This is a genomic window from Nocardia sp. NPDC051911, from assembly GCF_040681035.1.
Taxonomy (GTDB): domain Bacteria; phylum Actinomycetota; class Actinomycetes; order Mycobacteriales; family Mycobacteriaceae; genus Nocardia; species Nocardia sichangensis.
The window spans coordinates 230687-287344 of the sequence record NZ_JBFAXY010000002.1 but is presented as its reverse complement, the minus strand read 5'-3'; the positions used below and the strand labels follow the sequence as shown (position 1 = coordinate 287344).

Annotated in this window: 53 protein-coding genes and 1 tRNA gene (2 of these 54 only partly in view); 33 read left to right on the top strand and 21 right to left on the bottom strand. The window is 68.7% G+C overall.

Annotated elements, in window-relative coordinates; translation table 11 throughout:
• From AB0L97_RS04280 to AB0L97_RS04265, 4 genes are all read left to right on the top strand, one after another.
• Positions 1–111, top strand: the end of a protein-coding gene (locus AB0L97_RS04280; protein ID WP_355077054.1) for an alpha/beta hydrolase. The gene continues 708 nt to the left of window position 1, outside the view; 111 of the gene's 819 nt are visible here — the last part of the coding sequence; the start codon falls outside the window, past its left edge; the stop codon is at positions 109–111.
• A 168-nt stretch (positions 112–279) separates the two neighbouring features.
• Complete coding sequence (locus tag AB0L97_RS04275; RefSeq protein WP_067795192.1) at positions 280–519, top strand: MbtH family protein; 240 nt, start codon at positions 280–282, stop codon at positions 517–519.
• Between the two features lie 244 nt (positions 520–763).
• A tRNA-Thr gene (locus AB0L97_RS04270) sits at positions 764–835 on the top strand.
• A gap of 948 nt (positions 836–1783) precedes the next feature.
• Positions 1784–3496 (top strand): glycoside hydrolase domain-containing protein, encoded by a 1713-nt coding sequence (locus AB0L97_RS04265; protein ID WP_364425092.1) that lies wholly within the window; start codon positions 1784–1786, stop codon positions 3494–3496.
• Positions 3497–3690: 194 nt separating this feature from the next.
• Here AB0L97_RS04265 and AB0L97_RS04260 read toward each other — a convergent pair whose 3' ends face one another.
• Both AB0L97_RS04260 and AB0L97_RS04255 read right to left on the bottom strand, forming a co-directional pair.
• On the bottom strand, positions 3691–4116 hold the full coding sequence (locus AB0L97_RS04260) for an HIT family protein (RefSeq protein WP_364425090.1): 426 nt from the start codon (positions 4114–4116) through the stop codon (positions 3691–3693).
• Positions 4117–4166: 50 nt separating this feature from the next.
• A complete protein-coding gene (locus tag AB0L97_RS04255; protein ID WP_356963646.1) occupies positions 4167–4544 on the bottom strand; it encodes a PH domain-containing protein in 378 nt (125 codons plus the stop codon).
• A gap of 181 nt (positions 4545–4725) precedes the next feature.
• Here AB0L97_RS04255 and purD point away from each other — a divergent pair, with 181 nt between their 5' ends.
• On the top strand, positions 4726–5997 hold the full coding sequence (gene purD, locus AB0L97_RS04250; RefSeq protein ID WP_356963647.1) for a phosphoribosylamine--glycine ligase: 1272 nt from the start codon (positions 4726–4728) through the stop codon (positions 5995–5997).
• A 486-nt stretch (positions 5998–6483) separates the two neighbouring features.
• Here the strand turns inward: purD and AB0L97_RS04245 are convergent, their stop codons facing one another.
• Entirely contained in the window at positions 6484–7461 is a 978-nt protein-coding gene (locus AB0L97_RS04245; RefSeq protein WP_364425087.1) for a M23 family metallopeptidase, read from the bottom strand.
• Positions 7462–7514: 53 nt separating this feature from the next.
• On the opposite strand from AB0L97_RS04245, the gene AB0L97_RS04240 reads away from it, so the two are divergent.
• The 4 genes from AB0L97_RS04240 to AB0L97_RS04225 all read left to right on the top strand — a co-directional run bounded on the left by AB0L97_RS04240 (position 7515) and on the right by AB0L97_RS04225 (position 11455).
• A complete protein-coding gene (locus AB0L97_RS04240; protein WP_364425085.1) occupies positions 7515–8681 on the top strand; it encodes a pyridoxal phosphate-dependent aminotransferase in 1167 nt (388 codons plus the stop codon).
• 128 nt (positions 8682–8809) lie between these two features.
• Entirely contained in the window at positions 8810–9508 is a 699-nt protein-coding gene (locus AB0L97_RS04235) for a TetR family transcriptional regulator (protein ID WP_364425083.1), read from the top strand.
• Between the two features lie 6 nt (positions 9509–9514).
• Positions 9515–10936: an adenylosuccinate lyase gene (purB, locus tag AB0L97_RS04230; RefSeq protein ID WP_364425081.1), complete on the top strand. Its 1422-nt coding sequence runs from the start codon at positions 9515–9517 to the stop codon at positions 10934–10936.
• 99 nt (positions 10937–11035) lie between these two features.
• The gene (locus AB0L97_RS04225; RefSeq protein ID WP_364425079.1) at positions 11036–11455 is read left to right on the top strand and encodes an HIT family protein; all 420 of its coding nucleotides are present in this window, start codon (positions 11036–11038) and stop codon (positions 11453–11455) included.
• Positions 11456–11587: 132 nt separating this feature from the next.
• Here the strand turns inward: AB0L97_RS04225 and AB0L97_RS04220 are convergent, their stop codons facing one another.
• Positions 11588–12676, bottom strand: a complete 1089-nt coding sequence (locus AB0L97_RS04220) for an alkene reductase (RefSeq protein ID WP_364425077.1) — start codon at positions 12674–12676, stop codon at positions 11588–11590.
• A gap of 46 nt (positions 12677–12722) precedes the next feature.
• Here AB0L97_RS04220 and AB0L97_RS04215 point away from each other — a divergent pair, with 46 nt between their 5' ends.
• The 3 genes from AB0L97_RS04215 to AB0L97_RS04205 all read left to right on the top strand — a co-directional run bounded on the left by AB0L97_RS04215 (position 12723) and on the right by AB0L97_RS04205 (position 16119).
• Entirely contained in the window at positions 12723–13094 is a 372-nt protein-coding gene (locus AB0L97_RS04215; protein WP_364425075.1) for a MerR family transcriptional regulator, read from the top strand.
• 10 nt (positions 13095–13104) lie between these two features.
• Positions 13105–15273 (top strand): S9 family peptidase, encoded by a 2169-nt coding sequence (locus AB0L97_RS04210; RefSeq protein ID WP_355076934.1) that lies wholly within the window; start codon positions 13105–13107, stop codon positions 15271–15273.
• A 144-nt stretch (positions 15274–15417) separates the two neighbouring features.
• Positions 15418–16119, top strand: a complete 702-nt coding sequence (locus AB0L97_RS04205) for a DUF2334 domain-containing protein (RefSeq protein ID WP_364425072.1) — start codon at positions 15418–15420, stop codon at positions 16117–16119.
• A gap of 114 nt (positions 16120–16233) precedes the next feature.
• On the opposite strand, the gene AB0L97_RS04200 is transcribed toward AB0L97_RS04205, so the two are convergent.
• Positions 16234–17625, bottom strand: coding sequence for a glutamate decarboxylase (locus AB0L97_RS04200; protein WP_364425070.1), 1392 nt, complete (start codon positions 17623–17625; stop codon positions 16234–16236).
• 193 nt (positions 17626–17818) lie between these two features.
• Between AB0L97_RS04200 and AB0L97_RS04195 the strand changes: the two genes are divergently transcribed.
• A complete protein-coding gene (locus tag AB0L97_RS04195) occupies positions 17819–19174 on the top strand; it encodes a dipeptidase (RefSeq protein ID WP_364425068.1) in 1356 nt (451 codons plus the stop codon).
• Between the two features lie 2 nt (positions 19175–19176).
• Here the strand turns inward: AB0L97_RS04195 and AB0L97_RS04190 are convergent, their stop codons facing one another.
• Positions 19177–19821: an MBL fold metallo-hydrolase gene (locus tag AB0L97_RS04190; protein ID WP_356963656.1), complete on the bottom strand. Its 645-nt coding sequence runs from the start codon at positions 19819–19821 to the stop codon at positions 19177–19179.
• 131 nt (positions 19822–19952) lie between these two features.
• Between AB0L97_RS04190 and purS the strand changes: the two genes are divergently transcribed.
• Together purS and purQ are read left to right on the top strand one after the other, a co-directional pair.
• Positions 19953–20189, top strand: coding sequence for a phosphoribosylformylglycinamidine synthase subunit PurS (gene purS / locus AB0L97_RS04185; RefSeq protein WP_195078153.1), 237 nt, complete (start codon positions 19953–19955; stop codon positions 20187–20189).
• Entirely contained in the window at positions 20186–20863 is a 678-nt protein-coding gene (gene purQ, locus AB0L97_RS04180; RefSeq protein ID WP_355076943.1) for a phosphoribosylformylglycinamidine synthase subunit PurQ, read from the top strand. Before purS ends, purQ begins: the two co-directional genes overlap by 4 nt.
• An 18-nt stretch (positions 20864–20881) precedes the next feature.
• On the opposite strand, the gene AB0L97_RS04175 is transcribed toward purQ, so the two are convergent.
• A complete protein-coding gene (locus AB0L97_RS04175) occupies positions 20882–21958 on the bottom strand; it encodes a substrate-binding domain-containing protein (RefSeq protein WP_355076945.1) in 1077 nt (358 codons plus the stop codon).
• A gap of 49 nt (positions 21959–22007) precedes the next feature.
• Here AB0L97_RS04175 and AB0L97_RS04170 point away from each other — a divergent pair, with 49 nt between their 5' ends.
• Positions 22008–22439: a MarR family transcriptional regulator gene (locus tag AB0L97_RS04170; RefSeq protein ID WP_355076947.1), complete on the top strand. Its 432-nt coding sequence runs from the start codon at positions 22008–22010 to the stop codon at positions 22437–22439.
• A gap of 228 nt (positions 22440–22667) precedes the next feature.
• Positions 22668–23966, top strand: a complete 1299-nt coding sequence (locus AB0L97_RS04165; protein WP_364425063.1) for a M18 family aminopeptidase — start codon at positions 22668–22670, stop codon at positions 23964–23966.
• Here the strand turns inward: AB0L97_RS04165 and AB0L97_RS04160 are convergent.
• Entirely contained in the window at positions 23915–25228 is a 1314-nt protein-coding gene (locus tag AB0L97_RS04160; RefSeq protein ID WP_364425061.1) for a glycosyltransferase 87 family protein, read from the bottom strand. The two genes, AB0L97_RS04165 and AB0L97_RS04160, sit on opposite strands and share 52 nt — an antisense overlap.
• Before the next feature lie 170 nt (positions 25229–25398).
• Here AB0L97_RS04160 and purL point away from each other — a divergent pair, with 170 nt between their 5' ends.
• Positions 25399–27693 (top strand): phosphoribosylformylglycinamidine synthase subunit PurL, encoded by a 2295-nt coding sequence (purL, locus tag AB0L97_RS04155; RefSeq protein WP_364425059.1) that lies wholly within the window; start codon positions 25399–25401, stop codon positions 27691–27693.
• A 61-nt stretch (positions 27694–27754) separates the two neighbouring features.
• Here purL and AB0L97_RS04150 read toward each other — a convergent pair whose 3' ends face one another.
• Positions 27755–28045 carry a YiaA/YiaB family inner membrane protein gene (locus AB0L97_RS04150; protein WP_355076953.1) on the bottom strand — a complete coding sequence of 97 codons (291 nt, stop codon included), beginning with the start codon at positions 28043–28045 and terminating at the stop codon, positions 27755–27757.
• A gap of 185 nt (positions 28046–28230) precedes the next feature.
• On the opposite strand from AB0L97_RS04150, the gene AB0L97_RS04145 reads away from it, so the two are divergent.
• From AB0L97_RS04145 to AB0L97_RS04135, 3 genes are all read left to right on the top strand, one after another.
• A complete protein-coding gene (locus AB0L97_RS04145; protein ID WP_355076955.1) occupies positions 28231–29964 on the top strand; it encodes an alpha/beta hydrolase in 1734 nt (577 codons plus the stop codon).
• A gap of 23 nt (positions 29965–29987) precedes the next feature.
• The gene (locus tag AB0L97_RS04140) at positions 29988–30683 is read left to right on the top strand and encodes a lysostaphin resistance A-like protein (protein ID WP_364425226.1); all 696 of its coding nucleotides are present in this window, start codon (positions 29988–29990) and stop codon (positions 30681–30683) included.
• 139 nt (positions 30684–30822) lie between these two features.
• A complete protein-coding gene (locus tag AB0L97_RS04135) occupies positions 30823–31212 on the top strand; it encodes a sterol carrier family protein (protein ID WP_355076959.1) in 390 nt (129 codons plus the stop codon).
• Positions 31213–31242: 30 nt separating this feature from the next.
• On the opposite strand, the gene AB0L97_RS04130 is transcribed toward AB0L97_RS04135, so the two are convergent.
• Positions 31243–32511 (bottom strand): ABC transporter permease, encoded by a 1269-nt coding sequence (locus tag AB0L97_RS04130; RefSeq protein ID WP_364425224.1) that lies wholly within the window; start codon positions 32509–32511, stop codon positions 31243–31245.
• Between the two features lie 205 nt (positions 32512–32716).
• Between AB0L97_RS04130 and purF the strand changes: the two genes are divergently transcribed.
• The 7 genes from purF (at position 32717) to purM (ending at position 41744) form a co-directional block, all read left to right on the top strand.
• Positions 32717–34306, top strand: a complete 1590-nt coding sequence (purF, locus tag AB0L97_RS04125; RefSeq protein WP_355076960.1) for an amidophosphoribosyltransferase — start codon at positions 32717–32719, stop codon at positions 34304–34306.
• A 63-nt stretch (positions 34307–34369) separates the two neighbouring features.
• Positions 34370–34756, top strand: a complete 387-nt coding sequence (locus tag AB0L97_RS04120) for a hypothetical protein (RefSeq protein WP_355076962.1) — start codon at positions 34370–34372, stop codon at positions 34754–34756.
• Between the two features lie 433 nt (positions 34757–35189).
• The gene (locus AB0L97_RS04115) at positions 35190–36722 is read left to right on the top strand and encodes an ABC transporter substrate-binding protein (protein WP_364425222.1); all 1533 of its coding nucleotides are present in this window, start codon (positions 35190–35192) and stop codon (positions 36720–36722) included.
• Positions 36723–36847: 125 nt separating this feature from the next.
• Positions 36848–37858, top strand: coding sequence for an ABC transporter permease (locus AB0L97_RS04110; protein ID WP_356963892.1), 1011 nt, complete (start codon positions 36848–36850; stop codon positions 37856–37858).
• A gap of 83 nt (positions 37859–37941) precedes the next feature.
• Positions 37942–38856, top strand: coding sequence for an ABC transporter permease (locus AB0L97_RS04105; protein ID WP_364425220.1), 915 nt, complete (start codon positions 37942–37944; stop codon positions 38854–38856).
• Positions 38849–40537 carry an ABC transporter ATP-binding protein gene (locus AB0L97_RS04100; protein ID WP_364425055.1) on the top strand — a complete coding sequence of 563 codons (1689 nt, stop codon included), beginning with the start codon at positions 38849–38851 and terminating at the stop codon, positions 40535–40537. The genes AB0L97_RS04105 and AB0L97_RS04100 overlap by 8 nt, the downstream gene beginning before the upstream one ends.
• A 130-nt stretch (positions 40538–40667) precedes the next feature.
• Positions 40668–41744: a phosphoribosylformylglycinamidine cyclo-ligase gene (gene purM, locus AB0L97_RS04095; RefSeq protein WP_355076965.1), complete on the top strand. Its 1077-nt coding sequence runs from the start codon at positions 40668–40670 to the stop codon at positions 41742–41744.
• A 149-nt stretch (positions 41745–41893) separates the two neighbouring features.
• Here the strand turns inward: purM and AB0L97_RS04090 are convergent, their stop codons facing one another.
• The 5 genes from AB0L97_RS04090 to AB0L97_RS04070 form a co-directional block, all read right to left on the bottom strand.
• Positions 41894–42106, bottom strand: a complete 213-nt coding sequence (locus AB0L97_RS04090) for a DUF3073 domain-containing protein (protein WP_039794982.1) — start codon at positions 42104–42106, stop codon at positions 41894–41896.
• A 175-nt stretch (positions 42107–42281) separates the two neighbouring features.
• Complete coding sequence (locus tag AB0L97_RS04085; RefSeq protein WP_355076967.1) at positions 42282–43235, bottom strand: asparaginase; 954 nt, start codon at positions 43233–43235, stop codon at positions 42282–42284.
• Positions 43232–43948, bottom strand: a complete 717-nt coding sequence (locus AB0L97_RS04080) for an MOSC domain-containing protein (protein WP_355076969.1) — start codon at positions 43946–43948, stop codon at positions 43232–43234. Before AB0L97_RS04080 ends, AB0L97_RS04085 begins: the two co-directional genes overlap by 4 nt.
• Positions 43949–44049: 101 nt before the next feature.
• Positions 44050–45162: a folate-binding protein gene (locus AB0L97_RS04075; RefSeq protein WP_364425052.1), complete on the bottom strand. Its 1113-nt coding sequence runs from the start codon at positions 45160–45162 to the stop codon at positions 44050–44052.
• 89 nt (positions 45163–45251) lie between these two features.
• A complete protein-coding gene (locus tag AB0L97_RS04070; protein ID WP_355077071.1) occupies positions 45252–45497 on the bottom strand; it encodes a hypothetical protein in 246 nt (81 codons plus the stop codon).
• Between AB0L97_RS04070 and AB0L97_RS04065 the strand changes: the two genes are divergently transcribed.
• From AB0L97_RS04065 to cydC, 5 genes are all read left to right on the top strand, one after another.
• Entirely contained in the window at positions 45402–46265 is an 864-nt protein-coding gene (locus tag AB0L97_RS04065) for an aminodeoxychorismate lyase (RefSeq protein WP_364425218.1), read from the top strand. The genes AB0L97_RS04070 and AB0L97_RS04065 overlap by 96 nt on opposite strands.
• Before the next feature lie 176 nt (positions 46266–46441).
• Positions 46442–47932 carry a cytochrome ubiquinol oxidase subunit I gene (locus AB0L97_RS04060; RefSeq protein WP_364425050.1) on the top strand — a complete coding sequence of 497 codons (1491 nt, stop codon included), beginning with the start codon at positions 46442–46444 and terminating at the stop codon, positions 47930–47932.
• A gap of 9 nt (positions 47933–47941) precedes the next feature.
• Positions 47942–48973 carry a cytochrome d ubiquinol oxidase subunit II gene (gene cydB / locus AB0L97_RS04055; RefSeq protein ID WP_364425048.1) on the top strand — a complete coding sequence of 344 codons (1032 nt, stop codon included), beginning with the start codon at positions 47942–47944 and terminating at the stop codon, positions 48971–48973.
• 4 nt (positions 48974–48977) lie between these two features.
• Positions 48978–51065, top strand: coding sequence for an ATP-binding cassette domain-containing protein (locus tag AB0L97_RS04050; protein WP_364425046.1), 2088 nt, complete (start codon positions 48978–48980; stop codon positions 51063–51065).
• Between the two features lie 71 nt (positions 51066–51136).
• Positions 51137–52846 carry a thiol reductant ABC exporter subunit CydC gene (cydC, locus tag AB0L97_RS04045; protein WP_364425215.1) on the top strand — a complete coding sequence of 570 codons (1710 nt, stop codon included), beginning with the start codon at positions 51137–51139 and terminating at the stop codon, positions 52844–52846.
• A gap of 476 nt (positions 52847–53322) precedes the next feature.
• Here the strand turns inward: cydC and AB0L97_RS04040 are convergent, their stop codons facing one another.
• From AB0L97_RS04040 to AB0L97_RS04015, 6 genes are all read right to left on the bottom strand, one after another.
• The gene (locus tag AB0L97_RS04040; protein WP_355076977.1) at positions 53323–54030 is read right to left on the bottom strand and encodes an FABP family protein; all 708 of its coding nucleotides are present in this window, start codon (positions 54028–54030) and stop codon (positions 53323–53325) included.
• Between the two features lie 189 nt (positions 54031–54219).
• On the bottom strand, positions 54220–54525 hold the full coding sequence (locus AB0L97_RS04035) for a DUF1416 domain-containing protein (protein ID WP_063023277.1): 306 nt from the start codon (positions 54523–54525) through the stop codon (positions 54220–54222).
• A 5-nt stretch (positions 54526–54530) separates the two neighbouring features.
• Entirely contained in the window at positions 54531–55364 is an 834-nt protein-coding gene (locus tag AB0L97_RS04030) for a sulfurtransferase (protein WP_355076979.1), read from the bottom strand.
• Positions 55365–55393: 29 nt separating this feature from the next.
• Positions 55394–55888, bottom strand: a complete 495-nt coding sequence (locus tag AB0L97_RS04025; RefSeq protein WP_364425042.1) for a DUF4395 domain-containing protein — start codon at positions 55886–55888, stop codon at positions 55394–55396.
• Between the two features lie 288 nt (positions 55889–56176).
• Complete coding sequence (locus tag AB0L97_RS04020; protein ID WP_355076982.1) at positions 56177–56620, bottom strand: thioredoxin family protein; 444 nt, start codon at positions 56618–56620, stop codon at positions 56177–56179.
• Positions 56617–56658: the 3' end of an LmeA family phospholipid-binding protein gene (locus AB0L97_RS04015; protein WP_355076984.1), read on the bottom strand. It continues 759 nt past the right edge of the window; only the last 42 of its 801 coding nucleotides appear in the window; its start codon lies off the right edge, out of view; the stop codon is at positions 56617–56619. Before AB0L97_RS04015 ends, AB0L97_RS04020 begins: the two co-directional genes overlap by 4 nt.

Genomic DNA, 56658 nt, shown 5'->3' with positions numbered 1-56658 from the left:
GAGGTCATTCCGGGTGCGCGGTACCAGGAGGTACCGGACGCCGGGCATTTCGGATATTTGGAGCGGCCGGAGGCGGTGAACAAGATTCTCCTGGACTTCTTTGCGTCCTGATTGCGAGTCGGCCGAGGTGCGGGCATAGGTAACCGCCCAGGCGTAACGTCTTGCTTGCTAGTGTCGAAACAACGCTCGGGTCTGTCGGCGCCAGAGGTTGGAAGCAACCCGGCACCGTGCGAACCAGGAGCGATCCCGTACATAGCGCCAGTATCCAGTGAGGTGAAATTGAGCACCAACCCCTTCGATGATGAAGACGGCCGCTTCTTCGTCCTGGTCAACGACGAGGAACAGCATTCCCTGTGGCCGGCCTTCGCAGAGGTTCCAGCCGGATGGCGAGTCGTGTTCGGTGAGGACAGCCGCGCCGCCTGCGTCGAGTACGTGGAGAAGAACTGGACCGACATGCGTCCGAAGAGCCTGCGCGACGCCATGGCCGCAGACGACGCGGCTCGTCAGGGCTCTGTCTGATCTGCCGCGCCTCCGGCGCGGCGTGTTCGTGACTCCTTGACGGCTCCCGTCCGAGTGACCGCCGCTCGCGACTTCGTCGCGGACGCGGCGGCCACTCGGCTATGAGCTGGGCCGCGAACGGCACATGCTCGATCTCGCTTCGCTCGAAAGCGGTTGTCGGGCCGGTACGGTCGCGTTCGGTGCCGAACGCGGATTCCGTTGTGATGCGGACGGCGTACCAGGCTATGATGACAACCGCTTTCCCGCCTCCTTAGCTCAGTGGTAGAGCACTCGCCTTGTAAGCGAGCGGTCGTCAGTTCAATCCTGACAGGGGGCTCCGTCCAGCCGCTGCGCGTCTGTAGCTCAGTGGTAGAGGCCGTGCTCGGTGTTGTAAGCGAGCGGTCGTCAGTTCAATCCTGACAGGGGGCTCCGTCCAGCCGCTGCGCGGCTGTAGCTCAGTGGTAGAGGCCGTGCTCGGTGTTGTAAGCGAGCGGTCGTCAGTTCAATCCTGACAGGGGGCTCCGTCCAGCCGCTGCGCGTCTGTAGCTCAGTGGTAGAGGCCGTGCTCGATGTTGTAAGCGAGCGGTCGTCAGTTCAATCCTGACAGGGACACCATTCGGCACCTCTGTGGTTGCAGCCCGTGAGGTCTCTGCCGGGCAGGATGCCGCTCGATTCGATCGGCGGCCCCGACACCGCTCGTCGCTGTCGCGGTCGTCTCCGGCTCGAGTTCGGCTGCGTGATTCGGTCGGGCCGGGCGCTTTCGGGAGTCTCCGAGAGGGCGTCACGGTCGCGGCAGGCGAGAGCCGAGGCGGACCGGGCGCACCGCTTGCGCTGCCAGTTGGACGATCTGCGGGCTGTGGCGCGGCCAGAGGGAACGATCGCGGTGGCCGCGGAAGACCTGCCGCCGAACGCGCCGATTCGAATTCGGTGGCTGCGGTGAAGAATTCGTCATCCTGGCCTGCTCCCGAGTGCTCAGCGCAAACGGCTGACCAGTTCGAGAGTGATAGCAAACAGTTGGCAAATCTGATTACCGACTGCCGAGCATGTTTCCCGCTACGAGTCTGTTTGTAGTCTGGTGTGCGCAAATATTTCTCGTGACGAGCATGTTCAGGTCACGCGCAAACACCGGATGGGCCACAAACGGGACATCTCGGCATACTTCGCGCACATTCGGGTGACTCTAGCTCTGTCGGGTTCTCCATCTGCCGAAAGTTGCTTCAGATGTACGAATACAACGCGTTGCCGCCGACCGTTGCGCGGGCTCGTACGACCAAGGGGGCGCGCGATGACTGAGCTGATCGACTTCTCCGCCGCGCTCATCGAGCCGCAAGCGATCAAAGACGCTGGATACACGGGCGTCATAGGCTACTTCAGCGATTCCCGTCCTGGCACGAATTTCGGTGCGAAGCCGCTGCGGCGGGAATACTGCGACCGATTACGCGCCATCGGGCTCGAGATAGTCACCAATTACCAGTACGGCAAGGGGGAGACGTCGGACTGGAAAGGCGGTTACGACGCGGGCGTGCGCCACGCGCGGATCGCGCTCGGTTACCACCGCGCGGCCGGCGGGCCGGATTCCCGCCCGCTGTATGCCCCCGTTGACGCGAATCCGTCGCTGGACGAGTGGAATTCGCTGATCGCGCCGTTTCTCCGGGGCTGGGCATCGGTCGTCGGTCTGGAATGGACCGGCATGTACGGCAACGCCCGGTGCATCGACTGGGCGCTCGAGGACGGCGTCGCCACGTGGTTCTGGCAACACAACTGGTCCGGTGATTCCTCGATCAACGGCGACCATCCCGCCGCGCACCTCCATCAGATCCGCATCGACGCCGACCGGGTCGGCGGCGTCGTCGTGGATGTCGACAAAGTCCTCGCCGCCGACTACGGCCAATGGTCGAAGGCGAATCCGAACTCAGGGGGAACAATGCAGAAGCCCGACTACGTCGAATTGGACCGGATGGGCGACTCCGCGTCCAGCCGCCACGGTGCGCGCGTCGAGAACTTCCTGCTGCATACCCAGGAAGGCAACGGAACCGCCGAAAGCCTGGCCAACTATCTGAACAATCCGGCGAACGGCGTGAGCTACCACTACACCGTCCGCGATGGCGTGGTGGTCGATGTGGTCGACACCGACCTGGCCAGTTGGTCGGTGCTGGACGCGAACTCGTTCACCATCAACCTCTGCTTCGCGGGCAGCCGCGTCGCATGGAGCAGGGACGACTGGCTGCGCATCCGCGACGATATCCGCATCGCGGCCTGGCTCGCGGTGCAGGACGCGCGCAAATACGGCTTCGACACGTATGTCATCACGCCGCCCTACCAGCGGCGCCAGGGCATTTCCGACCACAAGTACGTCACCGAGTGTCTCGGCATCGGCACGCACACCGATGTGGGACCGAATTTCCCCTGGGACGTGTTCGCCGACGACGTGCGCGGCTTCGCCACCGGCGAGCCGAGCGGATCGGAGCCGAACGCGATCAACGATTGCGCGGCGGCGAATCCGTGGCTCGGTACGCGGATCACGGCAGGGGAGATCGCGACACCCGACGGCGCGGGGCGCTTCGCCCAGTTCGAGCACGGGTACATCTATTGGCATCCGGACACCGGCGCGCACGCCATCCCAGAGACGCTGTGGGGAAAGTTCGAAGCATTGGGTTGGGAGGCAGGCCCGCTCGGCTATCCGATCACCGACCGCACCGTCGTGCACGGGGCGGACGGCCAGACGACGGGTGAGGTGCAAGGCTTCCAAGGCGGAGCGCTCTACCGGCGCCAATCGAGCGACAGCGTGTGCTGGGTGCACGGCGCGATCCGCGACCGCTGGAACCGCTCGGGCTACCAGACCGGCCCGCTGGGCTGGCCGACGACCGACGAGATCCCCTGGGACACGGGTACCTACCAGGACTTCGAGCACGGCCGGATCTACTGGACCCCGAGCCAAACCCTGGCCACGGTCGCGATCGGCGGAGTCGATACACCCTTGCACGACGTCGCGAGCTGACCGATAGATAGAGAAAGGTAAGGGTCGACCGCGACGAGCGGTCGGCCCTTACCAAAACCGAGGCGACGACTGATCTCGTACGAACATGGGTAACTCACCGGGTACTCCCAGAACCTACGTGGCACGCAACGCAGGACCTGAACGCAAATCACGCACCACCCGACCAGTACGGCCTGAATACCCGGAGAGGCGGATCAGCCTGGGACGTTGTCGCCGTGGCCGAGGTCGCGCAGCGCCTGCTTGATCTTGGCCTGGGCCTCGTCCAGGGACTCCGGACTCGGGTTCGGGTCGGCGCCGGAGATGTCGAAGTCACCCAGCGAGAAGGCCGGGAACACGTGGACGTGCAAATGCGGCACTTCCAGACCGGCGATCAGCAGACCGGCGCGCGGCGCGGCCCAGGCCGCGCGCACGGCCTGGCCGATCTTCTGTGCGACGGCGGTCAGCCGGGCGAGGGTGTCGGTGTCGATGTCCTGCCAGTGGTCGATCTCCTTGCGGGGCACCACGAGGGTGTGACCGGGAGTGACCGGGGCGATGGTGAGGAAACCGACGAACTCGTCGTCCTCCCAGACGAAACGGCCCGGGAGCTGACCGGCGATGATCGCGCTGAAGACAGAAGCCATGTCCCGCAGCGTAGACCGGCCCGTGTGCCCAGGCGCCGGACCGCCCCGCGCTACACCGCGACGAAATGCGACAGGATGCCCTGCACCTCGTAGATGTCCACCTGCCGGTTGAACCGCTTCAGCAGCGGCTCGTCGCCGCCCGAGATCCAGATGGCCAGCTCCGCGTCCAGATCGAAGGTGCCCGCGGTCTCCACCGAGAAATGGGTGATCGCGCGATAGGGAACGCTGTGGTAGCTCACCTTGCGGCCGGTGACGCCCTGCTTGTCGATGAGGATCAGGCGGCGGTTCGTGAACAGCATCGCGTCGCGGACCAGCAGGTACGCGGCATAGACCTGTTCGCCGTTGCCGAGGAGCTTGGCGTACTCCTGTTGCGCCTGCCCCGGATCGATCCGGCCGGCGTTGCCCATCAGTCCGTCGATCAGACCCATCTCAGCACTTCCTTCGGGTGCTCCGGCGGCACGAGTGGTCAGGCCCCCGCTCGTGCCGGAAAGGACGACAGTGGTCGGTGTGGGCCGTGTCACGCCCCACATCCGTTGTCCCCTTTCATCATCCCCTCCGCGCGCACCGGCAGCGGCGAAGACGCCGAACGGCTCGTTTAGGCTGTCTGCCGTGCGTGTACTCGTCATCGGTTCCGGAGCCCGTGAACATGCCCTCGTCCTGGCGCTGCGCCGGGACCCCGCGGTGACCGCGCTCTTCGCCGCCCCCGGCAACGCCGGGATCGCCCAGCACGCGCAGGTCCGCCCGGTCGACCCGTGCGCCGCCGAGGACGTGGTCGCGCTGGCCACCGAGGTGGACGCCGACCTGGTGGTGATCGGCCCCGAGGTCCCGCTGGTGCTCGGCGTCGCCGACGCGCTGCGGGTGGCGGGCTTCCCGTGCTTCGGTCCGTCGGCCGCGGCCGCCCGGATCGAGGGCTCCAAGGCGTTCGCCAAGGATGTGATGGCCGCCGCGGGCGTGCGCACCGCGCACAGCGAGGTGGTGGACAACCCGGCCGAGCTGGACGACGCGCTGGACCGTTTCGGTCCTACCTGGGTGGTGAAGGACGACGGACTCGCGGCGGGCAAGGGCGTGGTGGTGACCGCCGACCGCTCCGCCGCGCGCGAGCACGGGGCCGAACTGCTCGAACAAGGCCACCCCGTACTGCTGGAATCGTTCTTGGACGGACCGGAAGTCTCGCTGTTCTGCCTGGTCGACGGCGAGACGGTGGTTCCGCTACTGCCCGCGCAGGACCACAAGCGCGTCGGTGACGGCGACACCGGCCCCAATACCGGCGGCATGGGCGCGTACACGCCGCTGCCCTGGCTGCCCGCGCAGACCGTCACCGCGATCGTCGACGACGTGGTGAAACCCGTTGCCGCCGAGTTGGTGCGGCGCGGCAGCGGCTTCTCCGGCCTGCTCTACGCGGGGCTGGCGATCGGCGCGGCCGGGCCCGCCGTGGTCGAATTCAATTGCCGCTTCGGCGATCCCGAGACGCAGGCGGTGCTCGCGTTGCTGGAAAGCCCGCTCGGCGAACTGCTGCACGCCACCGCCACCGGCACGCTGGCGCAGGTCGCCCCGCCGCGCTGGCGCGACGGCTCCGCGATCACCGTGGTGCTCGCCGCGGAGAACTACCCGGGGCGCCCGCGTCTCGGCGACGCGATCTCCGGCGCGGGCGAGGGCGCGTCCGACGAGAACGCGACGGTGCTGCACGCGGGCACCACGCAGCGCGAAGACGGCGCCCTGCTCTCCGCGGGCGGGCGGGTGCTGAACGTGGTCGGCGTCGGCGCCGACCTTTCCGAGGCCCGCGCCCGCGCCTACGACCGCATCGCCGCGATCAAACTGCCGGGCAGCCACTACCGCACGGATATCGGCTTGGCCGCCGTCGAGAACCGCATCGAGGTCTGAGCGGGCGGCTCGGTCGGCGCAGGCCTTGGTGGCCGCGCAGCAGAGCCGACGGATCGGGGTAGAACCGGCTCGGTCGGTGCAGGCGCTGGTCGCCGTACAGCAGAGGCAGTGGATCGGGGTCGCACCGGTCCGGTCGGTGCAGCCGCCCTGGTCGCCGTACAGCAGAGCCGACGGATCGGGGTCGAACCGGCTCGGTCGGTGCAGCCGCCCTGGTCGCCGTACAGCAGAGCCGACGGATCGGGGTAGAACCGGCTCGGTCGGCGCAGGCCCTGATAGCCGCCCAGCAGACGGCAGTATGGGGCTCGAACTGCTGAGCCTGCTACTGGTCGGGGCCTGGTCCGCGGCGTCGATCTCCTATGCCGCTACGTGGCCGACCGTCGTCCACACCAGCGCAGGGCCGGTCCTCGCCGCAGGTGCGTGGAACCGCTCCTGTGCCGACGGTTGCGCGTGCCCCGATGCCGCTCGAGCCACCGGGTGCGTCGCGGTTCAGCCGAACGTGAGTCCGCGCACCGCCAGCCACTGCTGCGGGTCCACGTGCTGTCCGCCGACGATCACCTCGAAGTGCAGGTGCGGACCCGTCGAGTCGCCGCGGTTGCCCATGCGGGCGATCTGCATCCCCGCGGGCACCCGCTCGCCGACCGAGACGAAGAAGTCGTACATGTGCCCGTAGACGGTGATGCTGCCGTCATCGTGGCGGATTCGCACCCACAGGCCGAAGCCCTGCGCCGGTCCCGCGTCGATGACGGTGCCGTCGGCGACCGCGTAGATCGGGGTGCCGATCGGGCCCGCGATGTCGATGCCGTTGTGGAACGTGCCCCAGCGCGAGCCGAAGCCGGAGGTGAAGACGCCGTGGGCGGGTAGAACGAAGCCCCGGCCGCCCGGCAGCATCGCCCCGGGCTGCACCGGTGCGGTTCCGGTCATCCACGGCTGCTGCTCACCGGCGACGGCGGCGGCGGCCTCGGCCTTCGCGCGTTCGAGGGTCGCGCGTGCGGCGGCCGCGACCACCGCCTGTTCGCGCAGCCGCTCACCGTTGGCGATGGCGTTCAGCAACCTGGTCACCGAGGGCGGAGTGTTCTGCATCTGCGGTGGATATGCGACGGCGACGAGCTGGGCGGCGTCCGGCGCGGGCGTGCGATCGGTGACCGTCCCGGCGAACGACATGTCGCTCGCGGCGAACACCGCGGTCGCCGCGAGCCCGCCGAGCAGCACCTTGTGCTTGCGCGCCAGTCCGAGCAACGCCTCGCCGCTGGGTTTGCGGCGCCACAGGTCACGGGGATCCGGCCTGCGCCGCCACCAGGCCTGCAGGTGGCGGCGGCGCGCCCACAGCACGCGCGGATCGAGTCTCCCGAAAAGTCGAGGTCGGGAACGTCGCGGTAGGCGCGCACGCCAGTCGCGCGGAATGACGCCTATGCCGGCTACTCCGCGCACTCGGTCGAGTCCGTCTCGTCGAGACTTATCGAGCATCGGGTAGACCATAACCGCGACTGCGCGGTGAAGCGTGCTCTACCGTCTGTCGAGTGTCCAGAGAATCTCGCCGGTCGACCATTCCACCTTTCTACGTGATGGATGTGTGGAAAGCCGCCGCGGAACGCGCCCGGACGCACGGTGATGTGCTCGTACTCGCGGCGGGGCAGCCGTCGACGCCTGCGCCCGCGCCGGTGCTGCGCGCGACCCAACTGGCCATTCAGTCCGAATTGCTGGGCTATACCGAGACTTTCGGCATCCTGGCGATTCGGGAAGCGATCGCCGAACATCATCGGGAGACCTATGGTTATCAGGTCGATCCGGACGACGTCGTCGTGACGACCGGCTCGTCCGGCGCCTTCTCGCTGATCTTCCTCGCCGCGTTCGACCCCGGCGACACCGTCGTGGTCGCGCGTCCGGGCTATCCGGCCTACCGCAACACGCTCGCCGCGCTCGGCTGCCGCGTGCTGGAGCTGGACTGCGGCGCGCAGACCAGGTTCCAGCCCACCGTCGCCATGCTCGAAGCGCTTCCGGAGCCGCCCGCCGGTCTGGTGGTGGCCAGCCCTGCCAACCCCACCGGCACCATGATCGCCCCGGCGGAGCTCGCGGCGCTGGCCCGCTGGTGCGAGGAGCACGGCACGCTGCTGATTTCCGACGAGATCTACCACGGCATCACCTATGACACGGGGGCCGACAGCGCGACCTCGTCGGCGTGGGAAACATCGCGGGAAGCGGTGGTGATCGGCTCGGTCTCCAAGTACTTCTCCATGACGGGTTGGCGGCTGGGCTGGATGCTGGTGCCGAGCGGGTTGCGCCCCGCGTTGCAGCGCCTGGCCTCGAACCTGACGGTGTGCCCGCCCGCGATCTCGCAGTACGCGGCGCTGCACGCGTTCGGCGCGGAGGCCAAGGCGGAACTCGACGGGCACGTCCGCCGGTACGCGGTGAACCGCAGGTTGCTGCTGGACGGACTGCCGAAACTGGGCATCACCGACCTGGCCCCGGCCGACGGCGCCTTCTATGCCTACGCCGACATCGGCCACCTCACCGACGACTCCCGCGCCTGGTGCGCCGACGTGCTGAACCACACCGGCGTCGCGCTCGCACCGGGAGTGGATTTCGACACCGTCAACGGACACCGAACGGTACGTTTCTCGTTTGCCGGAGCCACCGCCGACATCGAGGCGGCGCTGCTGTGTCTAGGGCACTATCTACGCGTTTGAAAGCTTTGCCCGGCAAGAACTTTTCGCAGTTCGGCACCCCGGCCGCGCGGATGCGGTAAAACAACGATGGTTGCTTTTCCTCGCTGATTTCCCCTGGAAGAACTGATGACGACTGGCACGATGGCACGGTGATCACCGCGACGACCCCGAAAGGCGAACGGCGTCGCCAGGCTTTGATAGCCGCCGCTGCCGAGCTGTTGCTCGAAGGCGGATTCGAGGCGGTGCGGCATCGTTCGGTTGCGACGCGCGCTGATCTGCCTCTGGCGTCGACCACCTACTACTTCGAATCGCTGGACGACCTCATCGCGCGAGCGGTCGAGTTCAGCGGCAACGCCGAGTTGGACGCGATGCGCAGGCGCGTCGGCGAGGTGAGCCACCGCCGCCGCGGCGCGGAGGCCACCGTCGACCTGGTGCTCGACCTGCTGGTGGGCAGCGACGGGGCCGACGAGGGCGCGCGCGAGCAGCTCATCGCCCGCTACGAGCGATCGGTCGCGTCGGCGCGGCACCCCGAGCTACGCGAAGTCCAGCTACGGCTGCGGGCCCAGCTGGACGAGCTGCTGGCCGACGTGCTGCGCCGATCCGACCGGATGGTGCGGCCGGAACAGTTGCGCCGACTCGTCGCGGTGGTGGACGGAGCCGTGGTCGCCGCGCTCACCGAGATGGACCCGGAGCCCCGGCGGATGGCTCGCGGCGCGCTGCTGGAAGTGATCGACATCGTCGCGCCCCCGGCGCGGTCGGCGCCTCCGGAGGCGGCGGCCTACGCGGCCGCGGACAGCCCCGTGCGTGCCACGCCCCAGCAAGTGGATCGTTACCGAGCACTAGACTGACCGGACGTGAGCATCGTCCCCAATGTCCTCGCCACCCGCTACGCCAGTCCCGGGCTGGTGCATCTGTGGTCGCCGGAGCACAAAGTCGTACTCGAGCGGCGGTTGTGGCTGGAGGTGCTGCGGGCACAGGCGGAGCTGGGCGTCGACGTGCCCGACGGGGTGATCGCCGACTACGAGCGGGCGCTCGACGAGGTGAATCTGTCCTCCATCGCCGAACGTGAGCGGGTCACCCGACACGACGTGAAGGCGCGCATCGAGGAGTTCAACGCGCTGGCCGGGCACGAGCACGTGCACAAGGGCATGACCAGCCGCGACCTCACCGAGAACGTGGAGCAGCTGCAGATCCGGCTCTCGCTCGAGCACGTGCACGCGCACGGCGTCGCGATCGCCGCGCGACTGGCCGAGCGCGCCGCGGAATACCAGGCGTTGGTGATGGCGGGCCGCTCGCACAACGTCGCGGCGCAGGCCACCACCCTCGGCAAGCGGTTCGCCTCCGCGTCCGACGAATTGCTGATCGCGCTCACCAGGCTGCGCGAGCTGATCGACCGCTACCCGCTGCGCGGGATCAAGGGCCCGATGGGCACCGCGCAGGACATGCTCGACCTGCTCGGCGGCGACCCGGCCAAGCTCGCCCGGCTGGAGCAGCAGGTCGCCCGGCACCTGGGTTTCGCGACCGTGCTCACCAGCGTCGGCCAGGTCTACCCGCGCTCGCTGGATCACGATGTGCTGTCCACGCTGGTGCAAGTGGGCGCGGGCCCGTCCTCGTTCGCGCACACCATCCGGCTCATGGCCGGGCACGAGCTGGTCACCGAGGGTTTCCAGCCCGGGCAGGTGGGCAGCTCGGCGATGCCGCACAAGATGAACACCCGCTCCTGCGAACGGGTCAACGGTCTGCAAGTGGTGCTGCGCGGTTACGCCTCGATGGCGGCCGAGCTGGCCGGTGCGCAGTGGAACGAGGGCGACGTGTTCTGCTCGGTGGTCCGCCGCGTCGCGCTGCCGGACGCGTTCTTCGCCATCGACGGGATGATGGAGACCTTCCTCACCGTGCTGGCCGAGTTCGGCGCCTACCCGGCGGTGATCGCCCGCGAACTGGACCGGTACCTGCCGTTCCTCGCCACCACGCGCATCCTCATGGCAGCCGTCCGGACCGGTGTCGGCCGCGAGACCGCGCACGAGGTGATCAAGGAGCACGCCGTCGCGGTCGCCTTGGCCATGCGCGAGCAGGGTCGCGAACCCGACCTCCTGGACCGCCTCGCCGCCGACCCGCGCCTCCCGCTCGACCGCCCCGCCCTCGACGCGGCGCTGTCCGACAAGTCCGTCTTCGTCGGCGCCGCCGAAGCCCAGGTCGCCGAGGTGATCGGCCAGGTGCAGAAACTCGTCGACCGGTACCCGGACGCGGCCCGATACTCGCCGTCACCGATCCTCTAGCGGACTGCGCCTTTCGCGGCGAAATCCTTCGTCGCGCGGGCGGGAACCGGAAGGGATTGCGTAGCACGAAGACACAGACGACCGCATAGGCTGCGAGTCGTGAATCCCTACACGATTTTCGCCGATATCGTTGCCGGGCGGGCGCCGTCGAGCAAGGTCTACGAGGACGACGATGTCGTGGCGTTCATGGACATTCGGCCCATGACGCCGGGGCATCTGCTGGTGGTGCCGAAGGTGGCGGCGCGCAGTCTTGCGGAGCTCGATCCGGTCGTCGGGGGGAAGTTGTTCCAGGTGGGGCAGCGGCTCGCGGCGGCGTTGCGGGCCAGTGAGGTGGGGTGCGACGGGGTGAATTTCTTTCTGGCGGATGGAGTTACCGCCGGGCAAGAGGTATTCCACGTCCACTTGCACGTGATCCCGCGTACTCCGGGCGACGGGTTCGGCTTGCGCGGCCGCCCGACCAGTCCGCGGCGGGAGGATCTGGACTACCTGGCCTCCTCGATCCGCGGCGCGCTGGACTGAGCTCGCCGCCGCTCGGCTCATGGTCGGCGATCATCGCCGAGGCGTCATCGATCGGCGCGGTGATGTCCCGGCCTCTCGGGTTTTCGCGGGACGCGAGGAATCGGCCGCGCCCGCGTTTCCCGTAGCGACGAGTCAGTCGCGCACCAGTTCGGCCGCGGTCCAGTTCGGATAGTCGCTGTAGCCCTCGGCGGTGCGGCCGTACAGGTATTCCTCGCGGATGGGAGCCAGCGGCAGGTCATGCCGAATGCGGTGCACGAGATCGGGATTCGAGATGAACTGCCTGCCGAAGGAAACCAGGTCGGCGTGACCGGCGCGCAGCACCTGTTCCGCGCCCGCCGCCGTGGTCGGCTCGCGATTCTCGCCGATGTTCGCGATGAGCGTGCCGTGCCAGCGCGGCCGCAGGTCGGCCAGCGCCGGGTAGCGGTCGTTGTCGGTCAGGTGCAGGTAGGCCAACTCGCGCCGATCGAGCTCGCTGACGAGTGCGCGGTAGAGCGGGGCCGGGTCCGCCTCGTACATGTTGAACTGGGGATTGCCCGGCGAGAGCCGGATGGCGGTGCGGTGCGCGCCGATGGCCTCGCTCACCGCGTCCACTACCGCGAGGGGCAGCCGCATGCGGTTGGCGATCGAACCGCCGTATTCGTCGTCGCGCAGGTTGGTGTTGTCGGCGAGGAATTGGTGCAGCAGATAGCTGTTCGCGCCGTGGATCTCGACGCCGTCGAAGCCCGCTGCCACGGCATTGCGCGCGGCGGCGGCGTAGTGCTCGATCGTGGCCTCGATATCCGCGTGATCGAGTTCGGCGGGAGTGATCGGATCGGCCTTGCCGCCGTCGATCAGGTGCACTCTGTCGTCGTCCAGCACCGCCGACGGTCCGGCCGGCCAGGATCCATCGATCCGGGCGAGCGGATGACCCTTGCGCCCGCCGTGCATGAGCTGCGCGAAGATCCGTCCGCCGCGCGTGTGCACCGCCTCGGTGACCCGGCGCCACGCCGCGACGTGCGCGGGCGTCTGCAAGCCGGGCACCCACGCTTCGCTCTGGCCGGTCGAATGCGGCCAGATGCCCTCGGTGACGATGAGTCCCGCCGTGGCGCGCTGGGCGTAGTAGGCGGCGACGTCGCCGGTCGGCGAGCCGTCGGGCAGCGAACGCAGCCGGGTCATCGGCGCCATGACGATCCGGTTGGGGAGGTCGAGCGGGTGGTTGCGGTATTCGGTCAACAGCAGCATGGCTGTACCGTAAAACCTGACATTGATGTTAGGTCAAGGAGCGATGGTGCGGATCGGTGAACTCGCCGAGCGGACCGGCGTGAGCGTCCGGTCGCTGCGGTACTACGAGACCAAGGGACTGCTGGCCTCGGAGCGGACCTCCGGCGGGCAGCGAGAGTACGCGGAGACGGCGGTCGACCGCGTCCGGCGCATCCAGCAGATGTTCGCCGCCGGCCTGCACAGCGACACGATCGGCGAACTGCTGCCGTGCATCCACGACGTCGACGGCACGCCCAACGCCAGGGCGACGCCGTTCCTGGTGGAAAAGCTCACCGAGGAGCGCGCCAGGATCGATCAGGCGATGCGCGATCTGCGCCGGACCGGTGACGTGCTCGACGGCATCATCCAGGCGGCGGGCGGCGAGGCATCCGAACAGTAGGGTGGACGCCATGGCTCTCGACAGCGGAACGATCTCCGAACCCGGTAGCGGCGCGGTGGCGCCGCCGGTCGCCAAGACGGTGCCCACCGAGCGGGTGCACCACGGCGACGTGTTCGTCGACGAGTACGAGTGGCTGCGGGACAAGGACAACCCCGACGTCATCGCCTACCTGGAGGCGGAGAACGCTTACACCGAGGCGCAGACCGAGCACCTGAGCACGCTGCGCGAGACGATCTTCGACGAGATCAAAGCGCGCACGCAGGAGACCGATCTGTCGGTGCCAACCCGGCTGGGCGACTACTGGTACTACTCGCGCAGCTTCGAGGGCAAGCAGTACGGCGTGCACTGCCGGTGCCCGATCGCGGCGGGCGCCGAAGGCATCGACGCGTGGACTCCGCCGCAGCTGAACGCCGAGACCGAGGTGCAGGGCGAAGAGGTGCTGCTCGACAGCAACGAACTGGCCGAAGGACACGATTTCTTCTCGCTCGGCGCGTTCTCGATCAGCCATGACGGCACGCTGCTCGCCTACTCGGTGGACAACGTCGGTGACGAGCGGTACGTGCTGCGCTTCAAGGACCTGCGCACCGGCGAACTGCTCGGCGACGAGATCGCGGGCACCGCTCCGGGCGCGACCTGGTCGCTGGACGGTAGCCACGTCTTCTATCAGACCGTCGACGAGTCGTGGCGGCCCGATACGGTGTGGCGGCACCGGCTCGGCGCCACCGATCCCGACGTCAAAGTGTTCCACGAACCCGACGAGCGCTATTGGGTCAGCATCGGCGCGAGCCGCTCGGAGAAATACCTGATGATCTGGGTCGGCTCCAAGATCACCAGCGAGGGCTGGGTCCTCGAGTCCGACGATCCCGAGGGCGAGTTCCGTGTGCTGCTGCCGCGCCGCGAGGGCGTCGAGTACTCCGCCGAGCACGCGGTGATCGGCGGCGAGCACCGCTTCCTGATCCTGCACAACGACGTGGTCGACGGCGTCAAGGCGGAGAACTTCGTGCTCGCCGAGGCGCCGGTGGACGACCCGTCGAACCTCACCCAGCTGATCGGCCATCGCGAGGACGTGCGGCTGGAGGATATCGACGCGTTCCGCGACCACCTGGTGCTCAGCTACCGGCGCGAGGCGCTCACCCGGATCGCGGTGTGGCCGCTGACCGACTCCGGTTACGGCGAGCGCCGGGAACTCGACTTCGATCTGGAACTCTTCGCGGTCGGCGTCGGCTCCAACCCGGAGTGGGCGCAGCCGACTCTGCGCATCGGTGTGACCTCGTTCATCACGCCGATGCAGGTGTTCGACTACGTCCCGGTCACCGGTGAGCTGCTGTTGCGCAAGGAACAGCCCGTGCTCGGCGGCTACGACGCGAACGAGTACGAGCAGCACCGGGATTGGGCCGTGGCCGAGGACGGCACCCGGATTCCGATCTCGCTCGTGCGGAAGAAGACGACGGCCGAGGGGCCGAAGCCGCTGCTGCTGTACGGCTACGGCTCCTACGAGGCGAGCATCGACCCGTCCTTCTCGGTTGCCCGATTGTCGCTGCTGGATCGCGGCATGGTCTTCGCGGTCGCGCACGTGCGCGGCGGCGGCGAGATGGGCAGGCTCTGGTACGAGCACGGCAAGACGCTCACCAAGAAGAACACCTTCACCGACTTCGTCTCCGCCGCACGGCATCTCGTCGACACCGGGGTCACGGCCCCGGACCGGTTGATCGCCGACGGCGGCAGTGCGGGCGGCTTGCTGGTCGGCGCGGTGGCGAACCTGGCCCCCGAACTGTTCACGGGCATTCTGGCGAACGTCCCGTTCGTCGATCCGCTCACCTCCATCCTCGATCCGTCGCTCCCGCTCACCGTGATCGAGTGGGACGAATGGGGGAATCCGCTCGCCGACGAGGACGTCTACGCGTACATGAAGTCCTACTCGCCGTACGAGAACGTCGAAGCCAAGGACTATCCGGCGATCCTGGCCATCACCAGCCTGAACGACACCCGCGTGCTCTACGTCGAGCCCGCGAAGTGGATCGCCAAGCTGCGCGCCACCGCGACCGGTGATGCGCCGCTGTTGCTGAAGACGGAGATGAGCGCGGGCCACGGCGGGGTCAGCGGGCGCTACGAGAAATGGCGGGAAGTGGCCTTCGAGCACGCTTGGATTCTGGACACGCTCGGTCTCGCAGGCGCGTAGCGCACCGGCGCGCCGACGCCCGCCATCGGGTGGCATCGGCGCGCCGACCGCGGGACGACCACTCGGCACAGGCGTGGCGGAGTGTTCGCCACGTGGTCATACACTCTGCACATCACGGACACGTGCGGCTGGCACCGTGGGGTCATGAACGCTGAGTTGATCGTGTCGATTTCCGGGATCAGGGACACCACCCGGGACACGGCGATCGAATTCGCCGAAGAGATGGATCGGCGCGGCGTGCCGCTCTCGCTGCTGGTCGCGCCGCGGCTGAAGGGCAAATACCGGCTGCTGGAGGACCCCGCGACGCAGGCCTGGCTGCGCGGCAGGCGGGCTCGCGGCGACGCGATCGTGCTGCACGGCTACGACCAGGCGGCCACCAAGCGGCGGCGCGCCGAGTTCGCCACGCTGCCCGGACACGAGGCGCGGCTGCGGCTGACCGCCGCGGACCGGGTGCTGGAGCAGGCCGACCTGCGCACCCGGCTGTTCGCCGCTCCCCGCTGGGATGCCTCGACGGGGGCGCTCGAGGCGCTGCCAGGAGCCGGTTTCCGGCTGGCGCTCGGCCTCACGTCGATCGTCGACCTGGAGCGCAACACGGCGCAGAAGGCCAGGGTGTACGGCATCGGCGAGGGTTTCCGCGCGGAACCGTGGTGGTGCCGCGCCCTGGTCATGGGCGCCGCGCGCACCGCCCGTCGCGGCGGGTTGCTGCGGCTGGCCGTGTCCGCCGCACAGCTGGGGCGGTCCGGCCCGCGCCAAGCCGTGCTCGACGCCGTCGACCTCGCGCTGTTCCACGGTGCGGTGGGCGCCACCTACCGGTGGGAGCCCTTCGCGGCGGCTCGGGCCGCATGACTGACGCCGCGGGCGACGGTGGGTCGGCTCCATCGCCCGCGGCCGGTCGGGACCGCCTTCGCGCGACCGATCGGCGCCGCCGCCCGCGAATGGCGTAGCCGGGCGGCGGCGCTGTCAGGACGCGGCGATCGACGGCTTCGCTACGGCGGGCGCAGCGTCGTGTGTGAAGCCGCCCGCCTCGGCGCGCGTGAGCGAGGTCGAGAACGGCCGCTGCCGCAGCTGCCGCATGCAGCGGTCGAGGTCCGCGAGCAGCAGGTCGGCCATGTCGATGGTGAAGCCGTGGCGCAGCACCGCCCGCATCACCGTCTCGTCGTTCCGGTCGGCGGGCAGCGGATAGGCGGCGATCAGCCAGCCTCGGGAACGCAGCCGGTCGGACAGGTCGTAGAGGTTGAAGCCGGGATCGCCGGTCAGGCGCCAGCACACCGCCGTGATGCCGCGTTGCGGGTCGCCGTCGTGGATCAGTTCGAAGACCCCGAGCCCGCGCACTCCCGCGGCCAAGTGCTGCGCCGCGCGGTAGATCGCGGACTGCACCCGCGCGTAGCCGGTGCGCCCCAGCCGGATGAACTGGTAGTACTGCGTGATCGCCTGCCCGCCGGGCCGGGAGAAGTTCAGGTTGAAGGTGGCCATGCTGCCGCCGAGGTAGTCGACGTCGAAGATCAACTCCTCCGGCAGGTCGTCGGCTTCGCGCCAGATCGCCCAGCCCGCGCCGAGTGGGGCCAACCCGGTCTTGTGGCCGGAGGCGTTGATCGACTTGACCCTGGGCAGCCGGAAATCCCAGACCAGATCCGGTGCGGCGAACGGGGCCAGGAAGCCGCCGCTGGCCGCGTCGACGTGAATGGGGATGTCCAGGCCCTTCTCGCGCTGCATGGCATCGAGCGCCGCGCTGATCCCGGCCACATCCTCGAACAGGCCGGTGTAGGTCTGCCCGAAGGTGGGCACGACCATCATGGTGTTCGCGTCGCAGTACTGGGCGAGGTCGTCGGGGTGCATGGTGAGCCGCTCGCCACGTAGCGGGATCTGGCGGATCTCGACATCGAAATAGCGCGCGAATTTCTCCCAGCACACCTGCACCGGTCCACAGACGAAGTTGGGCGTCCCCGTGCCGCCGCGCTTGCGCCAGCGGAATTTCGCCGCCAAGCCGCCGAGCATGGCCGCCTCGCTGGATCCGGTGGTCGAGGTGCCGTGCGTGACGGCCGGATCCGGCGCGTGCCACAGATCGGCGACCATCCGGACGGCTCGGCGCTCCAGCTCGGCGGTCTGCGGATACTCGTCCTTGTCGACGATGTTCTTGTCCAGGCATTCGGACATCAGCCTGCGCGCCTGGTCGTCCACCCAGGTGGTGCAGAACGTGGCCAGGTTCATCCTGGAGACGCCGTCGAGCATCAGTTCGTCGTGCACGATCTCGTAGGCGACCTGAGGGAACATCTCGTGCGCGGGGAATCCGGACCGGGGCGCGGACCGGCTGAGCCCCGGCAGGGCGAACAGGTCATCGGCTGCTTCGGACATGAGAACGGCCTCCCGATTAGACGTTGTGCGGGTGTGCCTGCCGAGGATGCCGACAGTTAGCCAACGCCCTCGACGCTCAGCTTGGCACACCCTTTCCACCATCGGGCGCACTTCCCGCTTCCGCGCGCGGACCGTCCGAACACCCGGCAGGCGGCGCGAACTCCGCCCGAGGAACGGGGGATAGGGTGGGGGAATGGCGGAGGATGTGCGGGTGGCGGAATTGCGCGGTGCCGTGGCCGGATTGATGGACCAGGCGAAAACCGATTTGGCGCAGCTTGTTTCGTTCCAATCGGTGGCCGATCCACGGCAGTATCCGATCGAGGAGTGCGACATGGCGGCCCAGTGGGTGGCGGACGCGTTCGTCGCCGCCGGGCTGACCACGGTCGGCTTACACGAAACGCCGGACGGCACCAAGGCGGTCGTCGCGTCCCGGCCCGCTCCCGACGGCGCGCCCACGGTGTTGCTCTACTGTCACTACGACGTTCAGCCCCCGATGGACGAGGCGGCGTGGCGCACCCCGCCGTGGGAACTGACCGAGCGCGACGGGCGCTGGTACGGACGCGGCAGCGCCGACTGCAAGGGCAACATCGTCATGCACCTGACGGCGTTGCGTGCGCTCGGCCCGGATCTGCCGTTGGGGGTGACCGTCGTCGCCGAAGGTTCCGAGGAGCAGAGCACCCGAGGACTGGAGCGCTTCGTCGAGGCCAATCCGGAACTGCTGCGCGCGGACGCGATCGTGGTCGGCGACTGCGGCAACTTCGCCGCCGGTGTGCCGACCCTGACCCAGACGTTGCGCGGCGGCGTGAACGTGGTGGTCACCATCGAAACGCTGGCCAGCCCTTTGCATTCCGGCATGTTCGGCGGCCCCGCCCCGGACGCGCTGGCCGCGCTGATCCGCTTGCTGGCCTCGCTGCGCGACGAGCGGGGCAACACCACCATCGACGGGTTGTCGAACGATCAGGTCTGGCCGGGGGTCCAGTACCCGAGCGAGCAGTTCCACGCCGACGCGCGCGTCCTGCGCGACGTCGAACTCATCGGTGACGGCACTGTCGCCGACATGCTCTGGGCGCGACCGGCGCTGACCGTGCTCGGCATCGACGCGCCGCCGGTGGTCGGATCGGCCGCCGCGATCCCCGCGACCGCGCGGGCCCGCCTCAACCTGCGTATTCCGCCTGGCACCGACCCGGAAGACGCGTACCAGGCGCTGCTCGCGCATCTCGAGGCCAACACGCCGTGGCGCGCCAGGCTGACCGTCGAGCTGGAAGGCACCGCAGCGCCGTTCCGTTCCTCGACCGGCGGGCCCGCGCGCGCCGCGATGGAAGCGGCGCTGGCCGCGTCCTACGGCCGCCCGGCGACCACCCAGGGGCAGGGCGGCTCGATTCCGCTGTGCAACGTCTTCGCCACCACCTATCCGGACGCGGAGATCATGCTGATGGGTGTCGAGGAGCCGAAGTCCTTGATCCACGCGCCCAACGAGAGCGTGGATCCGAAGGAGATCGAACACATGGCGCTGGCCGAGGCGATATTCCTCGCCACCTACGCCGGGTAGCGCTACAGATCGGTGTCTTTCTCCGCCTCGAGCACCCGGAATTCGGTTCCGGCCGGGGCCATCTCCGACAGCCTGCCGAAATAGATGCCCTGCGCCTCCTCCCGGATGATGCCGTAGTGGATGGGCAGCGCGACACGCGGAGCGACCGCGCGGAGGTAATCGACGGCTTCGCTGATCCGCATCCAGGGCGCGGCGGCCGGTGCGGCGAGCACGCCGACCGGGACCGGGGGCACCCACAGCGAGTCGCCGGGGTGGACGAGCTGGGCCGGGTCGTCGGCGGTGCCCAGCTGGAAGACGGTGTTGTCGATCACGGGGATCTCCGGATGGATGACCGCGTGCCTGCCCCCGCCGCCGGTGATCCGGAGATCGCCGAGGGTCAGCACGTTGCCCGCATGCACCGCCTCCCACCGTTCGCCGCGCTGCTCGGCGGTCTGCGGGTCCGACAGCAACCGTGCGCCGGGGTTCGCGTCGATCAGCGCCTCGATCCGGTTCGGGTCGATGTGGTCGGGATGCTGATGGGTGACCGCGATCGCGTCCAGGCCGGTGAGGCCCTCGAAGCCGTGCGAGAAGGTGCCCGGATCGAACAGGATCTTCTTGCCGTGCAGCTCGACGAGGAGGCAGGAATGACCGAAGTGGGCTATGCGCATGCCGCCATGCTAACCACGCCGGGTGTGTTCTCCACGACAGCGCCACGGTCTCGGCCGACCCCGCGGATGACGCACGCGACCAGCACAACTACGCTGCTGAGGTAACCCCCCAACCACATGAGGAGCAACGCGTGGCACGAGTCGTGGTCGAGGTGATGCCGAAGGCCGAGATCCTGGATCCGCAGGGGCAGGCCATCGTCGGCGCACTCCCGCGTCTGGGATTCGAGGGCATCTCGGACGTGCGGCAGGGCAAGCGATTCGAACTCGACGTCGACGACAGCGTCGACGACGCGGCGCTCGAGCAGATCGCCGAATCGCTGTTGTGCAACACGGTGATCGAGGAGTGGAAGGTGGTTCGCGTCTCATGACCGCGCGCATCGGGGTCATCACGTTCCCCGGCACGCTCGACGACATCGACGCGGCCAGGGCGGTGCGTCTGGCCGGCGCCGAGGCGGTCGATCTGTGGCATGCCGACGCCGACCTGAAGGGCGTCGACGCGGTGATCGTCCCCGGCGGCTTCTCCTACGGCGACTACCTGCGGGCGGGCGCCATCGCCCGTTTCGCCCCGGTGATGGGCGAGGTCGTGCGAGCGGCGGGCTCCGGGCTGCCGGTGCTCGGCATCTGCAACGGCTTCCAGGTGTTGTGCGAGGCCGGCCTGCTGCCCGGCGCGCTGACCCGCAACGAGGGGCTGCACTTCATCTGCCGCGACGAGTGGCTCACCGTGGAGTCGGTGTCGACCGCGTGGACCTCCCGCTTCGAGACGGGCGCGCAGATCCTCGTCCCGCTCAAGTCCGGGGAGGGGCGCTACCAGGCGTCGGAGGCCGTGCTGGACCAGCTCGAAGGCGAGGGCCGCGTGGTCTTCCGCTACGCGAGCGACAACCCGAACGGCTCGCAGCGTGGTATCGCGGGTATCGCCTCGGCCAACGGTCGCGTCGTCGGCCTGATGCCGCATCCCGAACATGCCACCGAGCCGCTGACCGGCCCCAGCGACGACGGGCTCGGCCTGTTCCTCTCGGTGCTGGACACGCTGGTCGGGGTGTGATCGTCCCGCGGCGTCGGGTCAGCTGATCCGGTCGACGATCTCGAAGTCGACGCCGTTCGCGCGGGCGATGTAGCCGTGCTGAATCGCCTGATTGCCTCGGAAACCCCTGATTCCGGAAGGGGTTTCGAGGTGCAGGCCGTGGTCGAGGGCGTCGAGGATCTCCGGCACCTCCAGTGATCCGACCGTCCGCGCGAGCGCGCCCAGCGTGTGGACGGCTTCGTAGGTGGCGTTGCTGAAGCTGGTCAGCGCGGGAGCGAACGCGCCGTGTCGCGCGCGATAGCGGGTCATCCGGTCGCGTCCGTCGGACATACGGTCGTCGAGGAAGAAGCTGGACGCCACGAAGAAGTCGTGGTTCGCCTCCGCTCCCGCTGCCAACAGCACGTTTTCGTCGGCGGCCGGACTCACCCGCAACTGCGTCGCGGCACGGCCACTGGCCGCGTACTGCCGGTTGAAGCGGGCGACGTCGGCGCCGACCATCAGGATCACCACGGCGTCGGCCAAGTCCAGCGCCGGATGGGCGAGGAAGTCCGCGAAATCCGCGTATCCCAGTGGCACATACCTTTCCAGCACGATCGCGGCCGGGTCGGACAGGCTTTCCCGAATCGCCTTGGCGGACCGGCGCGGCCAGATGTAGTCGTTGCCGATGACGGCCCAGCGCCGCACGCCGTACTCGCGTTCGAGCCAGTGCACGGCGGCCACGGTCTGTCCGGCCGGGTGCTCGCCGAGCATCAGCACGCCGGGTAGCTCGTCGGTCAGTCCCTCGTGGCTGGTGGCGTACAGGTACGGCACCCGGCCCGCACCGGCTCGCGCCACGGCCCGCCGCACCGCGGAGGTGTGCCAGCCGGTGATGGCGTGCACCATGCCGGTGGCCAGCAGGGCGGAGACCTCGGCGGCCACCTCGTGCGGCGACCGTCCCCCGTCGATATTCGTAGTACGAATTTCCCGCCCTAGAATTCCCGCGCCTCGGTTGATTTCGTCGACCGCGAGCGATATCGCCGCATCGCAGGACGGCGCGACGATACCGCCAGGTCCCTGCCGTGGCACTATGTTCAGGACCTCGATCGTGCCGTCGGGGCTCTCGATCGGCGTCGACATTCGGTACTCTTCTTCTCGTTCGAACGGAATTCACGGCAGGCGGGAAATAATGACGTCCATTGTAAGCGGAAATTCGACGCTGCATGGCGCGCTGCGTGCCGCGGAGCGCGGTTGGGTACGGCATTTGGACGCGGCGCTGTGCGCCAGGCAGCTCTCGCCGGATCAGTGGTCGATGCTGTCGAATCTGTGCGGCGACGCGGGTATCACGATGACCGAGCTGGCGGCCAAATCGCAGCTCGCGCCGTCCTCTGCCACCAGGCATGCCGACTATCTGGCCGAGCGCGGCCTGATCTTCCGGCTCGCCGCGCAGGACGATCGGCGCCGCATCCTGATCGGCCTGAGCAGGCTCGGCGCCGACTTGGTCGGCGAGGTGCGCGCGGAGGAGGCGCGCGCCGAGCAGGAGTTGCGCGGGCGAATCGGCGCACGCCGATATACCGAACTCATGCGATTGCTCGACCTGGTTTCCATCGCCTCGGAGTAAATACTCCGGCGTACCGGACATTCGTCCGATGAATGCCGCGTACGTCCGATTCGTGATCGGTCGCCGGACCATTCTTGCCCTTATGTTGTGGGATGAATCGACGGGCGCCTCGAGCTGATCTCGGTGCGGCTATAACGGTATAGTCCGGACCGTTTCGGACGGTATTCGCCACGCGTGCCCAGCGACCGGGACACGCCGGTCGCGCCCCGCTTGCCTAGGATCGCAGGCATGCCCGTCTCCACCACCGCAGCCACGGCCGCCGGGCTGTGCGCGTTCATCGATGCGTCCCCGTCGCCGTTCCACGTCTGCCGCACGGTCGCCGCGGAATTGGACGCGCGCGGGTTCACCCGGCTCGCCGAGTCGCAGACCTGGCCTGCGGAGAGCCCGGGCAGGCATTACGTGATTCGCGGTGGGTCGCTGGTCGCCTGGGCGGCGGGGGACACCGCGGCCGCGACGGGGTTCCGCGTGGTCGGAGCGCACACCGACAGTCCCAACCTGCGCGTCAAGCAGCATCCCGACCTGACCTCGGCGGGCTGGCAGCTGGTCGGGCTGGAGCCCTACGGTGGTGCGTGGCTGAACTCGTGGCTCGACCGGGAGCTGGGTGTTTCCGGTCGGCTGAGCGTGCGGGACGGAAACACGATGCGCGAGCGCCTGGTTCGCATCGATGAGCCGATCCTGCGGGTGCCGCAGCTGGCCATCCATCTGTCCGAGGACCGTAGGGGTGTGACGCTGGATCCGCAGCGGCACGTCAACGCGGTGTGGGGCGCGGGGTACGAGGCGGCCGCCTTCATCGATTTCGTGGCCGACTGGGCCGAGGTCGATCCGGGCGACGTGCTCGGCTGGGAGCTGATGACCCACGACCTGACGCCGAGCAGGCTGATCGGGCGGGACCAGGACTTGGTCAGCGCGCCGCGACTGGACAACCAGGGCACCTGCTTCGCGGGCTTGCAGGCGTTCCTGGCCGCGATCGAGGAGCCGGGCGCGGCCGTCCCGGTGCTGGCCATGTTCGACCACGAGGAGGTCGGCAGTCAGTCCGACCGCGGCGCGCAGTCCGATCTGCTGCCCGCGGTGCTGGAGCGGATCGTGCTCGCGCGCGGCGGCGGCCGCGCCGAATATCTCGCCGCACTGGCCGGTTCGGTGTGCGCGTCCGGCGACATGGCGCACGCGACGCACCCGAACTATCCGGAGCGGCACGAGCCCGCGCACCGGATCGAGGTGAACGGCGGGCCGGTGCTGAAGGTCAACCAGAATCTGCGCTATGCCACGGACTCCACCGGCGCGGGCGCGTTCGCGCTGGCCTGCGCGCAGGCCGCGGTCCCGTTGCAGCGTTACGTCCATCGCGCCGACCTGCCCTGTGGCTCCACCATCGGGCCGATGACCGCGGCGCGTACCGGCATGTCGACCGTCGACGTCGGTGCGCCCCAGCTGGCGATGCATTCGGCGCGCGAGCTGATGGGCGCGTTCGACGTTCCGGCCTACGCCGCCGCGCTGGCCGCCTTCCTCACGCCCGAGACCACCGGGCGATAGGTGAACACCGCGACGACGAACACGGCGAAAGTGGCGAGCACGTAATTGCTTCCGATGATCTGCTGCCACCAGGCCCAGTCCAGCTCGCGGTCGCGCGAGTGCGGCAGCAGCCAGTGCGGGCCGACCAGGAACAGCGCGGCGGCGACCGTGACCACGCCGATCGCCCGCGGGCTGCGCGCACCGCGCACTATGAGGTCGGCGGCGACGACCAGTGCGGGCGCGATCCACACCCAGTGATGCGACCACGACACCGGCGAGACCAGCAGCACCGCCGCGGCGTTCACCAGCAGCGCCGCCACGGTGGCGCCCGCCTCGATCAGCCTGCGCATCCACACCGCGGCCAGCGCGACCGCCAGCACCGACAAGGTGATCCACACCAGTGTGGCCGCCGTGTCGCCGATGCCGAGGCGGAAGGCCATGCCTTTGATGGACTGGTTGCCCGCGAAGTAAGGAGGTCCGATCCGGCCGGTGTCGGCGAGGGTGTGGAACCAATAGTCCACGGAATCGCCGGGGAACAGCAGGAATCCGAGACCCACCGCCGCGATCGCGGAGACCACCAGTGTGCCCGCGGCTTTCCAGTCCTTGCGCAGCACGAAGTACAGCAGATAACCGGCGGGGATCAGCTTCACCGACACCGCGATGCCGATCAGCATGCCGCGCGGCCAGAAAGGCTTGCGCGCCAGGCAGTCCAGTGTGATCGCGGCCATCAGCACCAGGTTGATCTGGCCGAAGCCGAAGGTCTGGCGGATGGGTTCGAAGAACTGCGCCACCGCGACCGCGCCGATGACCAGCGTGAGCAGGATCGGGCGCGACAGCTCGGGCCGCAGGCGGGTCAGCACCAGCCACAGCGAGATGCCAAGGCTGACTACATTGGTGACGACCACCAGCACCTCGGCGGCGACCAGCGGCATCAGGGCCAGCGGCGCGAAGAACAACGCGGCCAAGGGTGGATAGGTGAACGGCAGTCCGATTCCCTCGACCGGCGGCATCGGGCCGTACAGGTCGCCGTCGTCCAGCCAGACCCGGGCGCCGTTGCGATACACCTGGAGGTCGATGTAGCCGTGCCACCAGTGCGCGAGCAGCGAGACGATCGCCGACACCGCGAACAACGCGATCGCAGCAATCAGCCAGCGTACTTGCGGGGTCAGTGGGTTCGGCGACGCGTGACCGGATGTGGTCCCCGATCCGCCGCTGCCGGTCGGCGCGGCATCCGAGGTGACCGATCTCTCACCCGGATTCGCGACCCCCGATCCTTCGTTCACGGGCCCAGAGTAGCCGGTGCGCATAGTCGGTACCCAGTGCCTCTAGACTTACACGTAGGCATCTCGCCGCCGCCCAGTGACAACGCTCGTCGCTTCGCTGAGCTCGCCCACCCCGCCGGCTCCGCCGGCTTGCCGACCCCCATGCCCGGCCGAAAGGACCCTGGTACTCCGTGACTCCGCAGGTCGACACCGTCAGCGCAGCCGCAGCAAACCCCGACGTGGCGCAACCCTACAAAGAACTCGGCCTCAAAGACGACGAGTACGCCCGCATCAAGGAGATCCTCGGTCGCAGGCCGACCGACGCCGAGCTGGCGATGTACTCGGTGATGTGGAGCGAACACTGCTCCTACAAGTCCTCCAAGGTGCACCTGCGCTACTTCGGCCAGACCACCACCGACGAGATGCGCGAATCCATGCTCGCGGGCATCGGCGAGAACGCGGGCGTCGTCGACGTGGGTGACGGCTGGGCGGTCACCTTCAAGGTGGAGAGCCACAATCACCCCTCCTACGTGGAGCCGTACCAGGGCGCGGCCACCGGCGTCGGCGGCATCGTGCGCGACATCATGGCGATGGGCGCGCGCCCGATCGCGGTGATGGACCAGCTGCGCTTCGGCGCGGCGGACGCGGCCGACACCCGTCGCGTGGTGGACGGCGTGGTGCGCGGTGTCGGCGGCTACGGCAACTCGCTCGGCCTGCCGAACGTCGGCGGCGAGACCGTGTTCGACGCCTCCTATCAGGGCAACCCGCTGGTGAACGCGCTGTGCGCCGGCGTGATGCGAGTCGAGGACCTGCACTTGGCCTTCGCCTCCGGCACCGGCAACAAGATCGTGCTGTTCGGCGCGCGCACCGGCCTGGACGGCATCGGCGGCGTCTCGGTGCTGGCCTCGGACACCTTCTCCGGCGACGAATCCGGCTCCGGCCGCAAGAAGCTGCCGTCGGTGCAGGTGGGCGACCCGTTCACCGAGAAGGTGCTCATCGAGTGCTGTCTAGAGCTGTACGCGGCGAAGCTGGTGGTGGGCATCCAGGACCTCGGCGGCGCCGGATTGTCCTGTGCCACATCCGAACTCGCGGCGGCCGGCGACGGCGGCATGCACATCGAGCTGGACAAGGTGCCGCTGCGCGCGACCGGCATGACGCCCGCCGAAGTGCTCTCCAGCGAATCGCAGGAGCGCATGTGCGCGGTCGTCACTCCCGAGAACGTGGACGCGTTCATGGCCGTGTGCCGCAAGTGGGACGTGCTGGCCACGGTGATCGGCGAGGTCACCGACGGTGACCGGCTGGTGGTCACCTGGCACGGCGAGACGGTGGTCGACGTGCCGCCGCGCACCGTCGCGCACGAGGGTCCGGTGTACGAGCGCCCGGTCGCGCGCCCCGACGAGCAGGACGCGCTGATCGCCGACACCCCGGACCGGCTCGCCCGTCCGAAAACCGCCGACGAACTGCGCGCGACGCTGCTGCGGATGATCTCCAGCCCGCAGCTGTGCAGCCGCAAGTGGATCACCGAGCAGTACGACCGCTACGTGCGCGGCAACACCGTGCTGGCCGATCAGGCCGACGCGGGCGTCATCCGGATCGATGAGGAGACCGGCCGAGGCATCGCGCTGGCCACCGACGCGTCCGGCCGCTACACCAAGCTGGACCCCTATGCCGGTGCGCAGCTCGCGCTGGCCGAGGCCTACCGCAACGTGGCCAGCACCGGTGCCACGCCGAAGGCGGTCACCAACTGCCTGAACTTCGGTTCGCCCGAGGATCCCGGGGTGATGTGGCAGTTCCAGCAGGCGGTGCGCGGCCTGGCCGACGGTTGCGTGGCGCTCGGCATCCCGGTCACCGGCGGCAACGTCAGCTTCTACAACCAGACCGGCCAGACGGCGATCCTGCCGACCCCGGTGGTCGGCGTGCTCGGCGTGATCGACGACGTGCACCGCCGCATCCCGACCGGGATCGGCCTGGAGCCGGGCGAGACGCTGATCCTGCTCGGCGAGACCCGCGACGAGTTCGGCGGGTCGATCTGGTCGCAGGTTGCGCACGACCATCTCGGCGGCGTCCCGCCGAAGGTCGACTTCGCCCGCGAACAGCTGCTCGCCGAGGTGCTGACCGCCGGTTCGCGCGACGGCATGATCAGCGCCGCGCACGACCTGTCCGAGGGCGGTCTCGCTCAAGCTGTCGTCGAAGCGGCGCTCGCCGGTGAGACCGGTTGCCGCATCCTGCTTCCCGAGGACGCGGATCCGTTCGTCACGCTGTTCTCCGAGTCGGCGGGCCGTGTGCTGGTCGCGGTTCCCCGCTCGGAGGAGACCAGGTTCACCCGCATGTGCACCGCGCGCGAACTGCCGTGGGTGCGCATCGGCGTGGTCGATCAGGGCTCGGATTCGGTCGAGGTGCAGGGCCAGTTCTCGATCACCATGGACGAGTTGCGGACCGCGCACGAGGGCACGCTGCCGAAGCTGTTCGGCGCCGGAACCGTCTGACGAGACGCCCACCTGGGCGGGCCTGAACCCCTCGTTACCGGGCCCGCCCAGGTGCGCGTACTCAGGCGACGGAATTGAACGGATCGTGCTCGGAGAGCAGCTTCTCCATCCGCGCCTGATCGATGCGACCGTGAACGGTCGCCGCCTCGTGCTGGTCGCGCACCACTTTCGCCAGCGTGAAGGTGCTGGTCACCAGGAAGAACACGGACATACCGAGGAATCCGCGCTGCCAGACGTCCAGCGGGAGCGCGTAGATCCCGATGCCGATGCCGACGAAACTGATGCCGAAGGCGATCGCGGCCTGTGCGACGTAAGCGGCGCTGGCTTTCTGCGCCGCGGTCGTTGTGCTCATGGACCAAAGTTTCCGGATGGCGCGACCCGCGCACCCGTGTACAACTACTCGAGCGAAATGGGTAGTTGCCATCCGCGCGAACGCGTCCGATCACGGGGTCGCGCAGGGTGTGATCCGCGTCGTGCGCGCCCGCGTCACGGTGGGCGACGCGCCGGGCCGTCGGTGGCGACCGCCATACTGATCGAATGCTGGAGACCGCGGGGACCATGCGGAAACTGCGCACGCGCGCGGTCGCGGTGATCCGGCGCGTCGAGGACGTCATCGACCTCAATTACGTCGGCTTGGTGGTGGCGACGGTGTTCTTCGCGCTGTCGGTGACGCCGTCGCTGCTGCCGCGCGACTGGCTGTTCCAGGGGCTGATCAGCGGGATCAATGCCGCCATCGGATACGGCGCCGGCTGTTTGCTGGAGTGGCTGTTCCGGCTGTGGGTGCGGCCGCGGCTGAAGATCGCGCCGCCGCCGACGTGGGCGCGTTACGCCGTCAAGTCCGCCGTGCTGCTCACCGCCGCGCTGAGCGCCGCGCTGATGCTGGTGCAGTCGGCGCGCTGGCAGCGGGAGATCACGGCGTTGATGGGCATGGCGGGCACCACCACGCCCGCCTATCTGCGCACCGGACTGCTGAGCATGGCGGTCGGCGCCGCGGCGGTCGCGGTCTACCGGACCGTGCGCGAGTTCATCCTGTTCCTGGCCCGCCTGCTCAACCGGTGGGTGAAGGTGCCCCGCGAACTCGCTCCGGCCGCCGGATTCCTGGTGCTGGTGGTGCTGGCGGTGACGATCTTCAACGGTGTCGCCACGCAAGCGTTCTTCGCGGTGGCCAACTCCGCGTTCAGCGTGCGCAACGACCACACCTCGGTGAACGCGGTGCAGCCACAGCAACCGGAGCGCTCCGGCAGCCCCGCCTCGCTGGCCAAATGGGAGACCCTCGGATTCGAGGGGCGCTGGTTCGTCTCGCACGGACCCACCGCGAGCCACATCACCTCGCTCACCGGCCGCCCGGCCAAGGAGCCCGTCCGGGCCTACGTCGGTCTGGAGTCGGTGGATGGGAACCAGGAACCGGCCGAGCTGGCGGTGTCCGAGCTCGAGCGAACCGGTGCGTTCGACCGGAAGGCGCTCGTGGTGGTCACCACCACGGGGACCGGATGGGTGAACTCGCTGGCCGCGTCCGCGCTCGAGTACATGTACGACGGCGACACCGCGATCGTCGCCACCCAGTACTCGTATCTGCCCAGCGTGCTGTCCTTCCTGGCCGACCGGAGCAAGGCCGCCGCGGCGGGCAGGGATCTGTTCGACGCGGTGTACCAGCATTGGACCGCGCGTCCGCCGCAGGCACGACCCAAATTGCTGGTGTACGGGGAGAGCCTCGGTTCGCAGGGTTCCGAGGCGGCGTTCGACGGTCTGGCCGATCTGCGCGCCAAGGTCGACGGCGCGCTGTGGGTCGGCCCGCCCAATTCCAACCGGCTGTGGCAGCAGTTCGTCGCCCGCCGCGATCCGGGCTCCCGTGAGGTGGAGCCGCTGTACGCCGACGGGCTGGTGGTCCGGTTCGCCTCCGACAGCGGTGACCTGGCGCGCCCGTCGTCGGAATGGCGGCCGCCGCGCATCGCGTATCTGCAGCACGCGTCCGATCCCATCGTCTGGTGGTCGCCGGATCTGATCTTCTCGCGGCCGGATTGGCTGTCGGAGCCGCGCGGTTCGGACGTCTCCTCCCAGATGCGCTGGTGGCCGTTCGTCACCTTCTGGCAGGTGGCCGCCGATCTGACCAATGCGCAGGGCGTCACCGACGGGCACGGACACCGCTACGGCAGCCTGGTCCTGGACGGCTGGGCCGCCATCGCCGCGCCACCGGACTGGACCGCCGAGCGTTCCGAGCGGATCCGGGTCGAAGTCGAGGCCGCGGAGGAATTCGAGCGGAAGATCAAGTGAGCCAGGAACGGGCCGTGCGAACCATGGCGGCCGTTGCCGTTCCGTTGTTCTGGAGCAACGCGGTCCTGCCCCGCCTCCGTCTCGGCATCCGCGGACGAACCGCCGCCAATGCCGGTTTCGCCACCGCCTACGCGGTCGCGCTGCGCGCGGAACCTGGCCGGTGGTCGAAGAGCGGCGTGCGCTGCGGGCTGCTCGCCGCGTCGGTCGTCGTGGCCGGTTACGCAGCGGCCCTTGCCGTTCCGTCGCTGCGATGGCAACTGGCCGAACTCGCTGAACGGGCGCCCGCTGTGTCGACGCAGGAGTGGGTGGCTGTGCACATTCCTCTCGGGACTGTCTACAGCGAGGAACTCGTCTTCCGCGGCACGCTGGATCCCATGCTGGACCGCCTTTTCGGTCCGCGAGCCGGTGCATTGGTCGGCGCGACGACCTTCGGACTCTGGCACATCACTCCCGCGCGGGCCGTGGGCGACAGTGTTCCCGCCACTGTGGCGGTGACTACGGCGGGCGGACTCGTGTTCGGTTTGCTGCGCCGCCGCACCGCGGGCACCGCCGCCCCCGCGCTGCTGCATCTCGCCATGAACGCGGGCGGAGCGATCGCTCCGCGCCTGGCCCGCCACTTCCCGGGTTCCGCGCGTGCGATGCGGGTGGCACGTTCGGACCTCGGGACAACTGTGGATGAATTCGCAACTCCGGCTTCGGATATACCGCGAGCCCGTTGACGGGGCGGCCGACGCCGGGCACCGCGCCGCCGCCGTCCCGAAGCCGCGCCGACACCGTCGTGTCGACCGCCCTCGCCGAAGCACGGCTGAGGTCGATCACGGGCGCGAGGCGTACGGAGCGCGAAGTAGGGTCGGGCAGGTGGCAGGACGAGGCACGGTAGACCCCGCGCAGACGCGGGCAGCGGTGGCGGTGGTGAGCGAATGGTTGCGTGACGAGTCGGTCGACGCGCCCGCGCGCGCCGAACTCGCGGCGGCTGTGCGTACCACGGCGCGCTCGCTGGCGGCCTCCGCGCCCGGGCACTCGGTCGAGGTCCGGGTGCCGCCGTTCGTCGCGGTGCAGTGCGTCGAGGGCCCGCGGCACACCCGGGGTACACCGCCGAACGTCGTGGAGACCGACCCGCGTACCTGGCTGCTACTGGCCACCGGACTGCTCGAGTTCGACGACGCGCTCGACTCCGGCGCGGTGAGCGCGTCCGGCACCCGCGCGGCCGAGATCACGCACTGGCTGCCGATCGTCCGAGTCGACTGAGACCGAGCCGATCGTTGCGGCGCGGACAGTTCACGCCCGGACGATGTTGCGGCGCTCCAGCCCCTTGCGGTCGTAGAAGCGGGTGACCGACGCGCCGAAGATCAGCCCGATCGCGAGCCCGAGGACCGCCATCCACACACCACGCGTGAGCCCCGCCTCGAAATCGGCGTCGAAGTACAGGATCGACCGCACACCCAGGAACACCTGGTGCATGGGTTCGAAGGAGGCGAGCCAGCCGAAATATCGCGGCGTCGCCTCGATCGGCACGGTGCCGCCCGAGGACGGCAGGCCGAGGATGACGAACAGGATGAGGTTCACCAGCAGGCCCGCCGAGCCGATCGCCGCCAGCATGGACAGCCCGGTCACGCCGACGGCGATCATGGCGAGCGCGCTGTAGAGGTACAGGGCCAGCGGATTGCCGATCGGCATGTCCAGCAGTTCGCCCACGACGAGGAACACTCCGGCGACGATGTTCGCCGCCAGCACGAACACGCCCCACTTGATCAGCAGCGTCTTGAACCGCGAGATCGGCGTGGGCGGGTAGTGCACGTACCACGGGCCGTACTCGGTGGGCACGAAACCGAGCTGCGCATCGATCATGGTGTGGATGACCATCGCGCCGACCACGCCGGCCAGCAGCAGCAACAGGGCGTAGAAGAACGCGGTCAGGCCCTGGCCGCTACCGTGCGGCAGCGGGTGGTACTGCTGCTGCACCACCTCGATCGGCGACGCAATCGCCACCCTGGTCGCGCCGGTCAGTTCGGGTGCGGGCGGACCGCCAGGACGCGGGGCCAGCTGCGCGTTCACCTGGTCGAGCAACTGCTTGCCGACCTGCTTGTTCACCTCGGTCAGCGCCTCGTTGCCGACCCGCAGCACGATCTGCGTGCCGAACGCGCCCGCGCGCGGGTTGGTCTGCACCGTGATGATCGGGCGCGGGATGTCACCGGGTATGACACTGCCCACACCCAGATTGCCGAGCTGCTTGCTGAAATCGCTCGGGATGACGATCGCGCCGTAGACCTGTCCGGACTGCATCTGCCGCTCGGACTCGTTGATGCTGAGCACGCGCAGGTCGACCTTGTCCGACGGCACTCCGGCGGCCAGCGCCTTGGTGATCTGATCGCCGAAATTGACCTTCTGCTCGGCGCTCCCGCTGCCGATGGTGTCGCCGACATCCTGGTTCACCAGGGCGATCGGGAAGTCGTGCAGGTTCTTCTCCGGATCGACGACATAGTCGAGGTACATGATGCCCAGCAGCGCGGTGAGCAGGCTCAACACCGCGATGGGAAACAGCACCATCCGAGGCCATGGCCTGCGCACCGGCCCCGTCGTGCCCGCGTCGTCCGTAGTCGTCACGGTCCGCACCGTAACAGCCGAAGGCGTCGCGGCGACCCCGCTTCGGTCACCTGGAATTGCTGCTCGGATGCGGCGGCGGTGCGCGGGCACCGCCGCGGCATCCGTAGAATGAAATCTGCCCCCAGCCCGCCCGAACAGGGAGCAAACGGTGACCAACGCCGAACTGCCGGTCCAGAGCATTTCCGCCGCCTCGTGTCCCACCCCGGACGTCGACGAGAACGAGCCGCGCGAGGAGTGCGGAGTCTTCGGAGTCTGGGCGCCGAGCGAAGAAGTGGCGAAACTCACGTATTACGGGCTTTATGCTCTGCAACACCGTGGCCAGGAGGCGGCGGGCATCGCGGTGTCGGACGGCTCGCAGATCCTCGTGTTCAAGGATCTCGGACTGGTCAGCCAGGTGTTCGACGAGCAGACGCTGGCGGCCATGCCGGGTCACATCGCCGTCGGTCACTGTCGCTACTCCACAACGGGCGGGGTGACCTGGGAGAACGCTCAGCCCATCTTCCGCACCACCGCGGTGGGCTCCGGACTTGCCCTGGGGCACAACGGCAATCTGGTCAACACCGCCGAATTGGCCGGCCGTGCACGGGAACTCGGCCTGCTCGCCTCCGTCCGGGGCGGGCGCCCGCAGCCCGCCGCGGCGACCTCCGACTCCGACGTGGTCACCGCGCTGCTCGCGCACGCCGCCGCCGACTCCAGCATCGAGCGGGCCGCGATGGAACTGCTGCCCACCCTGAAGGGCGCGTTCTGCCTGACCTTCATGGACGAGCACACCCTCTACGCCGCGCGCGACCCGCACGGCGTGCGCCCGCTGTGCCTGGGCAGGCTGGAGCGTGGCTGGGTCGTTGCCAGTGAGACCGCCGCGCTGGACATCGTCGGCGCCGCCTTCGTCCGCGAGATCGAACCCGGCGAATTGCTGGCGATCGATGCCGACGGCGTGCGCTCGATGCGCTTCGCCAACCCCGAGCCCAAGGGCTGCGTCTTCGAATACGTGTACCTGGCGCGGCCGGACAGCACCATCGCGGGCCGGTCGGTGCACGCCACCCGGGTGGAGATCGGCCGTCGCCTGGCGAAGGAGCACCCGGTCGACGCCGATCTGGTGATTCCGGTTCCCGAATCCGGCACACCGGCCGCCGTCGGTTACGCGCAGGGGTCGGGCGTGCCCTACGGCCAGGGCCTGATGAAGAACGCCTACGTCGGCCGCACGTTCATCCAGCCCAGCCAGACCATCCGTCAGCTCGGCATCCGGCTAAAGCTCAATCCGCTGCGCGAGGTCATCCGCGGCAAGCGCCTGATCGTCGTGGACGACTCGATCGTGCGTGGCAACACCCAGCGCGCGCTGATCCGGATGTTGCGCGAGGCGGGCGCGTTGGAGATCCACGTGCGGATCGCCTCGCCGCCGGTGAAGTGGCCCTGTTTCTACGGCATCGACTTCGCCTCGCGGGCGGAACTGATCGCCAACGGAGCGGGCACCGAGGGCGACGTCGCGGACATGGTCGAGGGCGTGCGCCGGTCGATCGGCGCCGATACCCTCGGCTACATCTCGCTCGACGGCATGATCGCCGCCACCGAACAGCCGCGCTCGCGGCTGTGCGCCGCGTGCTTCGACGGCAACTATCCGATCCCGCTGCCCACCGAGGCCGCGATCGGGAAAAACGTGCTCGAGGGCATGCTCACCGGTCAGACCGAGGCCGAGCTGCTGGGCGACAACGCGAATGCGAGCGCGCTGAGCCGTCCGTGACGCGGGACGTCGCTCGGGATCCGCGTAGCCGAACTCGCTCACCGCGTGCCGCACAATGAGCGCATGGATGCGAAGTACGCCGCCGCGCTGGAGCCCGTGCGTCGGGATCTGGCCGCTACCTGCGCTGTCCAGCCCATCGTGGTCGAGGAGACGCACCAGGGCATGGACTGGGTGATGTTCTACGAGCCCGACGGTAGCGGCGCCGGGATCGGACCGCTGGTCGGCGACGACTACGCGGAGCAGGTGGCGTATCTCGCCGACAAGGCGCACGAGTGGGCGGTAGAGGCGTTGTGGACGGCGGGCGAGTCACCGGTGTGGCCGGTGTGCCCGAGACATCCGAACACTCATCCGCTGGCGGCGGGCGTGAGCGGCGGGGTGGCGGTGTGGTCGTGTCCGAGGACACGTGCGATGGTGGCGCCAATAGGGCAGTTGGGAGTCAGTGTGCCGTGACCCCGCACGTCGTTGACGATCACGAACCACCGCTGAGGTTCGGGCCAGTCGCGCTGCTGGGCGCGAACGCGATGCGCTGCTGATGCTGTTCGCTGTCTCGCGCGGTGATGTGGCCTGCTCGAGACATCACGCCGTGCACCGTCCGGCGATTCTGGACGTACGACCGGTTTTTCGGGCCGGTCGTAGTCGCCGCGCATAACACCTGCTGAGAGCGCCGCGGATTTTCTTCGAAAACGTAACGTGCCGAAAATGCTTCGTAGGTACGGTGCCGATCAGATCGGAAGTTCACCCGTGTCCGCACCGGGCCTGCGATCCAGGGCAACGCGTGCGGCGCTCGAGAAGTGGGGCCGTGATGAGGAATTCGAGGTTGGGGCGACAGATCGGGACGCGAACCATCGCGGCCGTCGGCTTGCTGGCATTGGCGGGTTCGGTGCTGGCGGGATGCGGTTCCGGGCGAACCGGGGAGGGCGGTGACAGCGGCGGCTTGGTGGCGGGCACCACCGACAAGATCTTCTCGCTCGATCCCGCGGCCGCCTACGACAACGGGTCGCTGGTCGCCGAGACGCAGATCTATCAGTACCTGCTCAACTTCGCACCCGGTGACGCGACGCCGAAGCCGGACGCGGCCCAGAAGTGCGAGTTCACCACGCCCACGGTGTATACCTGCACGTTGAAGGACGGCCTGAAGTTCGCCAACGGCAACCCGCTGACCGCGACCAGCGTGAAGTTCTCCTTCGACCGGATGCTGCGGATCAACGACCCGAACGGTCCCGCCTCGCTGCTCGGCAATCTGGAGAAGACCGACGTAGTGGACCCGCGCACCGTCGCGTTCACGTTGAAGGTGGCCGACGACCAGACCTTCCCCGCGATCCTGCCCACCCAGGCCGGGCCGATCGTCGACGAGAAGGTATACGCGCCGGACAAGGTGATGCCGGACGAGGATGTGGTGAAGGCCAAGGGCTACTCCGGCCCGTACGTCATCGCCAGTTACGACAAGAACAAACTCGTCGAGTACCAGGCGTTCGCCGATTACAACGGCATCCTCGGCAAGCCGAAGACCGAGACGGTGTCCACCAAGTACTACGCCACCACCGACAACATGAAGCTCGACCTGCAGAACGGTTCGCTCGACGTCGGATATCGGTCGTTCACGCCCACCGACATCGAGTCGCTGCGCAACGACGGCAAGGTCGCCGTGCACGAGGGCCCCGGCGGGGAACTGCGGTACATCGTGTTCAATCTGAACACCATGCCGGGTGGCACGCCCGCGCAGAAACTGGCCGTGCGCAAGGCCGTCGCGGCCACCGTCGACCGTGCCGCGCTCGCCGACGGCGTCTACAAGAAGACCTACCTGCCCGCGTATTCGTCCGTGCCGCAGGGCATGCCGGGCGCGGCCGAGCCGTTCAAGGAAATCTACGGCCCCCAGCCGAACAAGGACCAGGCGGCGAAGTTCCTCGCCGACGCGGGGGTCGCGACGCCGGTCGAGCTGAATCTCCAGTACAACCCCGACCACTACGGCTCCAGCAGCTCCGAGGAGTACGCGGCGATCAAGTCGCAACTGGAGGCAACGGGTTTGTTCAAGGTCGATCTCCAATCCACCGAATGGGTGACCTACCAGCGAGAACGCGCCCGTGATGCCTACCCGCTCTTCCAATTCGGCTGGTTCCCGGACTTCCCGGACCCGGACAACTACCTTTCCCCGTTCTTCGGGCCGAACAACTTCCTGCAGTCGCATTTCGAAGACCCCGGCATCTCCGCCCAGCTGATCGCCCAGGCGACCCAGCCCGACAAGGACAAGCGGCTCGCGCAGATCCAGCAGGTGCAGCGTGATCTCGCGCAGAACTTCCTGCCGATCGTCCCGCTGCTGTCCGGCAAGCAGATCGCGGTCTCCGCCACCGGGGTGCAGGGTGTGGAACAGACGCTCGACGCATCGTTCAAGTTCCGCTATACGGTGCTGAGCAAGTGAGTTCCGGCGGTCCGGCCGGGCCCGGGGCGACCACATCGGCGGACATCGCGCCGACACCCGTCCGGGCCCGGCCCTTCGCCCTGCGGCGAACCGGCAAGGGCGGCGACGATTCTCGCCACGGCGCGTTGCTGCGCTACCTCGGCGTCCGCCTGCTGCTGATTCCGGTGACCGCGTGGATCCTGGTCACGGTCGTGTTTTTCCTGATGCGCGTGGTCGGCGACCCGATCAGCGCGGCGATGGGCGGACGCATGACCCAGGAACAGATCGAGGCGCGCAAGGAGGCGGCCGGGCTGAACCGGCCGATACTGACCCAGTACTGGGACTATCTGTCCGGGCTTCTGCACGGGGATCTCGGTCGCTCCCAGGATAACCGGGAGATCAGCGAGGTGGTGGTCACCTACGGCGCCGCCTCGCTGGAACTGGTGTGCTGGGCACTCGTGGTCGCGTTCGCGATCGGCGTCCCGCTGGGCAGGTACGCCGCCACCCGGCGGGATTCGGCCGCCGACACCACGTTGCGGTTGCTGGCCATCTTGTTCTACGCCGCGCCGGTGTTCTTCGTCGGCCTGCTGCTGAAGCTGGTGTTCGCGGTGCGACTCGGCTGGCTGCCGGTGGCGGGCCGGGCGAGCACCAACGTGGAACTGCGGCTGCAACACGTCTCGCCGAAGACCAACATCATGTTGATCGACGCGATCCTCTACGGCGACGCCGGATACCTGCTCGACGTGCTGAAACACGCCGTGCTGCCCGCCATCGCGCTCGGCTTGCTCACCGCGGGCATCTTCTTGCGGCTGGTGCGGATCAACCTGATCCAGACCCTCCGCGCCGACTACGTGGACGCGGCACGGGCCCGTGGCTTGTCCCGCCGCGTGGTGACCGGGCGGCATGCCTTCCGCAACGCGCTGATCCCGATCGTCACGGTGATGGGCATGCAGATCGCCATGATGCTCGGCGCCTCGGTGCTCACCGAGACCACGTTCGAGTGGAAAGGCCTCGGCTATCAATTCGCGCAATACCTCTCGGCGCGCGACTTCATCGCCGTGCAGGGCATCGTCGCGTTCATCGCGCTCATCGTGGCGGTGATGAGCTTCCTGGTCGACGTCCTGGTGGCGCTGATCGATCCGAGGGTGAGGTTCTGATGACGGCTCCGGAACTGCTGAACGAAACCCTGGTCACGCCACCCGCGGCGCGGCGGGGTGTACCCGGCCTCCGGTTGTTCTCGATGACCTCCGGTTTGCAGCGTGCGACGCTGGTCCTCGGCCTGGCTCTGGTCGGTGTCTTCGTGGTCGCCGCGCTCTTCGCTCCGCTGATCGCACCGTACGGATTCGCCCAGAGTGCCGTTGACGGCGTCGATTTCGTTCGCCAGCAAGCACCGTCGGCCGAGCATTGGTTCGGCACCTCGGTGCGCGGAGAAGACGTGTTCTCCCGGGTGATCTATGGCGCGCGGACAGCCTTGTGGGTGATCACGATCTCCCTGCTGCTCTCGCTGCTGATCGGGGTACCGCTCGGACTGCTGTCCGGCTACGTCGGCCGGTGGCCGGACCGGTTGCTCGTGCTGTTCATGGACGCGATGTACGCGTTCCCGACACTGTTGCTGGCGATCGTGGTGTCCATCGTGGTCGCGGGCGGTCGCTCGACCAGCCTGGGCGGTGTGCTGTCCGCGGCGGTGGCCATCACGGCGGTCTTCGTCCCGCAGTACTTCCGGGTGGTGCGCAACGCGACCGTGGCCGTGAAGCAGGAGCCGTACGTCGACGCGGCGCGGGTAACCGGCGCGTCGACCACGCGAATCCTGTTCCGGCACATCCTGGCCAATGTCACTCAATCGCTGCCGGTGATCATCACGCTCAACGGGTCGGAAGCCATCCTCACCCTGGCCGGCCTGGGCTTCCTCGGTTTCGGCATCGAACCGACCCAGGCCGCGGAATGGGGTTTCGATCTGAACAAAGCGCTGCCGGACGTGTCCAACGGCATCTGGTGGACGGGCATCTTTCCCGGTGTCGCCATCGTGCTCGTCGTGCTCGGCATGACCTTGGTAGGGGAAAGCCTCAACGAAGTGCTGAACCCCGTCCTGCGCACCCGCCGCGCCGCGGCGGTGGCCGGACCGGACGGCGGCGGAAAGGACGCGACCGATGCCTGAGTCCTCCGCGACGGAGCGGGGCCGCCCCGCCCTGTCCATCGAATCGTTGTCGGTCACCTTCGCCACCGACGCGGGGCCGGTGCACGCGGTCACCGACGTCTCCTACGAGGTCTACCCCGGCGAAGTGCTGGCCATCGTCGGGGAGTCCGGTTCGGGCAAGTCCGTGAGCTCACGCACCGCGATGGGCTTGCTGCCGGAAACGGCCACGGTGCGCGGCCTGGTCACCTTGGGGACCGAGCAGGTCACCACGATGAACGAGAGGCAGCTCACCGCATTGCGCGGCGGCGCGATCTCGATGGTGTTCCAGGAACCAGGCCTGGCCCTGGACCCGCTGTTCACCGTCGGCTTCCAGATCGGCGAGGCGCTGCGCGCCCACACCGACCTGACCAAGAAGGCGGCCAAGGCGCGGGCGGTGGAACTCCTGCGCCTGGTCGGGTTGCCCGATCCGGAGCACCGGGTGGACTACTACCCGCATCAGCTCTCCGGCGGGCAGAAACAACGCGTGGTGATCGCCATCGCCATCGCCTGCGAGCCGAAGGTGATCATCGCCGACGAGCCGACCACGGCGCTGGACGTCACGGTTCAGGCCGAGATCCTCGCCCTGCTGCGGGGCCTGCGCGACCGGATCGGCAGCGCGATCGTGCTGATCACCCACAACATGGGCGTGGTCGCCGACATCGCCGACCGCGTGGTGGTGATGCGCGACGGAGCGGTGGTCGAGCAGGCGCCGGTGGATGAACTGTTCGCGCGTCCCACGGCGGACTACACCCGCGCCCTGCTTGCCGCGGTCCCGCACCTGGGTACCGAGCAGATCGAGCACGGCCCGCCCGACAGTGCCGAGACCGAGGGCGATCCGGTACTCGAGGTCCGTGATCTGGTGGTCGAATTTCCCGGCCCGTTCGGCAGGCCGCGTTTCCGCGCTGTCGACGGCGTGAGTCTGCGCATCGGTCCCGGCGAGACGCTCGGCCTGGTCGGTGAGTCCGGCTCGGGCAAGTCGACCATCGGCCGCTGCGTCGCGGCACTGCAACGGCCCACCTCCGGAACAGTGCGAGTGCGCGGGCGCGACATCGTGGGGTTGTCACAGCGCGAGCTGCGACCGATTCGGCGGCGCTTCGGATTCGTCTTCCAGGACCCGGCCAGTTCGCTGAATCCCCGGCTCACCGTGGGCGAGTGCGTGTCCGAACCGCTGCTCGTGCACAAGGCGGGCAGCTCGGCGGAGATTCGCGCCAGGGTGCGCCTGCTACTCGACGACGTGCGGTTGCCCGCGGGCGTCGAACGCCGGTACCCGCACGAGTTGTCCGGCGGGCAGCGTCAGCGTGCCAGCCTCGCCCGCGCGCTGGTGCTCGACCCGGACCTGCTGGTCGCCGACGAGCCGACCAGCGCGCTGGACGTCTCGGTGCAGGCCGCGGTGCTGGAGCTGTTCGGTCAGCTACAGCGCGAGTGCGGCTGGGCCTGCCTGTTCATCAGCCACGACTTGGCCGTGGTCGACCAGCTCGCCGACCGGATCGTGGTGCTGCGCGACGGTGCGGTGGTGGAAGCGGGCGATCGGAATCGCATCCTGCGCGCCCCACGGGAGGAGTACACCCGCCGCTTGGTCGCCGCGGTGCCGGTACCGGATCCGGTGCGGCAACGCCACCGCCGGGCACAGGCCGCGGGGTTCGATGGCGACGAGACGGACTGATCGTCCGCTTTACGGTTGGCTCTGCCCTATTGTCAAGAGGGCGAGCCAACACCGGTGCGGGGTCGTTATCCGGCTCCGGTAGCGTGAGCAGGCATCTATCCGCCGATTCGGTTTGGAGCTTTCCCCGAAAATGACTGAACAGACCCCCAGTGGTGGTGCTTCGTACGCCGCGGCAGGCGTGGACATCGAGGCAGGTGATCGCGCAGTCGAGTTGTTCGGGCCATTGGCGAAGAAGGCGACCCGGCCCGAGGTCCAAGGCGGCCTCGGCGGCTTCGCCGGGCTGTTCGCGCTGAAGGGCGGCTACCGGGAACCGTTGCTGGCGGCCTCCACCGACGGCGTCGGCACCAAGATCGCGGTGGCGCAGGCGATGGACAAACACGACACCGTCGGCCTCGACCTGGTGGCCATGGTGGTGGACGATCTCGTGGTCTGCGGCGCGGAGCCGCTGTTCCTCCAGGACTACATCGCCATCGGCAAGGTCGTCCCGGAGAAGGTCGCCGAACTCGTCTCCGGCATCGCCGAGGGCTGTGTGCGCGCCGGGTGCGCGCTGCTCGGCGGCGAGACCGCCGAGCATCCCGGGCTGATGGATCCGGACGACTACGACCTGTCCGCCACCGGCATCGGCGTGGTCGAAGCCGACGCGGTGCTCGGACCCGACCGGGTCCGTCCCGGCGACGTGGTGATCGCCATGGGGTCCTCCGGACTGCACTCCAACGGCTACAGTCTGGCCCGCAAGGTGCTGCTCGAGATCGATCGCATGTCGCTCACCGGCCACGTCGAGGAGTTCGGCCGCACCCTGGGCGAGGAACTGCTCGAGCCGACCAGGATCTACGCCAAGGACTGCCTCGCGCTGATCGCCGAAACCGATGTGCGCACGTTCGCCCACGTCACCGGCGGTGGCTTGGCGGCCAATCTCGCCCGGGTGCTGCCCGCGGGCATTGTGGCCGAGCTGGATCGAGGCACCTGGAACCCGGCGCCGGTGTTCAAGATGATCGCCCAGCGCGGCCGGGTCGAGCGGCCCGAGATGGAGAAGACGTTCAACATGGGCGTCGGCATGGTCGCCGTCGTCGCTCCCGAGGATGTGGACCGGGCGCTGGCGGTGCTGACCGCACGGCACATCGAGTGCTGGACGCTGGGCACGGTCAAGAAGGCCAAGGACGCCGACGCCGCGCGCGCCGTGCTGGTCGGTGAGCATCCGCGGTTCTGATTCGCGGTGAAGACACGTGAGAGTCCCGCATCTATGTACGATGCGGGACTCCGGTGTGTTGCAAGCCTTTTCGGCGCCAGAGACGTCAACCCGCGACAACGATCGAAGGGGGAGGCCCGTCGGCCTCCCCCTTCAGACGTAAATCCGAGTCAGCGGCGCCAGTCGTCGTAGTCGTCGTCCTCGTCCCAGCGGGACAAGGAGTCGTCCGCGTCGTGCTCATCGGACAGCACACCACCACTCCGCTGGGAGTTGGGGCTTCCCGAAAGCTCGCGCTGAAGGCTCGCGAAGTCGGTCGTGGGCGAGCTGTACTTCAGCTCGCGTGCGACCTTGGTCTGCTTTGCCTTAGCCCGGCCACGGCCCATGGCTGACCCCCTCGCGTCACAGCGGGGCGGCCTGGGGTTTGGTGGCGGCCCCGTTCGAATTAATACTCTTCCTGACAGACACTTTAGCGTGTGTCCGGCGGTCTCGCTTCCAGGAGTGGGTGAAGAACTCCGGAACCAGTGCCGTTTGCCCGCTTGTCGCCCTGCCGTGGAATAGCTAGACGACCCCGGGTATAGCACGAATCACACCGACTCGGATACCCCCGCCCAGCACCGCGGGGGCCGCCAGCTCCGCGTGCGCATCGGTCCACTCGATTCCCATTCGGTGCAGAATCGCCAGCGTCAGCGGCATTCGCGCGCGATCGTGGCCGTCTTCGATCTTGTACGCGAAAGCCGATCCGTCCGGCAGCGCGCCCGCGTGCACACCATCCGCGCCGATCTTGCACACCAGCCCGGGAGTGGCCAGCATGGTCAGCAGATCGGGCGCGTTCGTGCCGGAAATCACTCGCGGATGCGCGCGCACCGCGTCGGCGACCCGGCGTTCCGGGCTCCCTGGCTCGGCCGTCGCGATGGTCGAGAACACCCGCGCGAGGTTGACGAGTGAGACGGGGATGATCGGCAATCCGCAGCCGTCGATGCCCAGATCGGCTTCCGGCTCGCCGGTCAGGTCGGCCACGGTCGCGATCACCGCGCGCTGCAGCGGATGCGCCCGGTCCTGGTAGCCCTCGGTCGGCCAGCCGTTGATCGCGCAGGTCGCGAGCATCGCCGCGTGTTTGCCCGAGCAGTTCATGTAGATGGGGCGTGGTTGTCCTCCGCCGGACAGCAGCGCGGTGCGGGCGCCCTCGTCGTACGGCAGATCGGCCGGGCAGGCCAGGGCGGATTCGGGCAGGCCGAACCGGTCCAGCAGCCTGCGCACCAGCGCGACATGGTCGGGTTCGCCGTAGTGCGAGGCGGTGGCGATCGCCAGTTCGGCGTCATCGACCGGCTGGAAACCGTTGCGCAGCAGGGTGATCGCCTGCATCGGCTTGTTCGTCGAGCGCGGGAAGATCGGCAGGTGCACTTCGCCGAGTTCGAGGGTGGGCTCGCCCGCGGCGTCGAGCACCACCACCGAGCCGCGGTGCACGCATTCACGGAAGCCCGAGCGGACCACTTCGACCAGTTCCACACTCACGATTTCGCTCCCGTGCCGATGTCGTCGGTGCTCGTCGTCGCGTGCCGGTGCGCGGTGGCGCGCACGGCGTTGCCATGCCTGCGCGCGTGCCGTTCCACTTGCATGCGCACGTCGTCGGAGATGGTCGGCTCGTCGGCGAGCAGGATCGCCAGCAGATCCGGATCGGCGCCGGTGAACAGATCGCGGACCGTGATGCCGTGCTCGGGGACGTGTACCACCGAGATCCGGTCGCCCGCCGCGATCGTGCCCTCGGTGAGCACCCGCAAATAGGCGCCGGTATCGCTGCGCAGGGTGAACCGTTTGACCCACTGCTGCTCGCCGCTCCAGTGCTGGAACGTGGCGCACGGCACGCGCGGAGCGCTCACCTCCAGCACGGTGTCACCGACCGTCCAGCGCGCGCCGATCACCGAGTCGCTGACCGGAAGGCCACGCACGCGCAGGTTTTCGCCGAACCAGCCCGCGGGCAGTTCCCGGCCGAGCTCCGTGCCCCAGCGGCGGGCGTCCTCGTCGGCGTAGGCGTAGACGGCCTGGTGCACGCCGCCGTGATGCTTGGTGTTGCAGACGTGATCGCCGTCCAAGCCGAGGGCGCGTACCGCGACTCGTCCCGCCGCCGGGCGCTTGTCGATGGCGCTGCGACCGACCCTTCCCGGTACCTCGATATCGGCGTGCACGACGCACGCCGCGAGCACCTCTCCGGAATCACCGACGCGCATGAACGGCGCTCCTCTCGTCACGAATGGGGAGCTCGGCGCTGAGCAAGAGTGCGGATGTCGGCTGAGGAAAACGTCCCGCTTGCCGGTGGCCGGTCAACAGGTCAGCGCCCACGCAGCCGGTCGACCGCGAGTCGGCCCGCTTGCGGTTCGTCGTCGGAGGGCATCGAATCGGGATCGATGGACGCCGCGACCGGGCCGGCGACCAGCGCGGTGTCGGCCGGAACCGCGCGCTTGACCAGCGCGAGGGCGATCGGGCCGAGTTCGAAGTGGTCGACGACCGTGCCGAGCCTGCCGACCGCGCGGCCGCCGGCGGTGACGTCGTCGCCGATGACCGGGCGCTCGTCCGCCGAGCCGTCCAGGTGCAGCAGCAACAGGTGCCGCGGCGGCTTGCCGAGGTTGTGCACCCTGGCCACCGTCTCCTGGCCGCGGTAGCAGCCCTTGTCCAGGTGGACGGCTCCGTGTTCGGCGACGCCGCCGATCCAGCGGGCCTCGTGCGGGATGGTCCGCTCGTCGGTGTCCGATCCGATCCGCGGCCGGACGGCCGCGACGCGCAATGCCTCGAACGCCCACATTCCGGCGGGAACGGCGCCTGCCGCGGTGAGCCGGTCCCACAGGCCGGTCAGCTGATCGCGCGGGACGACCAAGTCGAAGGAGTCGGCCGTCGGCCACGGCATCCGGCGCAAGAATCCGCCGCCGGGCAGCGGCGTCGCCTCGTACACGCCGGGAAGGGCGGTGATGCCGAGTGTTTCGGCCAGGTCTGCCACTCCGGGGCCGAGCAGGCTGAGTACCGCGTAGTCGGCGGCTTCGGGTTTGGCATCGGCCCAGAAGACCATCTTCTGCAGGAACGCGAGCAGGTCGGGTCCGCGCTCGGCTTCGGTATCGATCCAGACGGCGCCGTCCAGTTCGGTGAGCACGAAGTGATGCTGCACCCGGCCGTTCAAATCCAGGTCGAGGTTCTCGGCGGACTGCCCGTCGCCGAGGGTGGCGACATGCTGACTGGAGATGGTGTGCAACCAGGAGAGCCGCTCCGCGCCGGTGATGCGCAGCACGAATCGGTGTGACCGGTCGACGATCGCGGCGCGCTGCACCGCGGCGCGCTGCTCGCCGAACGGATCGCCGTAATGCCACGCGACGGCGGCGTCGGGCGAACCCGCCGCTCCCGCGACGGCTCCCGACACACTGAGGATGGGGCTGGGCGCAACGACCACGGACACCTCTCCCACTCTAGGCGGGCCCGCCCGGCGGTGCGCGAACCGGGCCAGGGCGTCGGAGAACGGCATAGCCGATCGGCATTGTCCGAGCATTACAGCGGGCCGCGTGGGGCGGCTGCACAAAAGGTCTGGCAAAAGCGGCCGTGACATAGGCATTGTCCGCTCACACCGCCTACGCTCGTCGCATGGTGGATCGAGTTCTGGTAACTCTCGATGGCGCGGTCCGGGATGCGGATGCGCCGTTGTTGTTTGCGGACGATATTGGCGTATTGCGTGGCGATGGTGTCTTCGAAACGGTGCTCGTGCGCGCGGGCGTCGCGTGTGCGATCGAATTTCATCTAGGCAGATTGCGCCGCTCCGCCCAGGCGCTCGATCTGCCCGAGCCGGAACTGGGCAAATGGCGCGAGGCGGTGGAGACCGCCGCCAAGGAGTGGGGCAGCGAGCGCGAAGGCGTGATGCGGCTGGTGCTCACCCGCGGGCGCGACTCCGAGTTGGCCGCAACGCCCGACAAGGTCAAGACCGGTGACCTCGCCGCCGCCGTGCCCGTGCCGACCGCTTTCGTGCTCGTGGTGCCGGTGCCCGAGCGCGTCGAGAAGGCCCGCGCCGAGGGCGTCGCCGTGGTGAGCCTGTCGCGGGGCATCTCGGTCGACCTCGCGCAAGCGGCGCCATGGCAACTGCTCGGTGCCAAGACGCTGTCCTATGCCACCAATATGGCCGCCCTGCGGTTCGCCGCGCGGATGGGCGCGGAGGACGTGATCTTCACCAGCACGGAGAACCGGGTGCTGGAGGGGCCGCGATCCACCGTGGTGATCGCCCGCGACAAGCAGCTGATCACGCCGCCCGCGAAGAACGGTGTGCTGCCCGGCGTCACTCAGCGCGCGCTGTTCGCCGAAGCCGAGAAGGCCGGCTGGCAATGCCGCTACGACTCGCTGTTCACCGCCGACCTGCTCACCTGCGACAGCATATGGATGCTGTCGAGCATTTCGCTTGCGGCGCGGGTGAATTCGCTGGACGGGCTGCGGATGTCCGCGCCGGACAACGCCGAAGAGATCATCGGGCTGGTCGATCGCGGTATCGAGCGGGCGGGAGCCATCGGCGACTGGTGAGTGTGCGCCGCTCCGTGATCTCCGTCCTACTCGGGCGGGCACGGGGCGGTGATGAGCACGGAAAACAGGCCGAACAGGCAGTATCAGCCCTGGTGGCGTGGCCTAGGACTCATTTTTCGAGGTCTGCTCCGGCGTAGGCTTTACTACGACATGTCGTAGACACGCAGGAGGCCGGCTTGAACGCCTTGGACATCTCCCGATGGCAGTTCGGCATCACAACCGTTTACCACTTCCTGCTGGTGCCGCTGACCATCGGTCTCGCGCCGCTGGTCGCTGCCATGCAGACGGCATGGGTCGTCACCGGCAAGCAGCACTGGCTGCGGCTGACGAAGTTCTTCGGCAAGCTGTTCCTGATCAACTTCGCGCTCGGCGTCGCGACCGGCATCGTGCAGGAGTTCCAGTTCGGCATGAACTGGAGCGAGTACTCCCGCTTCGTCGGTGACGTGTTCGGCGCCCCGCTCGCGCTGGAAGGGCTGATCGCCTTCTTCATGGAGTCGACCTTCCTCGGACTGTGGATCTTCGGCTGGACCCGGTTGCCGAAACTGCTGCACCTCGGCGCGATTTGGATGGTCGCGATCGGCGTGAACGCCTCGGCGTATTTCATCGTCGCGGCCAACTCGTTCATGCAGCATCCGGTCGGCGCCCGCTACAACCCGGAAACCGGTCGCGCGGAGCTGGAGAGCATCGTGAAGGTGCTCACCAACAACACCTTGCTGGCGGCTTTCCCGCACGTGGTGGCCGGATCCTTCCTCACGGCGGGCACCTTCGTCGTCGGCATCGCCGGCTGGTGGATGGTGCGCAACGCGCGCAGTGGCGACGAGGCGAAGTCGGCTGACGCGCGCGAGATGTGGCGGCCCGCCGCGCGTGCGGGCATCGTCGTGGTGATCGCGGCGATGGCCGCTCTGGTCTACACCGGCGACGTGCAGGGCAAGCTGATGTTCGAGCAGCAGCCGATGAAGATGGCCTCGGCGGAATCGCTGTGCCACACCGCCCTCGACCCCGATTTCTCCGTGCTGACCGTCGGCACGCACAACAACTGCGACAGCGTGACGCACGTGCTCGAAGTGCCCTATGTGCTGCCCTGGCTGGCGAAGGGGGAATTCACCGGTGTGACGCTGGACGGCGTCGTCGACCTGCAGAAGACCTACAACGAGAAGTTCGGTGTCGGTGACTACCGGCCCAACCTGTTCGTCACCTACTGGTCGTTCCGTGCCATGATCGGGCTGTCGGCGGGTTCGGTGCTGCTCGCGCTGGCCGGGCTCTGGCTGACCCGCCGCGGACGAGTGCCGGACCAGCGCTGGTTCGCCTGGCTGAGCCTGCTGGCCATCCCCACCCCGTTTTTGGCCAACAGCGCCGGGTGGGTGTTCACCGAGATGGGGCGGCAGCCCTGGGTGGTCGCGCCCAACCCAACCGGCGACCCGAATCTGCGCCTCACCGTTCAGCAGGGCGTCTCCGATCACGCGCCAGGCGTCGTGCTGTTCTCGCTGATCACCTTCACGCTGCTGTACGGCGCGCTCGCGTTCGTGTGGTTCTTCCTGATGCGCCGGTACGTGATCCACGGACCGGATCCGGCGGCGCCCGCCGCCGAGCCGCACGACACGGATACGACTTCGGGCGAACGCCGCCTCGAAGAGCCCGCCGTCGAACAACTTTCGTTCGCCTACTAGGAGCCGGCGATGAGTCTGCAAGAGTTCTGGTTCGTCCTGATCGGTGTGCTGTTCACCGGCTACTTCGTGCTGGAGGGCTTCGATTTCGGCGTCGGCATGCTCATGCCGATCCTCGGCAAGGGGTCCGACCGGCGCAGGCGCGCGGTGCTCAACACGATCGGGCCGGTGTGGGACGCCAACGAAGTCTGGTTGATCACCGCGGGCGCCGCGATGTTCGCGGCGTTCCCGGAGTGGTACGCGAGCCTGTTCTCCGGCTTCTACCTGGCGTTGCTGCTGGTGCTCGTCGCGCTGATCCTGCGGATCTGCGCCATCGAGTACCGCGGCAAGATCGATGATCCGCGCTGGCGGGCCCGCTGCGACATCGGCATCGGCATCGGCTCCTGGGTTCCGGCGCTGGCGTGGGGCTGGGTGTTCGCCAATGTGGTGCACGGTGTCCCGCTGAACGAGAAGAAGCAGTTCGCGGGCTCGGTCGCCGACTTGTTCGGGCCCTACGCCCTGCTCGGCGGGCTGGCGACCGGACTGCTGTTCGCGCTGCACGGAGCGATGTTCCTGGTGCTCAAGACCGCGGGCGAGGTCCGCGACGACGCACGACGCACCGCTCGGCTGCTGCTCGGCCCGACCGTGGTTGTCGTCGGCGGATTCGGATTGTGGACGCAGCTGGCCTACGGGAACGGCTGGACCTGGATCCCATTGGGGCTGGCCGTGCTCGGTCTGGTCGTGGCGGCGGCGGCCGATCTCGCGCAGCGCGACGGGTGGGCGTTCACCGGCACCACGGTGACCGTCGCGGCGGCGACCGCGCTGCTGTTCGGTTCGCTGTTCCCCGCGGTGCTTCCCTCGACGATCGATGCGGCGTTCGACCTGACGGTTTACAACGCGTCCTCCACGCCGTACACGCTGAAGGTGATGAGCTGGGCCGCCGCGCTGGTCACGCCGGTCGTGCTGGTGTACCAGGGCTGGACGTACTGGGTGTTTCGCAAGCGCATCACCGTCGAGCAGATCCCGCCCCCGGTCGGCCTGCCCCTGCGGGTCGCGCAGGATTGACGCCATGGCCCGCCCGCCGATCGATCCGCGCCTGTGGCGTTATGCCCGCTCGGCACGCAGCTACCTCGCGCTGAGCGTGGCGCTGTCGCTCGTCGTCACCGGCGCGATCGTGGTCGCGGCGGTGCTGATCGGGCGGGTGCTCGCCGGGGTGGTCACCGATCCGAGTGCGCGCACGCTCGGCGCGTGGACGGTCGAACTCGTCGTGCTCGCGGTCGCGATCGCGGCCCGGGTGCTCGCCACGTGGGCGCAGTCCCGGCTGGCGCACCGAGCGGGCGCGAGCGTGGTGGCGGAGCTGGAAGGCGCGGTGCTCGGTGCGGGCGCACGGCTGTCGCCTCGCGAACTCGACGCGCGTCGAACGGAATTGGCCGTGGTCGTCGGCACGGGCCTGTCCGGGCTGCGCGGATATCTTGTCGGCTACCTGCCCGCTCTGCTGCTGGCGGTGCTGGTTCCACCGATCGTGCTCGCGGTCATCGCGGCCCACGATGTGACTTCCGGTGTGATCGTGGTGATCACCTTGCCGCTCATCCCGATCTTCATGATCCTCATCGGGCTGCTGACCCAGGGCCGGGCGGAAGCCACGCTCGCGGCCACCACCCGGCTGTCGGACCAAATGCTCGATCTGTTCGCGGGCATGCCGACATTGCGTGCGCTCGGCCGCGAGACCGGCGACGCGCAGCCCGAGCCCACTGCGCGGGGACAGCGGAACGACACCGGGACGGGCGGTTCGACCGCACACGCGCACACCATGCGGCACCGTGTTCGCGATCTCGGCGACGCGCTGCGCCGGCGCACCATGGGCGCGCTCCGCATCGCCTTTCTGTCTTCCATGGTGCTGGAGTTGCTCGCCACGCTGAGCGTGGCACTGATCGCGGTCTCCATCGGGCTGCGACTGGTCTTCGGTGAGATGAGTCTTTACGCGGGCTTGGTGGTGCTGGTGCTCGCCCCGGAGGTGTATCTGCCGCTGCGCATGGTGGGCGAACGTTTCCACGCCGCCCAGGACGGTATGGCGGCCGCGGACCGAGCGTTCGCGATCCTCGAGTCCACGCCCGCCGAGCCGACCGAGCGGCTACCCGGCCACGGCGCGCGGCGCGCGGCGGCGCACGCCGGTGTGGGCGCACCGGACGAGTCGGCCCACGCGGGTACATGCGACTGTCGACGCACCGAGCCGGAGAAGGCCGTGGTGACGGCTCGCCGCGGCAGTCCCCAGGACTCCGGCGCGGCCACGGCGCCTGACCACGAGCCGGTCGAGTCGCTGTCCAGCCGGGGCGTGCAGGGGGTGGCGCGCGTCGATGCGGTGCGGGACGAGTCGACGCGCGCCGGTGCATGCGGCCGCTGTGCCTTGCCGGAGGAAGCCGGGGTGACGGCTCGCCGCGGCAGCTCCGAGTGGCCCGGCACGGTCGAACTCCGCGACCTGTCGGTCCGGGCGCGGGACGGGTTCGCTCCCGCGGGCCTGTCGGCGATCTTGCGGCTCGGTGCCCTCACGGTGCTCGCCGGTCCCAACGGAAGCGGTAAATCTACCGCGGTACAGGCGATTCTGGGCCTGATCACACCCGACCGAGGTGCCGTGACCGTCGACGGGGTGGACGTCCGCGAACTGGACCAGGACCAATGGTGGGCGCGTGTGGCTTGGCTGCCGCAGCGGCCGGTGCTGGTTCCCGGCACATTGCGCGACAACCTCGAATTGCTCGGCGCGCGGACGGTGGACCACGCCGCACACGGCCCGGCGCGCGTCCTCGATGATCTCGAAGTCGATTGTCTGGCAACTGGTTTCGATGCCGTGCTCGATGAACTGCCCGAGCGCTGGAACACGGTGGTCGGCCCCGGCGGCGTCGGCCTGTCGCTCGGTCAACGCCAGCGCCTCGCGCTGACCAGGGTGCTGGCCACCGATCGCCCGATCCTGCTGCTGGACGAGCCGACCGCGCACCTCGACGCCGCCGCCGAAGCCACCGTGCTGGCCGCACTCCAAGCCAGGGCCCGTATGGGCGCGACGGTCGTCGTCGTCGGCCACCGCCCGACCGTGCTGGCCGCCGCCGACCATGTCGTGCAGGTGCGCGCGGACCTGCGCACCTCGCGAGAGGAGGTGCCGGGATGAACACCGGCGGACGCGCGACGCGGGCCGTTCCGCGTGCCACCGGTTCCACGGTGCCCGGTGATCTGCGCCGAATGTGGGCGCTGCTCGAATTGTCCCGTTGGCGGGTCGCGGTGGCGATCGGATGGGGCGTGCTGGCGCTCGGCAGCGGGCTCGGGCTCGCCGCGTTGGCGGCCTGGCTGATCGCGCGCGCCTGGCAGATGCCGCCGGTGCTCGATCTGAGCATCGCCGTGGTGGCGGTGCGCGCGCTCGGCATCTCCCGTGGCTTGTGCCGGTACCTGGAACGTCTCGCCACACACGACGTCGCACTGCGCGCTATGACAACAGCGCGAACCACGGTGTACCGGACGCTGGCTCGTTCGGATTTCTGGCTGCGCCGACCCGAGGTGTCGCCGAGTGGCGGCGATCGGTCGGGCAAGCCGCTGCGCCGCGGAGATCTCCTGGTCCGGATCGGCAGCGACATCGACGACTTGGGTGCCGTGGTGGTCCGCGCGTTCGTGCCGGTCGCGGTCGCCCTCGCGCTCTCACTCGCCGCCGTCGCTCTGCTGGCCACGATCTCGCCCGCCGCCGCCGCGATCCTGGCGGGTGCGCTGGTCCTGTCGGGCATCGTCGCACCGTGGTTGTCGGCCAAGGCGGCGTCCGAGGCGGAACGCGCCGTGCGGGCCGACCGGGCGGAGTTCACCGCTCAGGCCCTCACCGTGCTCGACCACGCCGCGGAACTACGCGTAGCCGGTCGCCTGGATGCCGCCCTCGCCGCGGCCGGGCAAGCGTCGCGCCGTGCGGTCGCCGCGGAAGATCGGGCGGCCGCGCGCAGCGCCTGGTCGGCCGCTGCCACGCCCCTGTCCATCGGCGCGGCTGTCCTCGGCGCGCTGCTGATCGGCATCACCCTCTACGGCCCGGACGGCGGCTCGCCAGGCGCGATGACGCCCATGGCGCTCGTCGTCCTGGTCCTCTTGCCCTTGTCGGCCTTCGAAGCCGTCGGCCCGCTGCCCACGGCGGCGCAGACGCTGACCACGGCCCGCGCGGCCCTGCATCGCCTGGATGGACTCGACCCCGATTCGCCCCCGAGTGCGTCGGTCGGCCCGTCGGCGCGGCAGACCACCCGCCCTCCACATGCCGAAGACGCGGCGAACGTCGCTCGGACTCCTCCCATCGATGCCCATGTGCCGGAACGGCCCTGCGGACGGCGGATCGCGGTGGTCGGCCCAAGCGGCGCGGGCAAGACGACTCTGCTCATGAAGTGGGCCGGGTTGTTCGACACGCCGCGCCCCGGCGTCACCTTCTTCGCCGAAGACGCGCACCTGTTCGGCACCTCCGTGCTGGAGAATCTGCGGGTCGCCCGCGGTGATCTGACCGCGGAAGAATCCGAAGAAGCTTTGCGAACGGTCGGTCTCGGGAACTGGTTGGACGGGCTTCCGCAGGGTGTGCACACCGATCTCGTCGGGGGAGCGGCAGCCGTGTCGGGTGGCCAGCGTCGCCGGATCCTGCTCGCGCGCGCCCTGGTGTCACCGGCACGGGTATTGCTGCTCGACGAACCGACCGAGCACTTGGAAGCCGAAGCCGGGGCGAAGCTGCTGCGCGACCTGTTGGACGCCGACAGCGGTCTCGTGGAACCGGATCGGATCGTGGTCGTCGTCACGCATCAGCTCCCGGAAGACCATCGGGCCGACGCGGTGCTGCGAGTATCCGCATCAGGGCAGGTCACGACGGACTTCGCGGGGCACGGAACGCCATGCGGCAGCGCCGATTCAGCCCACCGAGAAAATCCGTTGCCGAGCTACTGACGCATCGCTAGATTCGTTCGTACACAGGAAGGAGGTGGTTCGAAGAATGATTATTCATAGGACACGTGAGGTGGCTGTCCGCTAGCGCCACCGCTGCAGGTGGATTTCGCCCGCGCGAGCGCTAGCGAATTCCAGGCAGTCACCCGGCCCCCGAGCCCCGGTCCGTCCGACCGGACCCGTGCGACCACAATCGCACCGGTATGGCTCGGGGGCTGTTCTGTTCCGCCTCTCCGGGTATTCAGGCTGTACCAGTGGGGTGGGGTGTGGGTTGGTCACAGGGCCTGCGTTGGGGATGTGGGTGGGTTTTGGGCGTTCCCGGTGAGTTACCCATGTGCTCGCGAGATCAGGTGTTGCGTTGGGGTGGAGTCGGTCAGGGGTTGCAGCAGACCACGTACTGCGTTCCGCTGCGGCTAGCCTGCGATTGCGTTGGGCAGCGCCGAGCGCGGCGGGGTGCCGTGCTGGGCGAGGAGAAATTCTCAGCCGATGTAGCGCTGGAGGCGGGCCGAGAGGCGGGGTTGGAGGGGGCCGTCGGCTACCACGCGTTCTTCGACGTAGGCCAGGTCGCCGCCCTCGACGATGCCGTAGAGGCGTTTGGCGCCGCCCACGACGATGCCGGACTGGCTGCGGATCACCACGTCGGTGGCCAGTTCCCAGGACGACTGGGACAGCGCTTGCCCGTAGAACAGCTCCACGATGCCGCCGCTGTGTGACAGCAGCAGTTCGATGACCTCGTCGTTGCCGTCGATGCCGACTCGCCAGAAGCCGCTCTCGCGCAAGTCGGGGCCGCCGTAGGCGCCGTCGGCCTCGATGACCCAGGACCGGGATTCCCAGGCGAGATAGTCGCCGCCGTCGTGTGAGACGACGATCTGCTGGCCGAAGTGGTAGTCCCCGCGCTCGGGATCGTTTCCCTCCCCCTCGCCGCGCCACACGCCCACCAGCGGGAGCAGCGCGAGCATCGAGGCGCTGAGGTCCGGGCCGAGGCGCAAGTTGGCCGTGTCCTCGGGCAGCGGAAGATCCGGTAGGACCGGGATGTTGCGGGCACCGGTCGATTTCGCCCGTTCGGCAGCCTCGGCTACGGCCTGGTCGCCGCTGCGGCGACCGGCGGAATCAGCCGGAGCGTTGCCGTTCAGTTGTTCACTCGCTCGCTCGGCCGGATTGGAACCTTCGCTCGCGAGTTCGCTCATGATTCGGTGAACAGCCGGTAGAAGACGTAGAGGCCGAACCAGCCGATCAGGACGGCCACGGCCACCAGCAGAATCTCGAAGAAGAGGACCACGTTTCGAGTCTAACGACCTCGCTTTCGCGGCGCGCAAACGGCCCCGGTGCTTCCGCGGAGCGGAAAGCGACCGGGGCCGTTCGACGACTGCGAGGTCTTACTTGGCGACCGCGACGTCCACCGCGTGGATGCCCGCGCCTTCGGGGCGCACCTCGGCGGAGCCGTTGCCCGCCGAGGACAGCGCGCGGACGGTCCACGAGCCGGGAGCCGCGAAGAACCGGAAGTCACCGGTGCCCGACGCGACGACCTCGGCGGTGAAATCACCGTTGCCGTCGAGCAGGCGCACGAACGCCCCGCCCACCGGCTGGCCGTCGGTGCTCAGGACACGGCCGGTGATGACCGTCTCCTTCTCCACGTCGACACCGGCCGGGATTGCCTGGCCCTGGGTAGGTGCTGCACACATATGGATTACTCTCCCAACTCGATCGGAGCGCCGACGAGCGAGCCGTACTCGGTCCAGCTGCCGTCGTAGTTCTTGACGTTCTGGTGGCCCAGCAGTTCCTGCAGCACGAACCAGGTGTGCGAGGAACGCTCGCCGATCCGGCAGTACGCGATGGTCTCCTTCTCGCCGTCCAGGCCGGCTTCCTGGTAGATCTCGGTCAGCTCGGCGTCGGACTTGAAGGTGCCGTCCTCGTTCGCGGCCTTGCTCCACGGCACGTTGATGGCGCCGGGGATGTGGCCGGGACGCTGGCTCTGCTCCTGCGGGAGGTGGGCGGGCGCCAGGATCTTGCCGCTGAACTCGTCGGGCGAACGCACGTCGACCAGGTTCTTGGTGCCGATGGCCGCGATGACCTCGTCACGGAAGGCGCGGATGTTCAGGTCGGGCGCCGACGCCTTGTACTGGGTGGCGGGCCGGTTCACCGGCTCGGTCGACAGCGGACGGCCGTCGAGTTCCCACTTCTTGCGACCGCCGTCGAGCAGCTTGACGTTGTTGTGGCCGTACAGCTTGAAGTACCAGTAGGCGTACGCGGCGAACCAGTTGTTGTTGCCGCCGTACAGGATGACCTCGTCGTCGTTCGAGATGCCGCGCGCCGAGAGCAGGTCGGAGAACTGCTCCTGGTTCACGAAGTCGCGACGAACCTGATCCTGCAGGTCCTTCTTCCAGTCGAGCCGGACGGCACCCTCGATGTGACCACCGTCGTAGGCGGAGGTGTCCTCGTCGACCTCGACGAACACGACGCCGGGGGCGTTGAGGTTCTCTTCGGCCCAGTCAACGGAGACCAGGACATCGGAGCGAGCCATTGTTTTCCTTTCAGAGATGACGTGCAGGGTCAGTTCGATGCCGGTGACGGGGTCCGGCGGAGGCGGGCTACCAGCGGATAGATCCGGCAACCCAGGCAGAGCCCGAACGCCGCGTTCAGGAACGCCGCGAACAAGGCGAAGCCGGCGAACACCGCGCCGACGATCGTGGAGCCGAGCGCGAAGCCCAGCAGGCTGACGGCCGCGAACACGAAACCGAGCAACTGCGCGAACCGCAGCGGGGCCGTCGGCTCGGTCTCGGTGGTCGGCGCGAGACGCGGCGCGACGACGGCCGCGTAGATCCGGCCGTAGGGGTGGCGGCGCGGGCCGAGGGCGGCGCCGACCGCGAAGACGACTGCTTGCAGGGCGATCAACACCCCCGCGGCGACCGGCGAGAACGCGGCGGCGAGCAGCACCACGACGAGGACGCCGGTGGTCACCCATGCGGCGAATCGTGGTCCGCGCACGTCGACCCGGTCGGAAGAAACGGGGATCGCCTCGGAAGTATTACGGATCTCGGTGGACATTGTGCGTACTCCTGCGCTGAATAAGTCCGATGACTGAAGATTTGCCAATTCGCCGGGGGATCGTGAGATCGCTCGCGTGGCGGACAGGGGTCGGCGTCAGGAAATCCGGAAAAGCCGACCGCTCAGCGGCACAGGCAGCAACAACCACCGAGCCGACACAGATCCACTGTGCGGCGTCGGGTGAGCATCAGCTCGTGGTTGGTAAGCACGTCAGCAGTTTACCCAATTCGGCGGGAGAATATGGACCCGGGGTGGATCACTTCCGTCCAGGGGGCTTGTCGTCGCAGCTCAGGCCGCCGCGGTCAGCGGCTCGAGCGCGGAGTGCAGATCCGTGGCCTTGGGCACGCCGGAGATGCGGAACCGTTCCCTGCCCGCGATGTCGAAGACGAACGTGGTGGGCAGCGAGAGCACGTTCAGCTCCCGGGCGAGCGCAGGCTCGGCGTCGATGTCCACCTCGATGTCCTGCGGCGGCTGCGGTGAGCCCGCGAGCTGGCCTGTGACGTTGGCAACCACCCGGCGAACAGCGGAGCACGGTCCGCACCACTCGGCGGAGAAATGCAGTACCGCGGGACCGGCGCCGGTCACGCCGACGGACGCCAGCAGTTCCGCGCGGGCGGTGTGGGACAGGTCGATGCCGTCGGCCGCGCGGATCTTGCCGTCGCGCCGGCGCAGCAGGACGCCCACCGCCAGCGCGGTGAGCAGTACTACTGCGAGGATGGTGACTTGGATCATGGTCGCTGCAATCGGTCGAGGTCGATCGTGACGTTCAC

What these genes read in the sequence shown, in the direction of transcription:
- AB0L97_RS04100 (WP_364425055.1), top strand. Translation starts at nt 38,849, where the DNA reads ATGCCTGAGTCCTCCGCGACGGAGCGGGGCCGCCCCGCCCTGTCCATC.
- purQ (WP_355076943.1), top strand. Translation starts at nt 20,186, where the DNA reads ATGACCGCGCGCATCGGGGTCATCACGTTCCCCGGCACGCTCGACGAC.
- AB0L97_RS04255 (WP_356963646.1), bottom strand. Translation starts at nt 4,544, where the DNA reads ATGGGTCTGATCGACGGACTGATGGGCAACGCCGGCCGGATCGATCCG.
- AB0L97_RS04070 (WP_355077071.1), bottom strand. Translation starts at nt 45,497, where the DNA reads ATGAAATTCGATCGCACACGCGACGCCCGCGCGCACGAGCACCGTTTC.
- AB0L97_RS04220 (WP_364425077.1), bottom strand. Translation starts at nt 12,676, where the DNA reads ATGCTGCTGTTGACCGAATACCGCAACCACCCGCTCGACCTCCCCAAC.
- AB0L97_RS04265 (WP_364425092.1), top strand. Translation starts at nt 1,784, where the DNA reads ATGACTGAGCTGATCGACTTCTCCGCCGCGCTCATCGAGCCGCAAGCG.
- cydB (WP_364425048.1), top strand. Translation starts at nt 47,942, where the DNA reads ATGAGTCTGCAAGAGTTCTGGTTCGTCCTGATCGGTGTGCTGTTCACC.
- AB0L97_RS04245 (WP_364425087.1), bottom strand. Translation starts at nt 7,461, where the DNA reads ATGCTCGATAAGTCTCGACGAGACGGACTCGACCGAGTGCGCGGAGTA.
- AB0L97_RS04080 (WP_355076969.1), bottom strand. Translation starts at nt 43,948, where the DNA reads ATGCGCGTCGGTGATTCCGGAGAGGTGCTCGCGGCGTGCGTCGTGCAC.
- AB0L97_RS04050 (WP_364425046.1), top strand. Translation starts at nt 48,978, where the DNA reads ATGGCCCGCCCGCCGATCGATCCGCGCCTGTGGCGTTATGCCCGCTCG.
- AB0L97_RS04145 (WP_355076955.1), top strand. Translation starts at nt 28,231, where the DNA reads ATGCTGGAGACCGCGGGGACCATGCGGAAACTGCGCACGCGCGCGGTC.
- AB0L97_RS04140 (WP_364425226.1), top strand. Translation starts at nt 29,988, where the DNA reads ATGGCGGCCGTTGCCGTTCCGTTGTTCTGGAGCAACGCGGTCCTGCCC.
- AB0L97_RS04090 (WP_039794982.1), bottom strand. Translation starts at nt 42,106, where the DNA reads ATGGGCCGTGGCCGGGCTAAGGCAAAGCAGACCAAGGTCGCACGCGAG.
- AB0L97_RS04175 (WP_355076945.1), bottom strand. Translation starts at nt 21,958, where the DNA reads ATGTCGACGCCGATCGAGAGCCCCGACGGCACGATCGAGGTCCTGAAC.
- AB0L97_RS04205 (WP_364425072.1), top strand. Translation starts at nt 15,418, where the DNA reads ATGAACGCTGAGTTGATCGTGTCGATTTCCGGGATCAGGGACACCACC.
- AB0L97_RS04200 (WP_364425070.1), bottom strand. Translation starts at nt 17,625, where the DNA reads ATGTCCGAAGCAGCCGATGACCTGTTCGCCCTGCCGGGGCTCAGCCGG.
- AB0L97_RS04130 (WP_364425224.1), bottom strand. Translation starts at nt 32,511, where the DNA reads ATGGTGCTGTTTCCCATCGCGGTGTTGAGCCTGCTCACCGCGCTGCTG.
- AB0L97_RS04120 (WP_355076962.1), top strand. Translation starts at nt 34,370, where the DNA reads ATGGATGCGAAGTACGCCGCCGCGCTGGAGCCCGTGCGTCGGGATCTG.
- AB0L97_RS04020 (WP_355076982.1), bottom strand. Translation starts at nt 56,620, where the DNA reads ATGATCCAAGTCACCATCCTCGCAGTAGTACTGCTCACCGCGCTGGCG.
- AB0L97_RS04040 (WP_355076977.1), bottom strand. Translation starts at nt 54,030, where the DNA reads ATGAGCGAACTCGCGAGCGAAGGTTCCAATCCGGCCGAGCGAGCGAGT.
- AB0L97_RS04195 (WP_364425068.1), top strand. Translation starts at nt 17,819, where the DNA reads ATGGCGGAGGATGTGCGGGTGGCGGAATTGCGCGGTGCCGTGGCCGGA.
- AB0L97_RS04030 (WP_355076979.1), bottom strand. Translation starts at nt 55,364, where the DNA reads ATGGCTCGCTCCGATGTCCTGGTCTCCGTTGACTGGGCCGAAGAGAAC.
- AB0L97_RS04260 (WP_364425090.1), bottom strand. Translation starts at nt 4,116, where the DNA reads ATGGCTTCTGTCTTCAGCGCGATCATCGCCGGTCAGCTCCCGGGCCGT.
- AB0L97_RS04170 (WP_355076947.1), top strand. Translation starts at nt 22,008, where the DNA reads ATGACGTCCATTGTAAGCGGAAATTCGACGCTGCATGGCGCGCTGCGT.
- AB0L97_RS04190 (WP_356963656.1), bottom strand. Translation starts at nt 19,821, where the DNA reads ATGCGCATAGCCCACTTCGGTCATTCCTGCCTCCTCGTCGAGCTGCAC.
- AB0L97_RS04025 (WP_364425042.1), bottom strand. Translation starts at nt 55,888, where the DNA reads ATGTCCACCGAGATCCGTAATACTTCCGAGGCGATCCCCGTTTCTTCC.
- AB0L97_RS04105 (WP_364425220.1), top strand. Translation starts at nt 37,942, where the DNA reads ATGACCTCCGGTTTGCAGCGTGCGACGCTGGTCCTCGGCCTGGCTCTG.
- AB0L97_RS04165 (WP_364425063.1), top strand. Translation starts at nt 22,668, where the DNA reads ATGCCCGTCTCCACCACCGCAGCCACGGCCGCCGGGCTGTGCGCGTTC.
- cydC (WP_364425215.1), top strand. Translation starts at nt 51,137, where the DNA reads ATGTGGGCGCTGCTCGAATTGTCCCGTTGGCGGGTCGCGGTGGCGATC.
- purM (WP_355076965.1), top strand. Translation starts at nt 40,668, where the DNA reads ATGACTGAACAGACCCCCAGTGGTGGTGCTTCGTACGCCGCGGCAGGC.
- AB0L97_RS04035 (WP_063023277.1), bottom strand. Translation starts at nt 54,525, where the DNA reads ATGTGTGCAGCACCTACCCAGGGCCAGGCAATCCCGGCCGGTGTCGAC.
- AB0L97_RS04210 (WP_355076934.1), top strand. Translation starts at nt 13,105, where the DNA reads ATGGCTCTCGACAGCGGAACGATCTCCGAACCCGGTAGCGGCGCGGTG.
- AB0L97_RS04150 (WP_355076953.1), bottom strand. Translation starts at nt 28,045, where the DNA reads ATGAGCACAACGACCGCGGCGCAGAAAGCCAGCGCCGCTTACGTCGCA.